Origin of the sequence: Desulfofarcimen acetoxidans DSM 771, assembly GCF_000024205.1 — a bacterium.
In the GTDB taxonomy this organism is placed as follows: domain Bacteria; phylum Bacillota; class Desulfotomaculia; order Desulfotomaculales; family Desulfofarciminaceae; genus Desulfofarcimen; species Desulfofarcimen acetoxidans.
In genome coordinates this window covers 519,043-576,713 of record NC_013216.1, presented here as the reverse complement: position 1 = coordinate 576,713, position 57,671 = coordinate 519,043, and the positions used below count along the sequence as shown (strand labels likewise).

Here is a 57,671-nt window from a genome sequence, read left to right as displayed (position 1 = left end):
TTTTTTGCCATCAACAGTTTTTGTCCATTCAGCACCTTGTGGATCTATATTCAATCTATTTAAAGTTATGATTAGCTCAGAATTATCTACAGCAGGGTCATCATCTTTTGCGCTAACGCTGCCGTCATCCCGCTGAAGGGTTTTCAGATAATTCAGACCTTTATTTATTGCTGCCTGAACATCTGCCTCACCGGCTTCCGGCAGATAGCTGAGCGACCGGATAGCCTGTGCTGTGGAAAGGAAATCAGGGTAGTATTGATCAAAGATTTCTCCCCAGGAACCGGAAGTATCCTGCTTAGATAAAATATACGTTTTAGCATCGCCGGTGTTAAGCCCGTCAAGCTTTCCGGCTTCACCAAGGGCTAAATAAGCCCACATATCGCTGTATACGCTGTTTTCAAAAGAACCTTTACCCGGATCCTCTGCTTTTTGCCGGTCTGCCAAAAGTCTAATCAGCCTGTCCAGGCGTCCGGCGTCACCCCATTTGTTCACTGCCTTTATGCACTGAGTTATAGTTTTCGTCCGGGAATTTTTCACCCATTTTGAAGCAGTCCCTGTATACTGGTCAAAAGTATATCCCAGTGACTTGAGTGCCAGCAGTGTTTCAGCAGAGGAAAAGGTGCTGTCACCTTCTATACGGACTATGGCCGCCGTGTCAGCATCTTGCACGTCGTTAAGATAGGTAAGACCACCCTGTATAGTCTTATAAACATCGCTGCCTTCGTTCTTCGCCTCAGAAAAATAACTGAGTGCCGTAATAACCTGGGCAGTGGTATCAGACTCTTCAAAACCGCTTGTGTACTGTGAGCCCCAGGCTACACCGGCGTCTTGACCCCAGGAGTTCTTATGAATTTCTTTCAAATTATCAATAAAATTAAATGCCTTTGTCTGGTCAATATTACTGATTGCTCCAGCTTTTCCGAGAGCATTCAGAACCATAATATGGTCAAACATATTTGTCCCGAAACTGCCGTCACCATTTTGTTTGGCTGTAATCGCACCGGCCAGAACATCAATGTCGGTTGAAGCTTTGTCAACAGCATAAAGAGCCGTAAGTTCTTTGGACAGATACACAGCGTCCTGTACAGATGAATCCTTTTTAATGGACCGCGCCGTACTATTGGCAGAAAGCATTATGCTGTCTTTGAGGGATACACCATTATAGACCCAACCGCCCACTGACAGGTCCTCCCCCGATTTTGCCAGTGCCTCAACACAGCGGTAATCGAAACTCCAACCGTTTACATCATAGGTCATGCCGCCGTTTTGATATTTTGTCTTAAAAAAGTTTACAGCATTATCAATGGCACTCTGCACCTGATTGTAAACATCGCTGCCGACAGTAATGTCTTCTTTAACTGTCGACAAAGCCTGCAGCGGCACCTTTGTCCCATATTCATTGGCATAAGGGCCGAAACTGCCGTCATTATTCTGGGTTAAGCAAACATAATTTATTAAATTAACATTATTTCCCATTAAGTCGGCTAAGTTTTCGATTTCACTTCTTAAACTAGTGCCGTTTATGCTCCATTTCTCACTTGACAAATCCTGCCCGGCCATAGCCAGCACATAAGCGGTATAGCCATCAATTTTCTCTCCCGCCTTATACTTATCGTTAATAAAATCAACTGCTTTTGCCGCCATTTCAGCAGAAGTATATACAGCCTCTTGCCCGTTTGCTGACTGGCTGGTTAATCCGGAAAACTGAATAATGTTCAGGATAAAAAATATCATTACTGATAACGTTATGAATTGTAATTTTGTGTTTTTTCTCCTCATTATCTAATATCCACCTTTCCCATAACAAGTTCGCAACATCTTTAATTATCTCTAAAATTAGCAATATTTAATAAAACAAATAATTTTAAACTTAATTGCAACCAATACAAAAATAAAAATCCCGATCCACAAGTGAATCGGGATTTTATGGCGATGCCGGCAAAAATGGCATAAACATTAAAAACCACCTCCTATCACACGTAGATATGTGGCAATAAAGAACAAGGCAGTTTTCCTGGCTTAGGATCATCGTAAACCTCACGTCTTCCCGGGAATATCCTGTCCCAGTGACATAGTGTGAGGCTCCTACCCATTACAGTGGCGGGACCGCGCCGGACTCGCACCGGCTTCTCTTTTAAGCTTTATCATTCAGATAAAGCTCCCTGCTCCGGTTATGAATTTATATTCCTAATTATTTTTTGATTATTCATAATATCACGTTATGGCTGTGTTGTATATACCATAAAAAGATCATTTGTCAGAAGAGCATATTTGATTTAATAATATAGATTCTCGACATAGATTATCCGGAAGTATGGACACAATATTTGATTTATGATATAACTTTACCATGAATTAAATCACTCAATCAGTCTAATGCCAGTTGCCTTTTAGGAAAGGCACAGGGAACCAGGTGAGAATCCTGGACGGTCCGGCCACTGTAAATGGGCAGCCAACTCCCGATAAGCCACTGGGAATATTCCCGGGAAGGCGGAGTATGGCGCTATTTCCCATAAGTCAGGAGACCTGGCTGGCATTATCCAAAACGCTTTCCGGGGAAAAGTGTGCGGTCTTAGATTTCTGTATTCATCAGACGCTAAAACCTTAGCACCCCTCGGGAGAGCTAAGGTTTTTGTTTTTAATTTGGAAAACAGGTGCCCCTTCCCGAGGGACAGGGGTTAAAAGGGAAGCCGGTGCGAGTCCGGCGCGGTCCCGCCACTGTAACGGTGAGCTGCCTTACAAAAGGAAAAGGGAACAATCCATTTGGAACCGGCAAAATTGCTTGCCACTTATTCTGAAAAGGAATGTTCCAATCTTATGTCACTGGGTATTGACCTGGGAAGGCGTAAGGCAGCAATGACCCGGAGCCAGGAAACCTGCCTGTTTTCCCCAACGTTAGGCCTTGCGTGGATAAGGGGGTGTTGGACTTGTATCTAATAATATCAATACTTCCTCCTTAGAATCTGAATAAACTGACTGACTTACTAACTAACATTCAGAAGGAGGATCTATTTATGAAACGGGCCATTAGTTTGAGCAGCGTAATACTTGTATTATTTTTACTGATGGGGTGCAGCAATACAGGCAAACAAAATCCTACCGCACAAAACACTAACCCGGAAACCGAGAAAAAAGCCATTTTGATCGTTAGCTTCGGAACCACTTATGAAGATACCCGCAAGCTTACAATTGAAGCGGTGGAGAACAGAGCTAAAGAAGAATTTAAAGGCTGGGATGTTAGACGAGCTTTCAGTTCCCATACGATTATTAAAGTCTTGAAAGAACGCGATGGAATTGAGGTAGATACACCGGAGCAAGCCTTACAAAAATTAAAAAATGACGGCTATACTACTGTTGTGGTGCAAATGTTGAATATAATTCCAGGCGTGGAATACGATTACATTAAAAAAGTGGTAGACCAATACAAAAACGACAATTCTTTTAAAAAGATCTCGTGCGGTCTTCCCCTCTTGTACTATATGGGACAAGAAAACGAGCCAAATGATTTTATCACTGCACTGGAAGCACTAAAAACACAATTACCGTCTTCAATGAAAAACGATGAAGCGCTTCTCGTGCTGGCACACGGAACGCCTCATCCGGCCAATGCCTATTATACAGTACTGCAGCACACAATAAACGAGCTGGGCTTTAAAAACACCTATGTATATACGGTGGAAGGAACGCCGACGCTGGAGGAAGTAATTCCGCAATTAAAAGCTAATAATATCAAAAAAATTACTTTGATTCCGTTTATGCTTGTAGCCGGCGACCATGCCAATAACGACATGGCAGGTGAAGAGAAAGATTCGCATACGAGCCAGCTGAAAGCCGAAGGTTTTGCAGTGGATAGCTATCTTCACGGTCTTGGCGAAAATAAGGAGATTCAAAACATTTACATGAATCGTATAAAACAAGCGATGAATGAACTTAATTCAAAGCCTGCCGGTGAAGAAAAATAGAATTATTTATACATCCCTTGATTATGCAAGTATCCGAAATCTCAATTAATTGAGATGTGAATTTATATATTAATATAATTATCAAGTAAGTGAAAGGTCAAAATGCAGCATGAATTAATTCTGTCTCACAGAAAAAAAGAAAAACGAAGATTTCTGGTGCTGATTATACTGGTTATTTTCCTGGTCACCGGCTGCCTTATCTTTACCGGCCTGGGCGTTATCAAAATACCCCCTTGGGAGATAACCAGAATCATTTTTTCTCTTTTGTCGGCTGACAGCAAGACAGTTGCCGGCTTGGACGATATTCACCGGGCAGTAATACTGGATATCAGGTTGCCCAGAATATTATCGGCTGTTCTGGTGGGAGCCGGGCTGGCTACTGCCGGGGCAGTCCTACAAGGTCTCCTGGTAAACCCTCTGGCTGATCCCTATACCCTCGGTGTATCCACCGGCGCGGCTTTCGGGGCTGCGCTGGCCATATTTTTCGGCATTTTCCTTCCCGGAAGTTTAGCTATGCTGACCGTGCCCCTTTTTGCTTTTGCAGGGGCTATTGTTGCTCTGGGAGCCGTGTACAGCCTCGCCCTGGTTAACGGCACACTGGCAGTAACCAACCTGATCCTCTCGGGGGTTATTGTCAGCGCCATACTGTCCGCAGCTGTCAGCTTCTTAAAAAGCATGGCCGGCGAAGGAGTCGGGTCGATTGTATTCTGGCTGATGGGGAGCTTTGCTTCCAGGGGCTGGCATCATGTATTATTGTGCCTGCCCCCTGTCGCAGCCGGATTACTAATCTGTTATTATTACGCAGATGATCTGAACATCTTGAGTCTGGGAGTCAGCTCCGCCAGGCAACTGGGTATTGATGACGGAAAGGTCATTACTATTCTCCTGATTACTTCTTCCATGATTACCGCGGCCTGTGTTTCGATTTCCGGAATAATCGGCTTTGTAGGGTTAATCGTCCCTCACCTGATGCGCATGATTGTGGGGCCGGATCACAGAATACTGATCCCCGCATCAGCGCTGGGAGGGGCGCTTCTTCTTAGCGGAGCGGATACCATCGCCAGAAACCTGCTGACTGCGGAGATTCCGGTGGGTGTTCTGACCACCCTGCTGGGTGGCCCGTTTTTCTGTTATATTTTTAAAATTAAAACAAAAAAACAAATGTATTAGGAGGAACTTTGAAACAAGGGGTTCTGATAAAAACTGACAGCCTGACCCTGTGTTATGGAAAGTACACCGCACTTCAGGAAGTCAGCCTTGATATTCGTGAGGGAGGTTTTTACGGCATTCTCGGGCCTAACGGCAGCGGCAAAACAACCTTGATCAATATTATGTGTGGTGTGCTGAAGCCTTCCTCCGGCCATATCACCTGGAACGGCAAGGAATTGAGTTCCTGCAGCCGCCGGCACATAGCCCGCAGTTTCGCCGTCGTGCCACAAAACTGCTCAATTAACTTTCCCTTTTCTGTGCTGGAAGTTGTAATGATGGGGCGAAAACCTCATCTGGGACGCATGGGCAGGCTTTCTCACAAAGACCTGGAGATTGTATACAATTGTATGGAACATTGCAGTGTTTTAGAACACGCACAAAAAGCCATTACCAGCTTAAGCGGCGGAGAGAGACAACGGGTGCTCCTGGCCCGTGCTCTGGCTCAAACCCCACAAGTATTGTTCCTGGACGAAGCTACATCTAATCTGGATATTTCCCACAAATTGGAGTTGCTTAAACTAATTAAGAAACTAAATACGGAAAAGGCAGTTACGGTAATCGCCGTACTGCATGATTTAAACTTTGCCGGCATGTTTTGCGAATATTTAGTATACATGGATAAAGGCCGAGTGATTTGCGAGGGTCCGGCAAACCTTGTTTTTAACGAAGAAATGATAAATAAGGTTTTCCATGTTCAGGTAGAAATAAAGAAACATGCGGTTACCGGCAAGTATAATCTGACACTGCTTCCCGATCTGGAATAAAAGGAGAAGTATCATGAATAAGCAATCCAAAATTATTTCTGTTTTTCTAGTAATCTTCATAATTACCATACTGGCCGGATGCGCCCAAACCAAGCCCGCGTCAACACCCGACAATATTATGGTGGTAGACGATTTGGGTAAGGAAGTAAAGCTAAAAGAACCGGCGAAGAGAATTATATCACTTTACACCGGGCATACGGAAAACCTTTATTCTCTGGGGCTAAATGATGAAATTATTGGGGTTTCCGACAGCGAGTCCTTCCCGCCCTCTGCTCTGAAAAAACAGTCCTTCAGCTACCGGGAAGACGCTGAAAAGCTCATTGCAGCCAAGCCGGACCTGGTGCTTATCAGAACTTTTATTGCCAACAATTATCCGGATTTTGTAAATAAATTGGAAACCGCGGGTATTCCCGTTGCGGTCCTGTACCCGGAGAATGTTGATCAATTTCTTCAGTACCTGAAAAAACTAGGCAAACTAACAGGAAAGGAAAAAGAAGCCGGCGAACTGGTAGATCAATTTAACAGCCAATTAAAGAAAATTGGGGACGTGGTGGCCAAAATACCCCAGCAAGAGCGAAAGAAAGTGTTCTTTGAGACAACTAAGGACATAACAACCTGCACTCCGGACTCAATCGCCGCTTTTATTTTGGAAAAGGCCGGGGCCATTAATGTGGCGATTGATGCTAAAGCGGTGAGACCGGGCAGCACCATTGCCTCATATGGTCAGGAAAGGCTTCTGGCCAAAGCTAGGGACATTGATGTATACCTTGTGCAAAAAGGTGAAATGAACAAGACCAGAGAAGAAGAAATATATCTGCGACCCGGTTACCAGGCCATCAAGGCAATACAAAACCACCAGGTTTTCTTGGTGCCAGAGGCACTGGTATCACGTCCCACCATGCGGTTATTGGATGGTATCGCAGAAATTGGGCGAGTTTTATATCCGGATTACTTTAAGACTGTTTAAAACAAAAAATATTTCTACATGGAGGACATTATGCAAGGTACATTTTACGGTGTTGGAGTTGGACCGGGAGAACCAGAATTGATTACACTTAAGGCAGTGAAAATACTTCGGGAGGCAGATGTGGTCATTGCCCCCCGCACCGAGAAAAAGAAAGGCAGCACTGCCCTCTTTATCGCTCGCTCCTTTATCCGGCAAGACGCTCATATATTGGAGCTGGTCTTTCCTATGGTTTTCGATCCGGATGTTTTGGCCGCCGCTTGGGAACACAATAAGAACATCATTATATCTTTTCTCAATGAAGGAAAAAATGTAGCCTTTCTCACTCTTGGCGATCCCATGTTATACAGCACTTATTTTTATATTTTCAAACTATTAAATGGCAAGGGCTTAAAAATAGAAACTATACCAGGTGTACCTTCCTTTTGCGCGGCTGCCAGTCGTCTGGGTATTCCTCTGGCCGAGGACAATGACGTCCTCAGTATTGTCCCTGCCACGCTGGCAGATGAAAAAATAGAGAAGGTGCTTTCCTGTTCTGATAGTATCGTAATGATGAGAGTATATAAAAATTATGATCAAATCGTCGGTCATCTTAACCGCCATGGACTTTCTGAGAAGGCAGTAATGATTAGCAGATGCGGGTTTGCGGATGAAGAAATCACATGCAATTTAAATGGCAGCAAAGATAAAAAACCCAATTATCTGTCCACCATTCTGGCCAGAAAGCATTCAGCAATGGATTGCAATTATGATTAAACTTGAAAATGTCAGCAAAAATTATAAACAAACGGTTTCAGTAAATAAGCTTAATCTGCATATTAAAACCGGCGAATTCTTCGGCTTGCTCGGTCCTAACGGAGCCGGCAAAACAACTACTGTCAGGATGCTTACAGCTTTAACCATGCCCACAGAGGGCAGCATTGTTGTAAACGGATGCCGTGCTCACCGCAACGATACCCGTTTTAAGGCAGAAGTGGGTCTGGTACCTCAACACATCAACCTTGAACCGGAACTGACCGTGGTGGAAAATTTGCGCCTGCACGCCATGCTTTACAGCATTCCACAGGAACAGGCCAGGATAAGAATTGAGGAACTGCTGGCTTTTACCGGCCTCGAAGAAAAGGCCGGAACACTGGTTAACACTCTGTCTGGCGGAACAAAGCGAAAAGTATTGATTGCACGGGCATTAATGCACAAACCCAGGATTCTCCTTCTTGACGAGCCAACAGTAGGTCTCGACGTATTTATAAGGCGGAAAGTCTGGGATTTGATTAAAAGCTTAAACAGCAGAGGAATTACTATCTTACTGACTACCCACTATCTGGAGGAGGCAGAGACTCTCTGCAATAGGATTGGACTGCTGAAAAAAGGCGAATTAATCATGGACGGCTCACCGGAAGAGCTAAAAAAAGTGGTGGGACCGGTAGTTGTGGAAGAATTCCGAGACGAACGGACAATCCTTCACTTTTTTGCTTCCCGCCAGGAAGCGCTGGAGCATGCAGGAGCGTTACGCGACGAGTTCACCATACGCCAGACAAAGCTGGAAGATGTTTTCGTAAAACTTACTGAAGAAAGAGTGAGCACCTGATGTCCGGATTGAGAGCCGTGCTTTGGAGAGAGTATCTTTTTTTTAAACGCCGCTGGTGGACTATTACCACCGGTTCAATGGTAGCACCTTTGCTGTACATGGTAGCCTTCGGCTGGGGCCTGGGCAAAACAGTTAACCTGGGAGGGGTGGCCTACATCGACTTTATCGTACCTGGAATAGTGGCGCTAAGTACAATGAACGTCAGTTTCAACGCCGTGGCCACTCCTCTTTCCATTGCCCGCCTCTACGATAAGACACTGGAGGAATATCTTGTCGCGCCTATCACTGTCTATTCCTTTGCGGCAGGTAAAATTCTGGCGGGAGCGCTCAGGGGATTGTATGCCGCAGCTATTTTACTGGTCATATCCTGGTTTTTCCGGGCAGACCTTATCTTCAATCTCTGGTTTGTTCTTCTTTTGTGCTTGAACTGCCTGGTCTTCTCAAGCCTGGGATTTCTGGTGGCTCTGAAAATCAAATCTCATCCGGACATGACCAGGTTTAATAATTTTGTCATAACCCCGATGACTTTTGTCTGCGGCACTTTTTTTTCGGTAGACAGGGTACCCTTTCCTTTTTCACAGATTATAAAATTATTACCACTGACCCCGGCCAGCCACGGACTTCGATCGGTCGCACTGGGAACTGATCTGCCGTGGACTGAACCGGCAATTCAAATATTCTATTTAGCTCTTTTTGTTATATGGGGAATTAAGACCTGCCTCAAAGTGGAATAGTTTAATCTATTACAACACCAGAAGCAAATGGGAATAGGAATTGGCACCCATTTGCTTTATTTTTTACAAACCCTGCCTTTACAATTTCGGATAAAGAAATGAGTAAGGGCTTTCTATGTCTGATGTAAACATACAAAAGCACGCCTATAAGCAGGGCGTGCTTTTGTATGTTTACATTTTTCTTACTGGCAACACTTACCTGAATCTTTATGGCTATGACCTCCGGTGCAGCAACCTTCATGACTGTGGTCATGCTCATGCTCATGGCCATGACTATGGCTGTGCTCGTGAGAATGTGTGGTGCCGTCACTGTGAGTATGAGTGTGGGAATGGGGCTGGCAACAACTGTTTGACTTAGTTTCATTACAACACATGCTAAATACCTCCTTTATATTATTGTTAAAATAGACTAGTCTATTTTACATGCTGCAGTATATTATTGCCCACTAAGGTTTGTAATTAACATACAAATTTCAAAACAATGATTTCTATATTTTTGGAAGTATAGAAATAACGGGCAAAAATAAAATTCTTATTCTTTACGATCCGTTTCTTACTTATGCTGGTGTGAATCACCTTGTCCCGGTTGACAAGAACTAAAAAAGCTAAGAACTTTTGACCAATTAGCAAAATTGACCGAGCAATAAAGGAAATTGCCTTCCCTGCTAATATCTATTAGACCAGCATTTTTCAGTTCTTTAATATGGTGTGATATGGTTGACGGCGCAAGCTGTACTTTCTTTCCCAGCTCTCCGATACAACAGTTTCCTTTGTTATGCTGCCCACAACAACTTTCACTGCCTAAACCAAGATGCAAACCCTCTCTGTGCAGCAACTCATGAAAGATTATAAGACGATTTTTGTTAGACAGCGCTTTGAAAATAATAGCCAAGTTTTCCATAGATATTTCCACAGCAACCTTCTTCGATTATTCTAGAACTATAATACTATCTTTTAATTAATTTGTCAACACTATTGAGTTATTTTCCAAACAGGCAGTCTATTTCCAACAACCAGAGAGAACGTTAAAATGAATAATCATATTACTACAATTTCTGTTATAGAATACAGTAGATTCCATGCAAAAATAAATATCTCGCGCTTAAACGACAATTAAGTGAAATTTTTTTTAAACTTATGAAGGAATTCGTAAAATTATAGAGAATCATTTTTTATAGCAGCAGCAAGAAGTTGTCTAGATTGCTTTGATTGTTTTAAGATTGAATATTTAAATAAATTTTTAACTATACCACGAAGGTATTGCCTACAAGTAGTAGGCTTACTTCGTGGTTTTTATATTTATGTAAAACAAGTTATTTTATCACAAAAAACAACAGTAATATTTTTTCACAAACTTTAATTTGAGTATTGGTCAGATTTTTAGAAGGTGGGTGAAATTGATTAAGTTGCTAAATACAAAATAAGGGTTGTAATAAAAAGAGGAGGGAAATTTTTAAAAGCTATGGATCAATTAAAAATGCTGAATAAGCACAGAACTTGGTTTAATGAAAAGGCAGCCGTGTGGGACAGCAATGTTCTAAAGGAAGAAAGGTGTCAAAAACTACATGAAATTATCAAAAATCTGGGTATTAAAGTTAACAGTGTGGTATTGGATGTAGGTACAGGTACCGGTGTATTGATTCCCTGGCTTAAGGAAGCTGTTGGTCTGACCGGAAAAATAATAGCGGTGGATTTCGCGGAGGAAATGCTTCAATTTGCAATAGCAAAAAATTTCGGATCAAGTGTAAATATTTTGAGTGCAGATGTGCACAACTTGCCTTTTGAAAATGATTATTTTGATGAAGTCGTGTGTAATTCGGCTTTTCCCCACTTTCACAATAAGCCTTTAGCTATGCAGGAAATGACCAGAGTGCTCAAGCCGGGAGGTAGGTTATCCATATGTCACCCTGCTCCCAGGGAAGAACTGAACAGCTTTCACCGAAATCTGGGCGGAGTGGTGGCAAATGATATGCTGCCGGCAGAGGAAGAGATGGTGTCGATAGCCAACCGTTCCGGATTAACAAACATTGAAATTAAAGACGGCCCACAAACATACCTGCTGACTGGAAGAAAAGCTAAATGAGAACAGCAAAATAACCAGATGAGGTTTTTTCCATCCTCGGAGTCAATGGCTCAGGCAAATCCACTTTGTTAAAGTGTCTAAACAAATTATTAAAGCCGCTGCAGAGAATATACACAATATGCCTTTTGTAATTCCATTATGAGATTTAACATAATCAATAAACTGCTTTTTTATCAGCAGCAATTAAGCATTATTTGCACTCAAGAAAGTTTATACAATTTAATTACGCTATCTGAAGGTAGCGAAGTAATTAAGCTTTTTATCGAATTTAATTCTTAATGATCAATTCATATCGTTTAAACTAACCACGAAGGTTAATATCTGTGCTTACAGGTATTAACCCTCGTGGTTTTGTATTTTTAGGGGTACAGATTATTGATTATGCTTCATTTTTTATACTAAAATTAGTACCCCAATTAAATACCGTAAGGAAAAATGCTTTATGCATTACGGTTAAGGAGGTGAATGTTATTCAAACAGATAATAAGCTTATACTGGCAACCCCCAAAAACATCTTCTCAAATTTAATTCTGAGCTTTGACTTTCTCTAACACTAATCTGACTATATTTCAAAAACAATATTTGGAGAATAAGGGTAGAAAATAAGATGGCTTGGAAAGGGGGGTTCTTCTTGACTTATTGTAGGAAGATTTCTCGCATAATATTATTATTTTTATTATGCACAGTACTTTTTCATAGTAATTCTCAAGCACTTGCCGGTGAGCCTGAAAAAAAAATAGTAAGAGATGTAACCGGGAAAACAATACTGGTACCTGAAATACCCAAGCGCATTATTTCACTGCAAGATGACGCTTCGGAATTGATTTATGCTCTGGGTGCGGCGGATCAACTCATTGGGGTTAATGAAAACTGTACCTCCCAATTTTTTTTGCAGGATAGGGAAAAGATACCTGCAATAACTGTCTCCAATATCAGTAAGATCACGGCATTAAAGGCTGATTTAGTAATAGCTGATCCGGCAGCTGAAAAAGATTCTTTACAATTATTAAAAAAGAAAGGCATACCTGTTTTTTTATTTGATTGCAATAAAACTGAGGAATTAAGTAAAAACATAAAATTACTGGGTATTGCGCTGGGCAAAGAAACAGCAGCCGAGGAGTATACCGATATAAACGATAAATATATTTCTCTGATTAAAACCCGCACTAAGAATTTATCGGCTAATGAAAGACCCAGAGTATACCTGGAAGCTGATAATGATTATATTACTCTCAATCTTAATGATGATAAATCTAAGCTGGTTCAGTTAGCCGGAGGCTTAAATATCGCTTCTGAAAAAAGATTTAAAACAATGTCATTTGTAGATAATAAATGGATCATAGCAAAAAATCCCTCAATAATTATTAAATATGTTGATAATGTGTCTAATAGCGGTTTCTCTGAAACCATGCTAAAAAATAAAAAAGAGGGCATGCTTGCCAGAACCAACTGGAAAAATATAGAGGCTGTAAAAAATGATAAAATTTATTTGCTTACCTGTGATATTTGTCGTGGACCAAGATATGCTATCGGTCTTGCCTATATGGCCAAATGGCTGCATCCCGAGCTTTTCTCAGATTTGGATCCGGATGCGTTTTATCAGGAAATAAATCAAAATTTTTATGGCCAGCAACTGAATTTGGCATCTGTATATCCTTATAATGAAATAGAAGTACAGGAGCAATCTCAAATACCGGCAAATGTAAAATAAATATAATAAAAACAAAAAATATCCTATTTTAAAATTGGGGAGCGATGTATTTTGAGATATAAGGTTTTGATTCTATTTGCCTTTTACATGCTTTTTAGCTTGTCGATAGGAAACCAATCCGCATTCGCCAGTACGGTTAATAAAGTATTAAATGTACCAACTATTAAATCGGCCACTACAACAAGCTTGGGCACCCTGATGATTAAGGAAGAATATCCCATGACATTAAAAAAAGGTGATATTTTATGTGTTAATTTACCCAGTTATATAGCAATGAAACAAGTCCACATAGATTTTTTCTATGATTACGATGTCACAACTGTTAATTCTGCTGTTTACAGTTTAAGTGCAAACGATTTTAAGAATATGACTTGTTTTAGTGACAATGATAACATACTCAGTATGCAGGTAGAAAATGAACAGAACTTTACTTTGAAAATAAACAAAATCCCTGAAAATTCTACCGCTAAAACTTTTCGCTTCTATATTTACTTTGACAGCGTGACATGCAAGATAAAAGCAACTGATGGTGATGAGACAAAAGTTATTCTGGACGGAAGCGGCGGTTTTAGTTCCGATACTCAAACAATTGCTAAAGTATATGCTTACGGAAACGGCACTACCGCAAGCGCTATTTCTTCAGAGACTCTCACCGATCTGGGAGGAGAAACCGGCACCATTGTAATTAAAGAGAACGGACCTGGTGCTCTGGAGATAAACACTGACACATCTGATCCGGATAACTGCAAAGAACAAAAAACAGTAAAGCTGGTTTTATCTGCCGGAGTAAGTTGGACAAGCGCTAATATTATAGCGACAGGTGGTTTTACAAATTCAGATATCGGTTACCTGATAGATGTGGATAGCAGCGGTCGCAGTGTTTTGTACTTGCAAATTAATAACAAAACAACAGATGCGACCGGATCGGGACGTATAACGTTAACAGGAGAGGTGGACGTAGACAGCAGTATAGCCCAGCCGGGGGAAATATATGCATATTACGAAGGAAGTAATCCCGGAGTTAGCACTGCTACTCTGACTGTTGCAACTTTTAAAATGCCGGGCTGTAAAGTCGGCAACTCTACTCCTACGGAGGTAATTGCGGGCCACAAAGATCAGGCTATCGGTGACATTATTATCATGCAAGGCTTAACCGGTGATCTGACTTCGGGACGCACAGTAACTTTTACTCTACCGGAAGGTGTAAAGTGGCGCAGTTACCCGACAAACAACGCTAAGATGCTGGATCAGGCCACACCGGTAGGCAGTGATGGACGTACAATCAAATATACTGTTCCTTTTCCCCAACCGGGCAGCAGCAGTTGTATCTTAAGAAACGGCAGTGTTGATCTGGCCTTTGATGCTCCTTCTCAAATAGAAATAACCGTAGGTGGTTCAGTATTTTCAACTGAAGGCAAAACAATAGTGGCTAATGTAATAACACCGATTAAATTAACTGCTTCAGAAACTGATATATTTGTCGGCAAGCAGAAACAAGCGGTGGGAGATCTGATTATCAATGAAACCGTGGCAGGAACCTTGCGCGCACTGGACAGAAATCAGAGTAGAGCGGTGTTGGAAATTATGCTGCCGCCCGGTGTAACATTTAATAAAGACAATCCCCCTGTGGTTAAAGTAACGGATGGCGATTTAGTATTATTTACAGATCAGGTTGGCTTAGATTCTGAAAACCAGAGAACTTTATTAATTCCTGTAAGCAAATCCAGCAGTGTGTCCAGCACAATAGAAATTAGTAATGTTATTTTGGATGTAAACAGAATGGTTCCGGAAGGCAGCGTAAAAGTGGAAGTGGGCGGTACTGCTTTAACAGAAACCGACGATTTGTTTAACGGCTCACAAAATTTTTTAAAGGCAGTTATAGCGAATTGTCCTACCGCTGCGCCCCAGGAGATTAAAACCAAAGCTATATTTACTATTGACAGTAACAGTTATGAATTTAATGATAAAAAATATGACATGGATGTTGCCCCATATATAAAAAATGATCGCACATACGGTCCGGTACGTTATATCGCCTATGCTCTGGGACTAAATGAACAAGATGTGCAGTGGGATGCTTCATCTCAAACAGTTACATTAATGCATGGCGGACGGGTAGTGCAGATGAAAGCCGGCCAGCCTACTATGCTTGTGCAGGGCACGGAAATTTCCATTGACGCGGAACCTGAGATAATAGAGCCGGGCCGTTTAATGTTGCCTTACCGCTGGGCAGCATCAGCTCTAAATGGCAATATTACTTGGGATGCAGATAAAAAACAGGTAACTGTGCAGAACTACTAGTAGCTGGATATAGCAACAGTAGTTTAAGCATACAAGAAATTAGAATATTAGCTAATCTTTTAGTAGGGTAACTTAAAAGCTTTCTTTACCCTACTAAAAGACAACTTTTCTAAGATTTATAATCGGCAAATAAAATCACCCGCTCATCAAAATAATTTTACCGTCATACCATATCTCCAAAAAGTAACTGTCCTTCGTATAAACGCCTGTATAACTCACTTTGCCTATATACCTGCTCATGACAACCGGAGGCTGTGATGCTGCCTCCCTCCAAAACAAATATCCGGTCCGCCAGTTCCAATAAAACAAACCTGTGAGCTATGATGATTCCGGTACGGCCTTCGAGCAAACGTATCAGTGCTTGTTTGATATTGGCTTCTGTTCGACTATCCAGGCTGGAGGTTGCTTCATCCAACACCAGAATAAGAGGGTCAGCCAGAAATACCCGCACCAGAGCTATTATCTGCACCTGCCCGCCGGAAAGACGCTCACCCCGTCGTCCCACGTCTGTTTGATAGCCCGCCGGCAGTTGTTCTATTATATCGTGGACCCCCAGTGCCTTTGCCGCTTCAATAACCATTTCATCCGTTGCTGACGGGTTACCATAACGTATATTTTCCATTACTGTGGTCGAAAACAAAAACGGATCCTGCTGGACAACTGCCAAAACTTTACGCAACTGATCAGCGGCAATTTGCCGTATATCCACACCATCAATAAGAATCTGCCCTTCTTGAACCTCATAAAGACGGGCTAAAAGGCTTAAAATTGTTGTTTTGCCTGCTCCGGTATGTCCAACCAGGGCCACTGTGGTACCTGATTCAATATGCATATTTATGTTTTGCAGCACAGGACGATCTTTGACATAGGCAAAACTAACCTGACAGAACTCAACTTCTCCCCGAAATCCGGCTGACGGAAGACTGGTAACGGCAGGTTCTGCTATAACAGCTTTTATCTTTAAATATTCATATATCCTGTCCAGTGAAGCTGCTGCGGATTGAAACAAATTGAAACTCTGACTGATTTCGCGCAGGGGACGATAAAATCTCTCCACATACTGTAAAAAAGCTACCAACAATCCAACACTGACGGCTTTACCAACAACCAGTTGTCCACCATGCCATAAAATCAGAGCAGTGCCAATACTACCGACAAAGCTAATCATGGGAAAAAATAGGGAAAAAATGCTCATAGCCCGCATGTTAGCCCTCATATTATTTTGGTTTAGTGCTTCAAATTTCTCAATATTAATTTCTTTCCGAGACATCGACTGAACAACCCTGATAGCTGTAATGTTTTCCTGAAGTTCTGAGTTAATATCCGCTATTTTTACCCGTACATCTTGAAATGCCTTCCGCATTTTTCCGCCCCAAAATGAAATAAAAAAATAAATGAGGGGAATTGTTGTAAAAGTCAATAAAGCAAGGGATGTGTTGAGAAGCAGCATCATCCCCACAATAGCTATGATAACCAATACATCCCCAACGAAATCTACCAACCCTGTAGAGATCAGATCTGACAGAGTATTCACATCGTGAATCAGCCTGGACATAATTTCACCTGGTGAACGATATTCAAAAAAGTCAAGAGACAAGCTTTCCACATGTGCCAGCAAATCCTGGCGTATGCCAAAAACAACTTTTTCACCAACAGCGCCGGCCAGATAGGACTGCCAGAATGTTCCCACCCATAAAGCGACGTTAACAGCAATGTAGAGCAGAGTTATTACGGTAAGGCCGGTTAAATCCCGGCTGGCAATATACCTGTCAATGCCTTTCATAAGCAAATAAGGTCCGGCAATCGTACAGGCAGTAACAAGCAAGGTTGCGGCAATAGCACCATACAAACTTAATTGGTGAGGTTCTAAATATTTCCAGAAAAAATGCAGCGCTCCGGCATCCATCTGAGAAAAACGATAATTCTTCTCACCCTTGGAGGAATATCTCCGAAATAAACCTTCTCCTCTCACTTTGCCTGACTCCCTCCTCCAAAATCAAAGTTATCAGGAAGCTTTTTGTTCTGCAAAAACAAATCATAGAACCTACTGTAATTACCATCCAAGCGTAGAAGTTCTTGATGGCTGCCTGATTCAACTATCCTTCCTCCGGAAAGCACCAGAATTTTATCCGCGTTTTGTATCGTCCAAAGACGGTGAGCAATGATAATAACCGTTCTGTTCTTAATTACTTCATGGATTGCTTTATGTAAAGCTGCTTCTGTTTGTGCGTCCAGCTCGGAGGTTGCTTCATCTAAGATGAGAAGCCGGGGATTGGTAAGCAAAACCCTGGCAAATGCTATACGCTGTCTTTCACCGCCGGAAAGTGTCATTCCACGAGTGCCTACCGCAGTATCGTAACCCATGGGCAATGAAATAATAAAGTCATGAATCTGGGCCAACCTGGCGGCACGTTCAACTTCATCATTAGTGGCAGAAGGCTTGCCATAGGCAATATTTTCCCGTATGGTAGTATTAAAGATAAAAGTATCTTGAAGCACGATACCTAATTGCCGGCGTAAACTTTCCAGCGTAACTCTTTTTAAATCGTGACCGTCAATTTTAATGCTGCCCCCAACCGGATCGTAAAACCTGTCTATAAGATGAATAAGGGTGGTTTTCCCTGCACCGGTCGGCCCTACCAGGGCAACCATCTGACCCGGCTCAACCGTAAGGTTTATCTCCTCAAGTATTTGGTTCTTGCCATCGTAGGAAAAACTAACATTTTCATAACAAACATGGCCCTTTACCGGAGGCAGCGGGTAAGCATCAGGCGCATCCTTTATGTCTGGTTCCCAGTTCAAAACCTCAAAAATTCGCTGGCCCGCAGCCAGCGAGCGGGCCACCACATTAACCATTCTTCCCGTCTGCCGGATAGGCCTAACCAGCATCCCCATATAAGTTATAAAACCTATTAATACACCGGTTGTAATACTTCCTTCTATGACTGCCCGTCCACCGCTCCACATGGCAACAGCAATGCCCAAGGTAGTTAGAAATTGCACGTAAGGCTGCCACAAGGAAGATATTTTTAAGACACTCATAGTGGTTAACAAATATTCTCTGTTTTGCTGCTCAAATTTTTCTAATTCATATGCTTCGCTGCCGGTTAACTTAACCAGGCCTATCCCTGTTAAACTTTCTTCCAGTATATTTGTCATTTTCCCTAACTGCCGGTGAAGCCGGGAAAAAGCAGGCTGCACTTTTCCGGCGTGAGTATTGATACCGTGCACTACAGCCGGTGTTATCAATAAAAAGGCCAGTCCCAGCTGCCAGTTCCAATAGAATAAGACTATAATAATGCCTAAAATGGTCAGGCTATTGGTTACAATATTAATAGCTGCAAAACCAAAAAAGTTATTCAGAATATTTGTATCCACAGTAAGCCGGGACATAATATCACCGGTACGGGCACTGTCGTAAAAGGAAAAAGATAATTGATTCAAATGACGGTACAGTTTGTTGCGTAAGTCCAATAAAGAACTCTGGCCCATGTATTCAGCCAGGTAACGGGCAGCAAAAGTACAACCGGTCTGCAATAAAGAAAAAACAATTATCGCCATTGCCGCCATCCACAATAAATGAACTCTACCAGTTAGAATCAGATTGTCCACAGCATAACGTATTATCCAAGGCGAGGCCAGGCCTGAAACTGCTGACAGGATAATCAGAAATCCTGTCAGTAAAAGCAGTACGGGCGAAGGTCGGGCTAACTTCCATAGTTTGTATAACACTATTAAACCCTCCAATTTTCTGATAGCATGCAACAACAGTAATTTAGTTGCACCTGCCGCCACAGATGTTTCAATTTGTGATTTTTTAATATTTTAATTATTGATGCGTCATGCATCACAATACTGATCACACATTTCCTGCTGCCAAAAATCATTAATCATATTGGCAAAAAAAGAGTAACTATTTTATCAATTATACAGATGGAATTTCATTGCTTTGATCCTGTATTGATAAAATTGCTTCCTTAGAGTTTAAAAAGGTTTTTTAGAAAAAGCAAATAAAAGCCGAAGATTAGTACTCCCCGGCTTACCTTGGTTATTATCTTTTACATTTTCAACATTGAACAGTATATATGTTCCCTTATTAATTTCAAGCTAAAGTGAAATAATCCTCTTACGATTCCGGTTTTTTATATTAAACTTTACTACTTTTCTACAACAAGCATAAACATTGGGGTAGAACGATTTATGACCCTTTCCTTTTCGTTATAAACCCTGTCTCCTATGTCAGTTTCACAGTAAATCTTTTTATATCCAAGTTCCAAAAGCTTGTTGAAATCCCATTGCGGTCTTATTCTCTGGCACATGGGCATACTTTTTCTAAAATCGATCATTTCAGCAGTGTACTGGGGAGGCTCTTCGCCAAACAATCTTACGTATTCCTTTTGGTCTTCCATATATTTTTCCATGTATGCTTCATTGAATAATCTTATATTCCAATTAGCATCAAACATAATGATTTTACCGTCGGTTTTTAAAACTCTTTTCCATTCACTGTATGCTTTTTCAGCGTCAATTAGAGTCCAGGCAACGTTCCTGCTAATTATAAGGTCAAAGCTTTCGTCATCAAATTCTAGATTTTGTCCATCAGATACTCTAAAGCTGGCAGTTACACCTTCGCTTTTTGCATTTGCCCTTGCTTCATTAATCATTGCCTCGGTACAATCAATAGCAGTCACATTGTTCCCCACCTGCGACATTATTATGGTAAAAAAACCCGGGCCAGTACCTACATCAAGAATATCCATTTTTGTGTTTTTTCCGGCATTATTAAGAATAATATCAGTCCATGCTTTCTTTTTAAAGCTGTTTAACTCTTCTTTTATTATGTTGCTGTAGTTGTTAGAACTGTCCGTCCAATTTTTTATCAGTTTTTGTTCACGATCCATCCATACTCACCTCTGACATTTTTGTCAAAGGCGGATACGCCGCAAGGGAGACAACGTATCTGCCTTTGATAGATTATTGTTTTACGTCAAGCTTCTGCCATTCTATCGGTGCATAGCTATTAACTCCGATTTCAAATCCTTTTATTTTATCAGAATTAACAGCGAATGAAGTTATAGGATAGTAAATAGGAATTGTGAGAGCTTCTTCGCTGATGAATTTGAATACCTTATCGTAATTCTTTTGTCTTTCTCTTTCGTCAATGCTGTTCAATGTTTTTATAATGTTGTTATAGAGTCCCTCATCATACCAGGCCTTTGCGGCATTGCTTGTAGAAAGAATTGAGAAAAGCTCCAGCATTGAACCGTGCGGCACCCAGGAATCCGAAGATGTTCTCATAAGAGCGATGTCAAATGCCTTAGTATTCATCGTTGCGTCCTCGTATCCGTTTTTATCCATAATATTAAGATTTACTTTTATGCCAACTGATGAAAATTCAGATTGCACAAACTCGGCCAGCGGCTTCCATTCAGGAAATTCTTCTGTTGATAATACAAAATTAAACTCAAGATTCTTTCCGTTCTTATCACGAATACCGTCACCGTTTGTATCTACATATCCGGCAGTATCAAATAATTGTTTCGCTTTTTCTTTATCATTTGCAAATCCGTAATTATTTTCATCTGTAGTGTAAGGAACGCCTTTTTGATATAAGCCATTCGCCTCAAAACCAATATTGTCAAAAAGATCTGTTACAATGCTTTTTTTATTGATGGCATAGTTCATGGCTAAACGAACATTTCTATCCTGAAATGCTTCCACCTTTTGATTGAAGGAAATAAAGTGCGAGCACATTGTTCCTTTTGTGTATGTTGTAAACTTACCCGAGTTTTTAAGCTCTAAAAAACTCTCCATGGGGATCTTCGAGACAAGATCACCTCCGAGAATATCAACCTCACCGCTTTGAAGAGCTAAAACTCTTGCTTGTCCATCTGTTATTACCTTAAATGTTATTCTGTCCAGCTTAGGTTTTTCACCCCAGTAGTATGGATTAGGAACAAGAGTAAATTCCTGATCTTTTTTATAGGATTCCAGCATCCATGGACCTGTGCCGACAGGCTTTGTAAATTTACCCATAACATCTCCGGCAACCGCAGTAACTGATGAAGGGCTTAAAAATCGTACTGGCCTTGGGTATGTCAGCTCCGTCAAAATTGGATAGGCACCGTCCTTAAAAACAATTTTTACTGTGTCATTATCAACGTCTTCCATACTTTCTACATTGACCGATTTCAAGATCGCATGACGTTTGTTGTTGACCCATCTTTTCAGGTTGAATATAACAGCGTCTGCGTTGAAATCGGTTCCATCAGAAAATTTCACTCCTTTACGGAGCTTAAACGTGTATGTTTTTCCATCCGGTGAAATGATCCAGCTTGTTGCAAGCTGAGGAAGGATCTTTCCATCTCCTCCATCTTCAACAAAACCGTCATAAATCATCTTGTACAAAAAGTGAGGTCCATTATAGGTTGCGGCATCCAATTCCCCCATGGCCCCATCACGATAAATCGCAACAACAACTTCCTTTACTCCCGGTTTGCTTGATACTGAATCATTTTTGCCGCAAGCAGAAATGATCAAGCAGGTGCAAATTAATAGCGTAATGGTTGCTATAATGTTTTTTCTCATTTCTATCCCCCCGTTAAATTCTATTTTTGCAACAAAAATGGCAGGCAATATAATGCTCGTCATTATGCGGCACTAGCGCTGGTTGCTTGGTTTTGCATACTTCTTGTGTATAAAGACAGCGATTCTGAAAAACACATCCCTTCTCAGGTATTTTTAATTCTTCACCCTCTCTAAGCAGCACCATATTTTTCGACCTTTTTTTAGGATCAGGAACAAGAGTTGCAGCAAGAAGTGCTTTTGTATAAGGGTGCTGTACTTTGTCATTAATACCGGATATAATTTCCATAATATTTCCCAGATACATAACTACTACTCTGTCACATATCTTATTAACCGCTGATATATCATGAGAAATAAATAAGTATGTGAGATCAAATTGCCGCTTCAGGTCGATCAAAAGAGTTAAAATTTGTCTCTTTAGTGCATAATCAATGCTGGAAACTGCTTCATCGCACACAACAAATTCCGGATTCAGGATCAAGGCTCTGGCAATGCCTACCCTTTGTCTTTGGCCTCCGGACATTTCCTGGCTGTATCTAGTCAGATACGTATGGTTAAGCCCTACTTTCTCCAGCATGGCAACGATTTTTTTTTCTTTCTCCTCTGCCGATTCGCTACTGTAATTGTTAAGTGGTTCACTAATTATTTGCTTTACCGTAAAATAAGGGTTAAAAGCATTAGCGGTTCCTTGAAAGATCATCTGCATGCTGTTTCTGATTTTTCGCATTTGATTAAAGGAGTAATCTGTTATATCATGCCGGTTAAAAATGATCCTTCCTCTGGTAGGCTGTTCCAGTTTTAAAAGCATTTTCCCCAAAGTGCTTTTGCCACAGCCCGACTCACCGACAAGACCCAGAATTTCGCCTTTTTTTATGTTTAAACTTATATTGTGTACGGCATAAACCTTTGGCTTTTGTTTTTCGTTATAGCATTTATAAACGCCTTTTATTTCTAATAAATTCACGCTTTCACCCTTTTTCAGATTAAAAAATTGAATTAAGCAGAGACTTAGTATACTCATGCTTTGGCGATTCGAACACATCATAAACTGTGCCGCTTTCTACTATTTTTCCGTCTTTTATCACATAAACGTCATCCGCCATCTGAGCAACCACCCCTAAATCATGGGTTATCAAGACAATGGCCATACCTTCGTTTTTGAGGCGTACCAATTCTTCGAGTATGGCGGCCTGCGTTGTTAAATCCAGTGATGAGGTCGGTTCGTCTGCTATTAATACACGGGAATTTGCAAGCAATCCCATCGCTACCATAACTCTTTGGCACATACCTCCGCTTAGTTCAAAAGGATAACTTTCCAGAATTTGTTCAGTATTTTTTAAACCGACACGTGAAAGCACATCTCGGAACATGCTTAGAGCCTCTTTATTTCTAATCGCTTTATTTTGTGTGTGGATTACCTCAAAAAGATGTTTTTTTACCTTCAGAACAGGATTCATTGAACTAGTCGGTTCTTGAAATATCATGGAAATTTCTTTGCCTCTTATTTTTAAAAGCTGTTTTTCTTTCAAATTTCTGATGTTAACCCCATTAAGCCATATTTCTCCGTCAATAATCTTTCCCGGATCGTCGATCAAATTGAAGATCGATAATGACATAACCGATTTTCCGCTGCCGGAGCCGCCTACAATTGCTGTTATTCTGGCCTTGTATACATCAAGACTGATTCCATCTACAGCTTTTACCACTCGTTCTACTAAATAAAAATAGGTTTTAAGATTTTTTATTGATAGAATAGGCTGTTCGGCCATCTTGGCAGTCATCCTCCTTTACCGCTGCAATATCGCCCGAAGATGGAATGAGAACATCATTCAGGCCTTCACCAAACATATTGAAAGCAAAAACAGCAAGCATAATAGCAAGCCCGGGCCAAAGCAGCATTAACGGGTCCGATATTAAATATTGTCTGCTATCGCTCAGCATAACTCCCCAATCCGCAGTTGGCGGCTGTGAGCCAAGCCCGATAAAGGAAAAACCGGCAACATGCATAATAACGGCAGCAATCCTGAGTGTGGCAAGCACGATGACAGGGGAAATCGCATTCAGGGTTATGTGCTTTAGAATTATTGATGTCCGGCTGCTTCCTGAAGCAACGGCAGCTATAACAAACTCTTTTTCTTTAAGCTTTATAACAATGCTTCGAACAATTCTTGCAAAGGGAGCCCACCAAAGTAAAACAAAGACAATCATGATGTTTACGACACTGGCTCCCCACACTCCTACTATAGCCAAGGCACAAAGACCCGAAGGAAAGGTTGATGCTATATCTGCAAGACGCATTATGATATTATCAAGCCATCCTCCCGCATAACCGGCAAGAATACCGAGAGGCACTCCAATAGCCAACATAAAGACTGTGGCGAATATTGCTGTGGTAAGGCTTGTCCTTATTCCATAAATCAATCTTGATAATATACATCTGCCAAGCTGGTCTGTACCCAACGGGAATTCAGCGCAAGGCTTAAGCAATTTTATTGTGAGGTCAACTGCATAAGGATCATGGGGAGACACTACCGGAGCAAAAATGCCCATAAGTATGAGAATAAATATAATAACCAATCCCATTGCCGCTAATTTTTTCTTTTTAAATTTAACCAACACACTTTTTTTCAAGACTATGACCATCCCTCTCAGGTATAAATAAACAGATTTCAGAGCAATTGCTGTAAGGAAGGTGAAACACGAATCGATTTCTTCAATTTTCAATTAGATTCCATTTATTATTTAAGTTGTATCTTAGGGTCTATATAAAGATATAAAATATCAAGCAAAAGATTTACGGCAATAAAAGTTACTGCAACGATCATTATATATCCTTGAATAACAGGTAAATCTTTTAGTTTAATACTGTCAATCGCGAATTCCCCTATTCCGTTCCAAGAAAAGATGGTCTCACAAGCAAATTGACCTGCCAAAAGCTTTCCAAAGTCTACACCTATAAGAGTTATGCATGGGAGTACAGCGTTTTTTAATCCATGCTTTAGCAATACGGCATTTCGGCTTAAACCTCTTGCTCTTGCAGCTCTCATATAGTCATAATTAGTTATTTCTATGAGATTGTTTCTCAAAACCCGCATATATATGGCACCATAATTTACACTAAGCGTAAAAGCCGGAAGAAATATGTTTTGCAATTTATTCCCGGAAATAACAGGAAAGATATTCAACTGAACCGCAAAAACATATAGAAGCATTAGACCGAGCCAGAAATCCGGCAATGTTGCACCAAAAGTAGATGCGATTCTGAATAGGTGGTCAATCAGTGAATCCTTGTATCTGGCTGAAATAAGGGCTGCCGGAATTGCAAATAGTATTGAAATAACCGTCGCTGCAATAGCTAGCTTAAGAGTAGCGGGAAATCTCGATAGTATTTCATCTGAAACAGGCTTTTTTGTTTGGAATGATATACCAAAATCAAATTTAACCGCTTTTTTCAACCAATTAATATACTGAATATGAAGCGGTGCATTTAACCCCAACTCTTCCCGTGCTGCAGCAACATTCTTTTCTGTAACCTCTAAGCCCTGGCTGCGGATAGTTACCTCTGCAACATCACCCGATGACATATTACTTAAAGCAAAAGCCAAAATAGTGACTATTATTAACATAGGGATTATTTGCAGCAATCGCTTTAAAATTAGTTTAATTTTCTTCATATTCCTCTCACCTTCCCGAATGCTAAAACTTTTGACGGATATAAGTTTTAAAGCACAAAAAATGAAGGTTAAGCAGAAATGCACATAACATTTGCATCTCAACTTAACCTTCATGGTTATTTTTTTATTTTTATAATTTAAATAAAATTGTTTTTGCAAGTATAATAGCTTCAACTATTAAGTCAATAATCTACAGGCTTTTACATCGCTTATATGTATTTCGTATACATGTTAGTTAATTTTAAAATAATATAATACTTGATGTCAACAAGTTTTAAGAAAATTAAAATTTGCTGCGCTACAATGCGGTTATCAAGAGTAACATAAAATTGCAATTATGTCATTACCAAACGAAGGGTATAAGTCTATATCGTATCTTCTTCTTATAATCTTCGTAACCCTCTAATTCATTGATTAACATTCTCTCTTCACCGATTATTCTGACCGCCATAAGAAAAATCCCAATTAATCCTATTATTAAGCCATAGATCGAACCCAGCATCAGTGGTGTCCCTACAAGCATTAATAAATTGCCAAGATACATGGGATGTCTTACGAATCCATAAACGCCTGTGGAAATTACGTGTTGTTTTCGTTCAGTCTGAATCCTGACCATTGTTGAAGCGAAAGTATTCGTAGCCACTGATTGAAATAAAAAGTATAAAGATGGTAACAATGCCACTCCACCAATTGCTTTTAACCATACAGGAAAGTAGGGCGACCATGCATATCTTTTGGCATCTAATGGCATAATGATAACCCATGCTATAAGGGATACATAAGCAAAGGATTGATAATATTTATCCCATCCTTTTTGGTTGTCGGAACCAGGCATTTTAGACCGCTCGGCCAATAATTCAGGGTCATTAACAGACAGATAAATACCAATAGATAAAGTCATAGTAAGCCAAAATACAATAAAAACCCAACCTTCTATCCAAAACCAATCACCTGCAAGGAAAAGAATGACTGCTATAAATAGTAAACTAACAATTATTGACGTGAAAATTTGGCCAACTTTAAATTTGCCTTTTTTATTTGGCATAATGGAAATCCTCCTGCAATTTAATCTCAACGTCATTTTTGTTCAGGATTAACCCATAACCTCTCCGCTATCTAATTTGAAATTTGAGTTAAAAATTACCTTTGTCGCTTGGATATTCCCAATAAGGTATCTTTAGAGAAATCATAGATATTCTTCTTTATAAAAATTTTTCTTAAGTAAATCCAAATATTCATTAAATTCTTTGTGTAATGGTTCAAAATCAAACCCTGCTTTACTTGAAGATTGACAGACATACCCTTCGGCTAACAAAACAAGCATTTTCATAACAAGCTTTGGATCAATGCCGTCTTTAAATTTTGAAGCATCCATGTCATCAAAAACAATTTTACTTCTAAAAACCTCACCTTTTGCCAGAAAGTCTTTTATTTCCGTTATTACCTCATCATCGGTTTCAAAATACACACTGTTTAAAAAAGAAAGAATTGAAGGGTGTTTTTTTAAAACCGAGATTTTAATATCCGTTGCAAGCTTAATTCTGCCAAAAAAATCAGTTACATTGGCATCAAATTTTTCATTAATTTCCTTCATTAAAATATTTCCGCACAATTCAATTAAATAAAGGTACAAAGTTTTTTTGGTGCCAAAGTAATGAAATATCATTGCTTTTGAGATTCCAGCAGCTGCTGCAATATCGCTTACAGATGTTTTTTTATAACCGTTGGTACCAAAAGATAAAAGTGTGGCATCAATAATTATAGTTTGTTTTTCTACAGATAAATTTTTAAATTTCTCCAAAATACTCACCCCACAGATTTTATTGACCGAACCGGTTAATACAAACATAACACAATAAACCGATTCGGTCAATAGATTATTTAAAAGTATTATTAAAGGTTGTGGTTGAGCATTGAGATAAAATAAGATTTTATAATAACATTATTTCCTTAAACCTGTATATATATGGATTGCATCTCTTAAAAATTCTGCAACACCAGGCTGCTTTTTATCATAGTAGGCTTTAAACCGTTCATCGTCCACGTACATTTGGGCAAGACCGGCATGTGCTTCCTTATTATATTCGCTCCAGAAATAAGTTAACCACTGTTTATGCAAATCTGCCGCTTTTTGAGCAATATCACAGGCAGGGTCACCAGTTTCAAAAGCTTCCGCCAGAGCAGCGGTCACTTCATTCTCCAGTCGAGTTACCTCTGCATGCTCTTCTTCTGTCATGTTCTTAAGCTTTTCATTAGATTTATTAACAATTTCGTTGCCATACTTCTCACGAATTTCTTTACCGTACTTTTTTTCGTTATCATCAATTAACTTTTGCTTAAAACCTTCGAACTTTTCTCTATCTGTCATATTCCTTCCACCTTCCGTTAAGCCAATGGTTTTTTCCACATTAGCGATTAGTAAATCCAACTGTTTTCTTTTTTCAAGGAGCTTCTCACGATGTTCTTTAAGTGCTTCAGCTTCGTTAAAGGAAGGAGAAGTGACTATGTCTTTAATATTATCTAAGCTGAGCCCAAGTTCTTTGTAGAATAAAATCTGCTGTAATCTATTCACTTCCGCTTGACCATAAATTCTATATCCTGACGAGTTAATTCTTGTCGGCTTAAGAATACCAATCTCATCGTAATACCTAAGTGTTCTAGTACTTATCCCAGCTAACCGGCCCAGCTTCTGCACTGTATATTCCATGTTACCGCCCTCCTGACAACATAACTATATATCTTTACGTTACGGCAAAGTCAATCGCTTTTTTATGGTAAATATATACAGCAAGTCCTTTTTACAATGAACCGCCATTACTACCAACATCATCATGGGGGGGTCAATGTGCATCTGCCCTGTTGCTTAGTGCCAAACACAAACTCCTACCGGAACAATTATCCCAGATAGGAGTTATCAGCTTTACTATATTAATAAACATATCCTCTCTACTTGATGACTTCAGTAAATTCTGATCGAAACCGGGAATTGCATAGTGCATAGTCCGGCATAAATGCATGCCAAGATGCACCTTTCATAGTTTATTATTCAGCACTTTTCAGTTCACATGCCAATACCCAGCCACAATGGTTGTGTTGCCGTTCTTATGCACGATCCCGTCAACCACCGTGCTTTCAAGATACTCTCTAATCTTTTTCTAGAAGTAATATTTTCTGATTTTGCATAACATTTTTCATTTTGATACTATTCCATAATAACAAGCAGGAAATGTATCCTGCTTGTTATCTAACATTCGTTATAATTTTTACTCCCCAAAATGTACTTGTTTCTAAATAGTTAAAAATCCTCTATTTCTAAGTCCTTTCACAATACCCACTGTGGATTCGCTTTTATCCATGGTATAAAAATGCAATCCACGGGCGCCTTCTTTAAGAAGTTCTTCGCATTGCCCTGTCGCGTATTCAATTCCGAAGTCAACAAGCGCCTTCGTATCGCCCTCAGGCAACTCAGATATCCCCTTTCTTAATTTTTCCGGTATCTTAGCACCGCAGCTTCCGGCTAACATTTCCATCATTTTAACACTGTAAACCGGCATGATTCCGGGCAATACAGGAATATTAATACCGCTTTTCTGACAACGCTCCCTAAAATCAAAAAAACAAACATTGTCATAGAAAAATTGGGCAATAATAAAATCGACACCTTGATCAACCTTGTGTTTAAGGTATTCAATGTCCTTCTTAAGGCTTGGCGCTTCGATGTGGCCCTCCGGATATCCGGCAACCCCCAGACAAAAGCTGTAATTTTGGTGAATAAATGCTGCGAGCTCCGAGGCATATTTAAAGCTTTCAGCCGACACCTGTGTAACATCTGCGTCTTTGGGCGGATCCCCGCGCAGTGCTAAAATATTCTCGATGCCGAGATCCTGATAGCTGTTCAGCACGGCGTTTATCTCATCCTTTTTCAAAGCGAAAGCCGCAAGATAAGCAACCACTTCCAGTTCCTTTTCTTTCTTCAACTTTTTAACCAACTCATAAGAACCTTCTTTGGTCGATCCACCAGCGCCGAATGTAACTGAAACAAAATCAGGCTTTAATTCAACAAGATCTTCAATCGTTTGATTAAACGTTTCAGCAGCTTTTTCATTACGGGCAGGGAAAAACTCAAAAGAGAGCGTGGGTTTACCTGTTTTAAAGATTTCTGATAGTTTCATACTGATTCTCCTTTTTATTTACTATTAAATTTAACATGAAAATAGTTTACTGTTTTCGCTTTGCTAATGCGTCATACCGTTCCTTGCGTAGGAGTATCTCCTCTGTCTGCTCCCCAAATCAAATCTTTTATTTTACCGTTGAAGCTATACTCATTTCCCCTTTATTTGTACTGCTTTAGTATTTCTGCCATGTTCGTACGCTCCCAAGGTAAATTTAGTTCAGGCCGCCCGAAATGGCCGTAAGCAGCGGTCTGAGTATAAATCGGGTTGCGAAGGTCAAGATACGAGATTATTCTTGCCGGACGCAGATCAAAGCACTCCCTGACGACATCTGCAAGTCTTTGGTCGGAAAATATACCGGTCCCTTGGGTATCAATATGGATTGAAATTGGATTGGAAACACCTATGGCGTAGGCTACCTCAATCTGACAGCGTTGGGCCAGCCCTGCGGCAACAATATTTTTGGCAATATGGCGCACCATATAGGCTGCCGAACGGTCGACCTTTGTCGGATCTTTTCCTGAAAATGCTCCTCCGCCGTGACTGGCGTAACCACCATAGGTATCTACGATTATCTTTCGTCCCGTAAGGCCCGAATCCCCTACAGGTCCGCCGATCACAAAACATCCGGTCGGGTTGACATAAATATGGGTATCCTTGTCCAGATATTTTTTCGGTATCACAGGCTTAATAACTGTTTCAATGATTGCTTCCCGTAAAGTGTCTGAAGAAACATCCGGATTGTGCTGGGCTGATACCACGATCGCCGCACACCGTAAGATTTTGCCGCTATCATCATATTCTACTGCTACCTGTGTTTTGCCATCCGGCCGGAGCCAATTAAGCTCACCGCTTTTGCGTACCCCGGCTAAACGCTGCGCTAACTTGTGGGCCAAGGAAATTGGTGCAGGCATGAGTTCCGGTGTTTCATCACAGGCGAAACCGAACATCATCCCTTGGTCGCCTGCGCCAATATAATCCGCCTCATCCGGCTTTAATTTCTTGGCTTCATATGAACTGTTAACACCCATAGCAATATCCGGACTTTGCTCGTCGATCGAGGTAAGCACTGCACAAGCCTTGTAGTCAAAACCATATTCGGGATTGTCATAACCTATATTTTGCACAGTTTGGCGTACAATGGATGGAATATCAACATAGCATGAAGACGTTATCTCGCCGGTAACAAGCACCATCCCTGTTGTGGCTACACATTCGCAAGCTACCCGGGCATTTTTATCTTGTTCTAAAATATTGTCTAAAACGGCATCCGATATCTGATCGCATAATTTGTCCGGATGGCCTTCCGTCACCGATTCCGATGTAAATACTCTATTTCTCATTTTCCCTTTCCTTTCGTTGGGTTCGATATACAAAAAAAATACAAAAGTGGTTTTTTCGCTATTCTGCCAGGACATCCTCCGCAAAACATTCTTCTTGCAATTTGCTAGCATGAACTGACAATATAAGGTTATGGTCTTTTGTTTATATGTAATATAGTAGCACTGTTTTGGTCATATGTAAATAACCTGTCTACATTTATTATATTCAAAAAATAAAAACCCAGAGCAAAGACCTACGCCTCTGCCTGTCATCGATCCGTTTCCCGGCAGACTGCTCCTGTCTTCTCCTGGTATAACTCCCCATCTCTTTTCGTTTCAATAAATTCTGCCCCAGGAGGTGCACACAATCAGATATATGGTCTGCTTGCTATTTCCTCACAGATCCGCAGGCTGTTTTGCCTCAATGGTTATCTTATTTATCACGGAGAACCGGGGCTTACCGAAAATATTGTAAACAACCTATATGGCTGTCCGGTTGACCTTATTGCCCATGGAGTAACCTCACACTCTTCACCGCAACCCTTGCCTTAAAAAAAAATGGTTTGGGATAAAAAGTTTATTTAATCCGGGTAGATATCATCGAAAGAGAGCTTATGGCGTTATAGCTCTCTTTTTTGTTTAGATAAATTATCTTAACTTTTTTATACACAATTATTGACATATGACCACAATCGAGTTATTATAATTATGAGCATAGGACAATAACTCTTTCAAAAACAAACTACATTGTAAAGGAGATAATTTTTATGGCAGCTTTAGTAAACAAGGAAAAATGCATTGGCTGCGGCCAATGCGAGGATGTGTGCCCTGTAGGGGCAATCAAACTTGAAGATGGTAAGGCAGTCATCAGCGACGAATGTGTTGAATGCGGTACATGTGTTGAAGAATGTCCAAATGAAGCAATAAGTTTATAGATTTTGAAAGGAGATTTTATTATGCCTGGAAGAGATGGAACTGGTCCGTTGGGACAAGGACCTGTGGCGGGAAGAGGAGCAATACTTAAATGACAAAGACGTTAATTTGAGAGGAGGTGAAAATTATGCCGAGAGGAGACGAAACGGGCCCGATGGGAATGGGACGGATGACCGGACGAGGCGCAGGTTTTTGCGCAGGCTTTACAGCTCCCGGTTATGCAAATCCGGTCAGTTTTAGATGTGGATTCGGAGGAGGACGCGGTTCCCGCAGGATGTTCCATGCAACTGGGCTGCCGGGATGGAAGCGCTTAGGCTATCCCGCATACACTGGAACATATGAACCTGCTTTAGATGAAAAGGAGCTTTTAAGCCAGCAGGTTAAGTTTTTAGAAAGCCAGCTTGAACAGGTTAAAAAGCGTTTTTCAAGTTTTAAAGAAGACACTGAATAGTCCCATATTTATAAGAAGAAGGCAGGTAAAATTACTGCCTTCTTCTTATAAATTATTTTTCAGGCAAAGAAAGATATATATGGCGTTGCGAAACATTATGAATTATCAGACAAATGATATATTGCGGAAAAAGACAAGAACGATTGAAAAATTTTACAATAGGATACTGACATCGCTTAAGAATATGGCTGAAACCATGTATAATGCAAACGAAACCGGGTTGGCGGCCACCCAAGTTGCCATATTACGACGACTTGTTGTAATTGACGTTGGAACAGGGTCTATTAATCCAGTTATCAGTTAAAAAGGTCTTCAAGAGATAGCCTTGTCAATGCTGCAGAATTATTCGCAGCATATCCGGAGCGCATGTTGAATACATAACCGGCGATGAAAAAGAAGAAGGATTCTTCTTTAGCGAGGATATTGTCAATGATCTTTTAAGTATTGAAAAATTAAATAAATTTTGATTTTGAAAGAGGTGAATTGATTTGCTTAACCGGGCCTATCATTTGCTTAAGGAATGCAATTTAAGGATTACGCTGCAAAGAAAAGCTATCCTTGAGATTCTATACAATTGCAGGGGACATCATCTTGAAGCTGAAAATATTTATGGACTTCTTACAGTACAAGATAATAATAAAAGGATAGGACTGGCGACGGTGTATCGTACCATGGAATTATTCGAAAAGATTGGTATAGTGTCAAGATTATCAATGGAAAACTCATCGGCACGGTACGAGTTGGTAATGTTTGACAGGTTAATGCATCACCATTTAATTTGTTTAAAATGCGGACAACTGACGGAATTAGATGATAGAATGGCTGAAGAATTCAAAAACCGGATTTCGGAAGAAAAAGGATTTGAGGTTGCTGATAAATCAATGAAAATTTACGGATACTGTAGCAGTTGTAAAGGGTAATTGTTTAAATGATTATATTTTCAAGTATAATAAAAAAAAGTATGCTAAACGGAGTTGATGTGATTGATTAGACCCACCAAATGGAGAAAAATTGGGAGGTATTTTTTGATATATTTTTGTTTTTTCGAAATCAAACATTTTTCTCGACTCCGGTATAACTTTTTCTTAATTATAAACCGAGAATTGCCGGTATACAATTCAATTTTAACCAGGAAAGAACTGCAATATCCCATTTTTTATTGTAGTTTTACACTGTAATATCTCATTGCTTTAGGTATTCCTTTTATTTGAAACACTCCGTTATATATTAAATGTCTAATTCTGTATTCTAAAAATAGGTCCCCAATATATTGGCGCAAATGTGCTAACACTTCTCCGATTAATCCTGCCGATTTTATAAAGTCCTTGTTCTTTTTGCGCGTTATGAAGCCTTTGAGCCGTATTGATGATGTATTGGTCATAAAAACTATCGGCAACACTCTGTATTTCTCCATCTTGCCATATCCGTAAAACCTCTTGTTTGTTAGCAAGGCTTTCCCATTCTTGTACAAATCGCATTCTATTTTCAGGTAACAAGGGTTTATTCAACCTAGTTTTCTCATAGATTGCTTTTAACTTTTCGGGATCAATTGCAGCTGTATATAAAGGAAAATACTCATCACTAGAGTTGTTAAAATAAGCTTTATAAGCTTCTAAAGTATTTATTAGAAAAATATCGTTTGTTTTTTTGTGCAATAAATATAGAGCATATCGAACCCCTGTCTGTTCATGAGCATTTTCTCCGTTCCATATTATGATTGGAACCTGTTCCGGAATGGCATTAATTTGATGAAGAATATCTCTAAAGCTTTCTTCGTAATCATCTTCATCCAAGTAATCGTCTTCAAGATTAATGTGATTCCTTAACCATTCATATCTATATGTACGTCCAGCTTCATCTTGTAATTTCCATATGGGACCAATAGAGAATATATCATCAAAAAAAACAATTACCTTTTCTTTACGTTCCAAATCTAAATCCCTGAGTGCTACCTTCAAAGCACCCCCGGATGAGTTTCCGAAAACTATGTGTATTATCTGATATGTTTCATCAGTTTTATTCTTAATTTGAGAGAAATTTAGCAGTTCTTTGTACATTTCATATAATTCATCTGAAAATTGCTTACTAGAATAGCCTGATTCTTCTAACCTCTTTATCTTTAGCAAAATAATTAATAATAAACTCTTGGCCTCACTCTCTTTTAGTTCCTTAACTATTTTTCGCAAATCTTTAATCATTTAGAACACCAACCTCAATAGCAAAATACCATTTAATACATCTATAGATAAATATAGCATAAGTAAAAGAAAAATAAAACCACGAAAGTTAACCTCTTTATAGGTCAATACCTTCGTGGTAAAAATATGCTATAAATACAATTTGCTTTGAGTTTCTCGCCCATATCCCGCATCACAATTTCTTGCCGCGTTTTTAAAGCTATATTCTCTATAATTTGCAAAAATCCTCCCCTGTTTTTAACAATATTTTTCTGTCCCTATTGTTGATAAAGAAACTTTCCCATGGAAAAGGGAATTTTTTAACCCACTAACCTTTTCCTTAGCATAAATATATCCTGCTCATGCTTCGCGAATTTTTCAAGAAAAAACTCGTTTTGTTGGTGCAGCTTTTCATTAAGTTCGTCAAATTTCTCGTCTATACCGTTAGCAAGATTAGCTAAGTCATCTTTAGTGGCTACTTTTGTTTCCAAGTCGTCAAACCTATTTTCCAAGTTGTCAAACCTATTTTCTAAGTTATCAAACCTATTTTCTAAGTTATCAAACCTAGTTTCTAAATTATCAAACCTAGTTTCTAAATTATCAAACCTAGTTTCCAGCCTATTAAACCTAGTTTCTAAATTATCAAACCTAGTTTCCAGCCTATCAAACCTAGTTTCTAAATTATTAAACCTAGTTTCCAGTTTATCAAACCTAGTTTCTAAATTATCAATCTTGCCTTCTAAAGCTCCGACACTATCCCTTAATTCTTCCATAAGTGCGGTTGTGTTAGCGCTAATCCTGATTAACTGTGCAACCATTTCTTTAATGTGCTTTAATTCTTCGTTAGTGTTTTCCATGCACGACGACCTCCTTTTAAGAGTTATTTTTATTATAGCATTTATTCCTTCAACCCGGGTATCTCTTTTATAACGTCAAACACTATATCGTTTGCCCATGCATATAGCTGCCCGCGTCCCCCAACATCACTTCCATGGTGTTTTCTGGCTCAATGTGCATTAGCACTGTTGCTTAGTGCCAAACACAAACTCCTACCTGAACAATTATCCCAGATAGGAGTTATCAGCTTCGCGATATTTCCGCAAATGTTTAGTCAGCATAACATATCAGCTACATGATTCCGTTACGATATAATTGTAATTAATTTAGATTAACTAAACACAGTAAATAACGATAGTTATGCCGTATAAAAAAGAAATTAAAGAACGAAGGATAATGAGAGGAATCTAAAAAAGGAATAAAAAACCGCTAACGGGATTAACCGTCAGCAATTTCCTATTGTCTTTCAAGTATTCTAAATAATTTAATTATTTTTATAAATTGGTGCATTTTCTAACCATCCCTTAACTTTTCCATACTTAATTAGCTCATCGTACAATTTCATTTCTTGCAGAATAAACTCCATAAACATATCTCTCAAAGCATCGTTAATGCATATTTTAATGGCCTTAAGGTGAACATCAAGGCCTGTCTGACTACCATCCATCAGCAGTTTATATAAGAACTCATCTCTAAAAGTTTCCATATTTGATGATAAATTTTGACTCTCAGGCGGTCTGGGAGGAAGAGGCAATCTATAATATTTAGCTTTTTCTATAAGTTGATTTAACTGAGGCTTTATTACTTTATCTATTCCTCTTTTTACAAGAAGTTTAAAATCCAAATCATTAGAAAAATTCAAGATAACATCTACTAATTCCAAAGTATCATATCTAGCAACGATTTGTGTCCAAATAATGTAGCTTTCACCGGAATGAATACCCGAGTCAATATCTTCCTGTTTTATTATTTTGTCTAACAATCCCAACTTCATTCTCTCACCCCTTGCATGATTTAAATATCTTAAGCCTATATCATAAACTGTCACATGCTTAATATAAATATTCATCTTATTACACCATTTAGCCCTCACACATAGGCAAAGTTGGAGAAATTCATATAATGCCTGATAATTCCCGGACATTACTAAGTCAGCGGTGATCCCGAGCTGCAACATTAACTTTGCTCAGTTTGGCGTTGAGTAATTATGAATAAACCTGAGCCTTTCGTACAAAATAATGTAGGAGGTGAATAAGATGCCATTGCAATTAACTCAAAAGGAAAGAACGCTTCTTGAGGATCAAAAGACTCACGAAGAGATTTGCATCCAAAAGTACACCAATTACGCTCAGCAAGCTAAAGACCCCCAACTTAAACAGCTTTTCAATCAGTATGCATCTCAGGAACAGCAACACTACGATACGATCAACCAACTACTTCAAGGGCAACAACCTATCCTTGGTGGCAATCAAGGTCAAGATTTGCAACAGCAAACCCAACAGATTCAAAGCCAACCACAAGCAGGAATGACTTACCAGGATGACGCCGTACTCTGCACAGACATGTTAATGACAGAAAAATTCGTATCTGGTACCTACGATACGGCCATTTTTGAATCTGCAAATTCTCCGGTTCGCCAGGCACTGCAACACATCCAAAAAGAAGAACAGCAGCACGGTGAAGGAATATTTAACTACATGCAACAACATGGAATGTATAATCCACAATAAGAATTAGTAAAAAGCTAGGGACCCAGCCTATCCCTGGGTCCCTAGCTGAAAGCATACACGTTAGTTTTACAGCAGAGAAAAAGCCTTAGTGCAGCTTGGCTTTAATGGACAAACCTCCCCAATTTTATCTAGGTAGCCGCTATGTTTTTGGGGAAACAACAGCCGAAATGAATGCTTTCTAAACATCATTTAAGCAGCTATTTACACGAGTGTAATTTCTTTAGTATTCTCTCTGTGCTAGCATTTTACAACTCGCAAGCTTGCATGGCCTGCAGAACCCTCTGCACTCCCCATAGTTCGATACACATCATTTGATCTTGAACTAGTATAAGCAAAAACATCACTTAAAGATTTTCCCGGTAGAACTTTAGGTACCCATTCCACAACAGTACCTCTAGTTACATTATATACTCCAAAATTCACACCGGTTGGCACTCCTGAGTTATAAGTCAAACGCCAGTTAGGTTCACTAGAGCTAACTGTAAAATCACCACCCAATTGCACACCTTGATTACCATCAATGTTCTTATTTAAATATTTGGTTCCGTTAAAAATCTCAGTCGCCATTAGTGAAATCTCATCTTCATCGATTTGCACATAAGTACCTGGATCATGAACAGTAAAATTGGGGTCAAGGGTGTATCCATCCGCAGTAAATCCGTCATACATCTTAATTAACAAGTTGCCATGAAGATCGTAAACATCTCCATCTATTAATTGGTAGCCCCTGGATGTTGTATCTAAAATCTCAGTCGTCATTAGTGAAATCTCATCTTCATTAATTTGCACATAAGTACTTGGATCATGAACAGTAAAATTGGGGTCAAGGGCGTATCCATCCGCAGTAAATCCATCATACATCTTAAGTAACAAGTTGCCATGAAGATCATAAACATCTCCATTTATTAATTGGTAGCCCCTGGATGTTGTATCTACCGACTCTTCTGCCGACGCACTTAAGCACCCTATGCTTAAGACTATCATCATTGCCAACAAGATTGAAACAATTTTTTTGGATTTTAGCATTTGAATTTACACTCCTTTTATTTTTCAAAAGTAACTTTCCAGATTATTACCTGCAAAAACCATATTTTAATTCGAAAGGCACATTGGATTTACCCCCTCAAACACAGAAAGTGTAAACACTACTTTGGTATCATTTTTTCATACAAGCCAAATGTGAAAGTAACTTAAACCGCTATGTGCAATATTTCGGATAAAGACAATAACATCCATTGAAAACGCTTAGAATATTGTAATCTCTAAATACACATAATATAATGATATTAATAGTAGTTCAGGCTAGGTTACTGTGAATATACGGTTGCAAGTCGTTCCCGGTTTACCTGTTGAGCCACTATTATATTTTTGCCCTTTAGGCGGGTAACATGGTGTTTTTTGATATTGAATCATATTATCAACTCCTTAATTTAATGTAAACTTGACAACATTAAATTAAAAAGTTACTTTAATAAGTAATATTTGGGTATACCCTTAAGGTAAAACCTATCACAATTTATCATATCTTGCAATAGATATAAATTTTCGATTTAAGCCGGACTTTGGCGCAAATATTTTCCAACCCCAGCTATATCAAGGCTTACACGGCACTAATAATAAAAATGTAGTAGCGAATATTTTTATGAATACACCAATAAAACCTTGATATATACTGGATTTCTGATAGAATTATAGTAGTCGCGAACAAATTGGAGGCTACGATGTTTCTCAAGAAATCCGTTAAGACAGTCAAAGGGAAAAAATACTCCCATTATAGTATAGTCGAATCATTTAGAGACAACGGTAAAGTTAAACACCGCTTAATTTTTGCAATTGGCCCTCTTGATGATGAAGCAGCCGATCGGTTACGCTTAACGCTTAATGCCCACTCTAACCAAGATCTTGTTGTGGCCAAATCTGATGATATTGTTGTCACAAAGCATGGAGCATATTTAGATGTAGCTGTTCTGGTTCATATCTGGCAACAATGGCAGTTTCACGAGTTCTTTCAGGATGACCGCTGGGTTACAGGTATGGTAATTAACCGTTGTATTGACCCGGTTGCGAAATGCAATGTGCAGGAGTGGATGACCAAAACAGTACTGCCTGCCTATATAGATACAGATCCATTGTCAATGAATGCATTTGATATCTTTCGAGAACTAGACCGACTATGCCAGCGAGAAACCGAGCTACAGTCATATATGTTTCGTAAAATTCAAGAAAAGCGACCAAATAGCCTGGATGTGTTTTTTTATGATATTACCTCTACATATGTAACAGGAAGTCGCTGCGTACTTACTAAGTTTGGCTACTCGCGGGATCACCGTCCCGATTGCGAACAAATTGTTATTGCTTTGATGATTACCCCGGATGGTTACCCTTTTTATTGGAAGTTGCTGGAGGGTAATACTCAGGATGTTTCCACAGTTTGCGACTTAATCCAAAACGTCAAGACTTGTTTTCCCATACAACACTGCACCATGGTTTTTGACCGAGGTATGGTATCTGCTGATAACCTTAAAACATTAGAGAAAACAAATTGGGATTATGTTTCGGCAATGGACAGGGACGAGATTAACGTATTATCATTTTTCGAAACAGCATTGCCAACCCCTCCTATGCCGGAGGACTGGGAACAAGTCTTGGCGATGCAGGAATTTCAACCAATAGATGATGACATATTGTATTACCGAGAATTTGAAGATGATAATCGGCGATACATTATAACTTTTGACGTGGCACGTTTTCTTGATGAGCACCAAATACAAAGAAATAAGGTAGAACAAATTAATAGGTGGCTAATCAAAAAAAATGGGGATTTGAAACAAGCCAAAAAATCAAGAAATCGTGACACTCTTGAGCGAGAAATCAGCAAAATCTCGAAACGGTTTCATGTTCATAAATATTTGTCCGTTCAGATTACGCCCTGTTCTCGTACCGTTACAACTAAAACTGGTAAATCTCGTACTGTTGAATCATTTCAGCTTTCAGATACTATTGACAACACTGCTTTGCAGAAAGAACAACGTTTGTATGGAATCACATGTTTTATCTCCAATATTACCCAAGAGCGTATATCTGCTCAGGAAATAGTACAGTGGTATCGACGGAAAAATAAAATTGAAGAAGCCTTTAGGGAGATAAAATCACATCTTGAATTACGTCCAATTTATTTAACCAGGGAGAAAAGAGTAAGGGCCCATGTTGCTGTTTGCATGCTAGCCTATTTTCTGAGAAATGATATTGAGCTCCAACTTAAGGAGCACGGAATTTCCAATTCAACTGAGACGGTTTTAGCCTTATTAGCTGAGTGCAAGGCTAATCGCTGGGTCTTTGATAAATCGGAGGCAAAGACACACTTAAATATCACAAAGGTCTCCGAAAAGCAACAACAAATATTAAAAGCGCTTGGATGTGAATCAATTGTGGACGTAAAGCATGTTAAAAACATTTTACAAAAGGCCGAAAATTGGCTGTAGTAGCGAACGCATTTTTTTAAGAGTACCTTAGCCCTTGCTACGACTGCATTTGGAAAAATCTTACGCCAAACTAAGGTTTAAGTATTACAATTAGATTTTAGCATAACTTATCCAAACTTTTGCTGTAAACAAGCGGATTAACTATTGTTAGCATTATGAAATAATGGATTACATAAAAATATAATTTTAGGCAATTGCTCGAAAAAATTTGAAAAGAGAAAATCACTCCTTCCAAATTTTTACCGGGGTCTGGCTCGGTAAAATAATTCCAATCCATTTCTTACGACTCAATGATCAGTCATACAACAATTGTATTCACTCGAAACATCACGCTTAAGATTAGGTTTCCCTTCGTAAGAATAAGACCCCTGGAATACAACCAGGCCGATTGGCCGGGTGTGTAAGCATATTAATGTGTATCGTTGACCGGTATTAATAGGTCAAACGCTTGACCTTAATATTAACCCTGTACAAAAACCCTTAGAATTATTTCCTAAGGGTTTTTGTATGTTTACCTACATAAAATTTTATTGACAGAAAAGTATGGGATATCGTGATATTATCAGATTAAGTATTATGAGTTAGGGTTGGACGGTCGCTCTTCTTATGCGACATCATGCCATAAAATACCGGTACAAACAGTAGTGTTAAAAATGTACCAAAAATAAGTCCGCCAATAGCCACTACTGCAAGAGGAGATAGCCTCTCCAGACCTATGGCCCACTCCATGGCAATCGGAACCATTCCCACGGCTGTTGCAAAGGCAGTCATCAGAATTGCTCTGGTTCTCAGAGTAACACTCTTCAGCAGTGCTTCTCGCAGAGGTGTGCCCTGTCCCAAAGCTTCTTCCGTAAAATCAATCAATAAAATAGAATTTTTAACAATAATCCCGCTCAACAAAACAAAACCCATAATAGCCGGCAGACACATATGCTTGTTGGTCAAAATTAAGGACCAGGCCCCCCCGATGAGAGAAAGGGGTATGGCCAGCATAATTGCCAGCGGGGCCTTCCATGATTTGAAGGTTGCTACCAGTACAGCATACAGCAGGAACAGGGCTATTAGTATAGCAGCAAAAATGCGGATAAGCGAATCCTGCAGCTCCTTAATATCCCCGGCCTGAGAAAGGCTAACGCCAGGAGGTAAGCTAATTGTGGATAAACCCTTGTCCACACCGCTCATGATATGAGTCACGGCGGCCTGCGCCCGGTAACCGTACACATCAAGGGTATAGTCCATTCCCTGCCGGGTAATCATGGTAGGCCGGTAAACCTGAGAAATGCTGCCTAAATTGTTCAGAGGTACAAAACCTTTGGGTGTTTTCACCAGAAATGTACTAAAGTCCTGCACATCTTTCCTAAAATCCCTGGCCAGTATTACCCGCACGGGCAAACCACTTTCTCCCGGTATAGAAAAGACTGAAGCCACGCTTCCCTGAATGTTCTGAGATAACTGCAAAACTACATCGCCAGGTGTAGTGTCATAAAGGGAAGTTTTAGCTTTATCAATATTAAAATAAAATTCTTTGCTGTCATTAGTCCAGGATCGCGAAACACCGGTCAACCCACCGGTATTTTTCATCTGATCCAGAACCATATTACCGGTAATATCCAGATTTTTCAGATCGCTCCCGGCCAGCATCACATCCACAGGCGCTTTAATAGTTGACAAAGGAGTAGCACCGTAATCATAAACATTTACATATTTAATATCCGGCATCTGCAAAAGCTGTTTACGGATTTTTTGTTCAATCTCCCAAATGTTATCTTTTCGGTGAAACCGGTCAATAAAATGTGCAGTTACCGTAATATTTTGCGTATTCCCATTCCCAACCGTAAACACTCCGGGTTCTGATCCTATACTTGAGGAAAGCATTTTGACATTGCCCGTATCATAGATTTTCTTTTCTATGCCGAATAATAAATTCTCTACACTTTTTATATCCATATTACTGTCTGTCGCAACATCTACTTTCACGATACCGGTATCCATGGGCGGCATTAAATCACGCCCGGACAGAGGAATCAAAACCCGCACACTGACAGTCAGCAGTACAATCAGATTAACGGTAAGTATTAGCCGTAACCGGCGTTTGTCAAGCAGAAGATTCAGTTTTTTTACATAAAAACTTTTCAGTGGGTTCAGAAAAAAGTCACATATATTTTGCACCTTAAACTCAAGCCTGTTTTTCCCCTTGCTTTTACTCAACAGTTTTGGTGCAATCAAAGGAATAAAAGTAATCGAGACCAAATAGGAAATAAAAATGGCTATGATTAGTGTACCTGCCAGTGGACGAAAGATTTTTTGCGGGTATTCCCCCACAAATAATAGGGGAGCCAATACAACCATAGTGGAAACAGTACCGGCAAAAACAGCCAGCATAACCTCCTGGGTTCCTTTAACCGCTGCAGTCAGCGGATCCTCCTTTAATTCATGCAGGTGTCTTTCGATATTCTCCAATATTACCACCGCGTCATCCACCAACATACCAAGAGCGAGGATAATACCGGTTAGGGTAACCATATTAATTTCTTGGCCGAACAGCCACATTAAAGAGATGGTGCCCAGGTAAACAAAGGGTATGGACAGAGCAGCCACCAGCATAATCCGCCAGTTTGCCAGGAATAAAAACATAACTACTGAAATCATGATAATAGCATCTCTTAAGGAAGCGAACATGTCTTCATTGCTTTTTTCCACCAAATCTCTTGATGAATCAGTAACCTGAAAATTTATTTGCGGGTACTGAGCCTTTAACTTCTCCAATTCGGCTTCTGCCGCATCAATTGCTGCTAAGACAGAACCGTTCTCCGGCCTTTGAATGGCCAGTGCAATAGACGGTTCACCATTGCCATGATAGCCCGCTGTACGCTCCTTAGTACCATAGCGCACATTGGAGATATCAGCCATGGTGACCAGTTTATTGATTTGGATATTGTTTAAACCTTCAATTTGCGAAGCCTCAATTTGCAGCTTAAAAATATTCTGCTTGTGATTGCTGATAACTAAACCAAGGGGAATATCTCTGTTGTTTTTTTGCAAAGCGACTATCACATCGGCAATGTTCAAATCATAACTACTTAATTTGTCTTTATTGATTTCTACAACAACTTCTTTTTCATAACCGCCGAAGATATCCACATTGGCAATAGCACGTACTTTAACCAGTTGGTCAGCTATGCTGTTGGCAGCCAGATACCTAACGTCTGCCAGGGCCAGGTTAGAACCCTTTTGGGGAGATAAAGCCCAAATCATGACCGGTGGGGTATAGGCACCGATTTTATAAATCTGTGGTTGCTTAATATCCTGAGGCAGGGAGTTTGTAGCTCTGCTCAAGGCATTGGCCGTATCTGTTGCCGCTCCTTCCAACCCCTTGGAGTATTCAAACTCGGCGGTGACCACGGAAACCTCATCCCTCGAAGTTGAACTTACCTTACGCACCTGACTAACACTATAGAGCACCTTTTCAATAGGCCTGCTAACATGATCGGCAATATAAGATGAAGAGGCTCCCGGTTCCAAAGTGACAATAGAAATTTGCGGCCTCTCGGCATCGGGAAACATGTTCTGGGGCAGCATAAAGTAGCCTACTACTCCCATGACGAATAAAATGATAAGTATGGTATAAATAAAATGAGGCCTATTCATTATTTTACTTATTATCATTTTTCAACACGACCTTTATCCTGGTATTCGCGGGAAGGTTCAGCAGCTTGCTTTCATAGCCGATGACTAAAGTGTCCCCTGACTGTATATTCCCCTCTACACAAGCATTTTGATTATTTTCTACCAGTACTTTGACCGGAATTATCACAGCTAACCCGTTTACTTCTTTGACTGCAAAAGTGTTATTGTCAGCATTTTTAAATTTGGCCTCCACCGGTATAATTATACCGTTTTGTTGGGCACCGGTTGGTATTTGTACCTGTAAAAAAGTGTGCACAGGTACTTGAAAAGTATTGTTCGGCAGTCTTAACTCAATAACGGACAGGTTATTTTCTCCTGCCGGAAGAACCTTGTCTATCTGTGCTCTGACGACTTGTTCCCCGTAGGTAAGCAGAGTATCATCCTGAAGGTTTATTTGAGCAGCCACCTGCACCGGCACTTTAACCATCACTTTGTATCCACCCAACCCGCTTATTTGTAGTATGGGAGAGGTTGAGCCGGCAAGCTCTCCGGTATTCAATAATTTTTTGGCTACTACCCCATCAAAGGGAGCCAATATAGTGGTATAACTTAATAAATTTTTTTGCTGGCTGATCTGGCTGTTCAGGGAATTGATCTTTTGCTGGTAGACATTTAGTTTTGTGTTGATATCCTGATAGCTTGACTGTGCCTGCTGGTATAAATTTTGGGCATTGTCCAGAGCTTGTCCAGACAATGCGCCACTCTGAAACAGAGTTTTGTTGCGCTCATAGTTTTTTAGAGCATTTTCCATTTGTATTTTTTGGGCGCTCACTATAGTTTGCAGTCCTTCCATTTCATTGATTAGGGCTGCTTTATTGAATTCAAGCACATTTATACCGTCAGCAATTTCCCGATCATCCAGTTTTACCAGGACGTCTCCTTTTTTAAATGTTGTACCTTCCTCAAGTATAGACAGAATATTACCGGTTAGCTTTGTTTTAACTTGCGCCTCATTGTCGGACTGAAACTCTCCCTGAAATGATAGGTAATTGGTCATACTGCCTTTATAGGCTTTTACACCGTTAAAAACATAGGGAGCAGTTTCCGGTTTTGATAATGCGGCAACTTGTTTTTCTTTATGCAGAACTGTCGTTATTGCCCCTGATAAGATTAAGAGTATGGTTAATACTATGAACAGCTTTTTTTTCATAAAATGTAACCCCCCGTCCCTTGTTTAAACTTTTCCCCACACAGCTATAAGGTAATTATAAATCTTCTGCCATGACTCAGTAATATCCCAGGTGTAATCCTCCAAGGACCAGTTATAGCAACTGCTCTGAATTAACCCGACGTAGTTCAAAATAATCATTTCCCGATCTAAATCTCCCCTAAAGACGTCCTCGGCAACACCCTGCTCAAAAATATTTTTTATAATCTGTAAATACTCCAGCTTTAAGAAATTTCTCATATTCTCTTTTAGCTCTTTATCAGCCAGTAACATTTGTTCGGAAAATATAACCCTTGGTATGCCAGGGTTTTGTCCCAGAAAAGACAGGTGAAAGCGTAATAATTCCTTTAACTTTTCCCTGGCTGTCAGAGGGGAAGAATCCACCCGGTGGGCTTTCCCTATTATAGAATCCTGAACCATCTCAACTACAGCACGAATTATTTCCTGCTTATTTGGATAATGTTTGAAAATTGCACCCTCTGATAAACCAACCTCCTTGGCTATCTCAGCTGTAGTAATCCGACTGATACCCTTTTGAGCAGCTAATTTTAGAGTAGCGTTAATAATCTGTTTTTTGCGCTCTTGGGAGGTTAATCTCAAAAAAACCACCACCGATCCATAGTTAGTAAGTACTTACTCACTAATTTACTCATAAAAACATATCCTGTCAATACCTGTTTCTATTGTTTTTAATTCAGATCAGGTATTGTTAAAAACATTTCAGTCCGGCAAATCGGTTTTTTTAAAAGGAAGTAGATTCTTAGTGCCAAATACAAACTCCTACCTGAACAATTATCCCAGATAGGAGCTATCAGCTTCACAATATTAATGGATTTGGATTGTAAATATGGAATTGCCAACTCTCCTGATGAGAGGGGACGATGCATCATTAGAATTTATTTATCATCCCTAAGGTTTTCCAATTCAAATAATTCCAGTTTATCTCTCTGACCAAAAATGATAATCTCATCTCCCTTTTTAAGTCGAGTATTTGCCTGAGGTAGTATAGATTGGTTGTCACGGTAAATTAACAGGACATATACGGCAAACCTTTTGGGAATATTCATTTCAACAAAGGTTCGTTCGGTAAACCTGACACCCACTTCCATCTGCTCTACTACAAACCCTTGTGGTAACTCTAAGAGATCAATAATCGCATCGTTAGAAATAAGATGGGCTAACCTTCGACCCATATCTCTTTCAGGAAAAACGACTCGGTCTGCACCCATTTTTTTAAGCACAATCCCTCTTCTTTCGCTGGCAGCTTTGACGGAAACTGAAATCCCAGCCTCTTTCAGTACATGGGTGGCAATAAGTGTTCCTTCAAAATCATTACCCATTGCAACCACCGCTTCTTCAAAATTGTTCTTTCCGATAATCCGGCTTAATTCTTCGTCATCTTCCACATCTAAAATAGTGCCAGAAACTATCATATCACGCACATCATCTAAAGCTGCCTCATCTCTATCTATGGCTAATATATCATGACCCCTTTCAAAAAGGCCTTCGATCACTCCACGACCAAATCTGCCAATCCCTATAACGATAATAGATTTTTTTTTGACTTTAAACAACCCCCTAACCGGATTAAACCTTCTTCTTTTGCATAGCGCCAGACACCGGTACTCTTGAAAATTTATATTGACCTTCTGGTTTTTCTGTGATAATAGTTATCCAACTATAATCCTTTCTTTTATAATATGATACTTATCTCTTAACCGATGATTATGCAGCAGCATTAACAATGACAAGATACCCACACGACCTACAAACATTAAGAAAATAATTATCAATTTTCCCGTAACGCTTAAATTCGTTGCAATACCAGTGGACAGTCCGGTAGTACCGAAAGCTGAACATACTTCAAACAATATTTCCCTTGAAGCAAAGTTCTCTGTCTCCATCAAAAATATTACTGATAGGATCACAAGCATGGCCGCAAAAAAAGAGACCATGAATGACCTTAGAATGTCCTCCGGATATAATTCACGATTCATTATTTTAACGCTATTTCTGCCTCGCATATAGGAAAATACACTAATTAGGTTTATTGCAAAAGTTGTAGTACGGATTCCACCCCCGCAGCTACTGGGAGAGGCACCTATGAACATTAGCAAAGATAAAAACAGTAAAGTTGGTGTAGAGAAAACATTTATATCAATGGTACTGAAGCCCCCGCTGCGCGTATTCAGAGAATGAAAAAAAGCTACTGAAACTTTTTCTTGCCAGGACATATTAGCAAGGGGGCCGTGTAGTTCGGACAATAATACAAAAATAAAGCCTAAAAACAATAATATCAGAAAAGTCATAGTTGTAACTTTTGTGTAAAGGGAAAAAGTAAATCGAGTTTTTTTTCGTAAGGATAAATAGTAAGAGTGGGCTTCCAACAAAACAGGAAAACCAATAGCGCCTGACAGCAGTAAGATACTAATAACACTTTGTATTAAATAGTCCTGCTGAAAATTTTGTAAGCCATGCCCAAACAAGTCAAAGCCTGCGTTAGTAAAACCGGAGATACTGTAAAATATGCCCATACCTAGAGCATCTGAGAAGGGCATATGATAGTTTATAAAAAAGCGGGAGGTTAGGATAATTGCGCCTAAAATTTCGAATATAACAGCAACTTTGAGTATGAAAAGCATAAGAGAAACCATGCCATGTATTGATGTTTGATTCTGCTCAATCCGAATCATCGCATAAGTCCGTAAATGTATTTTTGTTCCACTTAGTATATAAACCAAAGTACCAAGTACCATAATCCCGATACCGCCAAATTGCAATAAAAATGACAGTATTATCCTACCCGTTAAGCTAAAAGTGTCGGGGGTACTAACAACGGTCAGTCCTGTTACACTAACGGCACTGGTAGCAGTAAAAAAAGCGTCAATTAAATTTAATTGTTTACCTGTATTTAGGGAAAAAGGTGAAATTAAAAGCATGGCTCCTATAATAGTAAATAAAAAATACCCTAAAACCATTAGTTGAACTGGTGTCAAGGAAAATCTTTTATTAAAGTTTAACCGAGTTGATTTCAAGTAAGCCAAATGACTTTCCCCCGCAAAATTCTAAAATATATACTATTATAGTACACTTTTAGATCAAACTCCATTTTTTATGGGCATATCTCTTTTAATTTTGGTATCTGCTGCTTCAAAAAAAAACAGGCGGCAAAAGGCCGTCTGCTAAATTATTTTAATTCTTCTATTGAGTTAATAGTCACATAGTCTGGAACTACAAGACCAATTTTTGCTCCTTCCAAGTTTGGACCAAGGTTGTCAATTGTATCCTTTACTTTATCATAGAGATCTCCATGAGTACCTGGTAACCATGCTGATACCATAGCATCAAAACTACCCTGTGATACGCCTTGCCACATTATTGCATTATCTACCGGAGTAGCTTCAGCTTTGAATCCTAAGTCCTGCATTACATTTTTAACAACATGTGTACTGGCAATTTCAGAATCCCACTCAACATAACCTAACTTAACTGTTTTTCCTGCAGCAGCAGACTTATCTACATCTTTAGTCCATTCAACAACTTTATCCCGGTGCGCAGCAATCCACTTCTTAGCAGCATCGTCCGGACTCATACCCTCATGAACATCTAACATAACAGTCTGCATATCATCTGGGGTCCAGTGAAAATTGTCCAATATTTTATAAGCTTCCGGCTTATCTTCTGCTAATCCTTTACGTGCAATAGTCGAAATATGTTCCTCTTCACCAAAAACTTTTTTAGGATCTTCAAGATATTTTAAATCATAAGCTGCCCATTTCCAGTGTGGTGTCCAACCAGTTACTATAACCCATTCCTTATTCTTAATTTTATTGGCTAGAGTAGCAGACATACCTGCACTACTGCTATCACGAAGAGTAAAATCAAGACCATAATCCTTAATAGCTTGTTCAGTTTTCTTCATCAAACCGGCACCAGGCTCGATACCAATAATCTCACCATTAAATTTTTCTTTAACACTGACATTTCTTTGACCATCTTTGGAGTCACTACTGCCGCAACCAAAGAGTAATGTACTTAACGCAATCAGCATACCAACAATACCTAATAACTTAAAAATCTTTCGCACCTAAAAATTCCTCCCTTATGTTTTATTTTTTTTGCTTAAACTTTGAGTTATCCGGTCTAAAATTATGGCGATTATAACTATAGCCAAACCACCCTCAAAGCCTACACCAACTTGTAATCTTTGAATACCTCTTAAAACCACACTTCCGAGACCTCCGGCTCCAATCATGGCGGCAATTACTACCATGGATAGAGCTAATAAAATACACTGGTTAACCCCGGCCATAATGGTAGGAAGTGCTAAAGGAATCTGAACCTTAACTAGTTTTTGGCCCGGTGTGGAGCCAAAAGCTTCGGCTGCTTCAATCAACTCAACCGGAACTTGTCTAATCCCTAGCCCGGTTAAGCGAATTACAGGGGGCATAGCAAATATAATAGTAGCAATTAACCCTGGAACATTTCCTATCTGAAAGAAAATAACTGCGGGAACAAGATATACAAAAGGCGGCATAGTTTGCATTAAATCTAGAACCGGCATAACAGCTTTATGAAAAACACCGCTTCTGGCTGTAAGTATGCCGATAGGAAAACTTATAATCAATGCAAAAAATGTTGCTGACAAAACCAGCGCCAGAGTTTCCATTGAAGGTACCCATAGCTGCAAATTATAAATTAGTAATAATCCTAGGCCAGAACCTATTGATAAGACAATTCTTTTACTAATCACCCAAATAAAAGCCATAACTAAAACTATGAAAATAGGCGCAGGTGTTATAATAAATAATTCATATAGACTCCCTACCAAAAAATTTATCACGCCCGTAATAATATCAAAAAGGGGACCAAAGTAATTACCTATAATTTCAACAACTGACTCAATCCAATCCCCAATAGGGATTTTAGGCAACATTATCATCACCACCTCTTCTAACCAACCCGGCCAGAACAGCACCCCGTACAATTATGCCAAGCAAGCGTCTATCTTCATTTATTACGGCAATAGGATATTTTGATTCTGCCACCAACGACATTAAATCATTAATGGGTGTATCAGGAGCAACAGTTGGCACATCTTCAATAATAATATTACTAAAATCCCTCTTCTCCTGAGTAGCTTTTAGCGCATCATCAGCAACTACTAAACCGACCAGTTTCCTGTCTTTACCAACTACAAAAATGCTGGATATACCATTTTCGCGCATTAGCCGTAATGCGGATCTTGGACCGTCTTTAAGACGTACGATTACATCCGGGCGCTTCATTACTCCTTCAGCCGTTAAAACTTTGGTCATATCTACATCTTCAACAAACTTTTCCACATATTCATTTGCCGGATTTGTTAATATCTCTTCAGGAGTACCAATTTGGACAATAGTTCCATCATTCATAAGCGCTATCCTGTCCCCTATTTTTAATGCCTCGTCAAGGTCATGCGTTACAAAAATTATGGTTTTGTTCATTTGCTCTTGAAGAGAAAGCAATTCATCTTGCATTTCCTTACGAATTAGAGGGTCTAACGCACTAAAAGCCTCGTCCATAAGCAAAATATCAGGGTCGCTGGCTAAAGCACGAGCTAACCCTACTCGCTGCTGCATGCCGCCACTAAGTTGCCCGGGATAACTGTCTTCCCATCCACTTAGGCCAACTAGTTTCAGTGTTTCCCTAGCTTTTTTAGCCCTTTCCTCTTTCCCCATACCTTGTATTTCCAGGCCGTAAGCAACGTTTTCTAAAATAGTTCGGTGAGGGAAGAGAGCAAAACGTTGAAACACCATACCAATTTTTTTACGCCTAATCTCTCTGAGTTTTTCATCATCAACTGCTGTGACATTTTCTCCATCAATATAGACTTTCCCCCTGGTAGGTTCAATTAGTCTATTTAACAGGCGAAGTAAAGTCGATTTTCCACTGCCGGACAACCCCATAAGGACAAAGATTTCTCCAGTTCCTACCTCGAAATTCACATTATAGACACCTATAGTTTGTTTGGTCTTTTTTAATATTTCTTTTTTTGAAACATTTTGTTTTAAAAGCTTAAGTGCCTGTTCCGGATGGTCACCGAATATTTTTATTATGTCTTGTACTATTATTTTGGACATGTTTTTGCCCTTTCTATATTTATTTCTTGTAATTAATTTAGTTGCCTTTTCATCATTATATTTTCATTTTGAGAAAGATTTTAATATTTATCTATCTCTCTATAAGGATATTTCGCCTTACAGAAAAATGATAGACCACTAAATAATAGAGCATAATTTATCTATGACTTGTCATTAAGTAACCGATTTTTTTACTTCCTTAAGCTGATAATTTACGTTATAATAGAATTTAATGGAGGTATTGCCTTAATATATAAAGACAAGCGCAAGAGGGATTGTTTGTGAATCTTTTAATTATGGGACCTCCCCGGGTGCAGGCAAAGGCACTCAAGCAGAGGTATTGGTTAAGGAACTGGCGATTACGCATATTTCACAGGGACATGTTCCGTGCCGCTATTAAAGAAGGCACTGACATGGGTAAAAAGGCTAAAGAATTCATACGACCCTTCTTGGAAATCAGCCTCGAATATTGGCTCAATTATAAGCTTGAGTGCTCCATTTTTATTTTTGGCCATTTTGTAAGCTTCTTGGAGTGCTTCTATCTTACATACGTGAACATACAATTCCCAAAATCTCCAGGTTTTATCCCGTGTTTTTAATCCATACATATATCACCAACAACAGGGTATTTTCGCCATGTATAATGTTATTAAATAATTCTTTGACTTATATAAAAGGGTATGTTCCTTAAAAGACATACCCTTCCTATCTATATTGGAGGATTCATGAAAACAAGGTTGTTTGTTTTGTTCTTAATTCTTAGCTTCTTAAATCTATTTAATCCACCTGCAGTGTTCGGTGCTAATTAGGTAGCTAGATGGGAAAAACAAGTAATTAATATTGATAAAATTGATATAAACAGCTACAAAGCAAATAAATTACGAATAGCTGTAATAGATACAGGTGTAGATGTTAATCATCCATGGTTTAAAAATGTTAAAATATTAAATATTTATATATCTAAAGGTATTGAGTATGATTATAAGCACGGAACTATGGTAACAGATATATAATTGATTTTCAAAAAGCAATAGAGGTTGAAAGAAACATTTCAGCTCGGCAGCAAATTATAACAATGAATATTAATGTTATTAAATTTTTTATTATAATATTTTAGAAATGTTTAAAAAATTATGAAGATAGGAAGTTGATAATCACTAATGTAGACGGGTTGTGGATCAATTGAAAATGCTAAGAGCAATATTTCTTTTAGTCATTCTATCGTTAATTATTATGTTAATAGGGTGTTCAAATGATGTTTATATCCCACCTGATCCAATTGTTGATGTCAAAACTTATGGAGATATCACAAAAACAAAACAGAAAAAGCTTAAAATTATTGTGAAGAATGTAACAGACAGTGATTTAATAAATGTTGAACTTTGGGTAGGAAGAAATAATATCTCGACAAAAAATAAGGACTTGAGTAAAAAAGTAAAAAACATTAAACCAGGTGGTATTATTAAGTATTATGCCAACATTACAGCCCAACTTCCGCATTATAAAATTTAAGACTGCCAGATAATGGTGCATAAGCAATGTTAATTACAACCATAAAAATAAGTGATCCATAAAATGGGAGGATATTCCCCTTTTGTGTCGAATCCTTACTACTAGTAAAAAACTATTAGTGAGGGATCGTTATGGACTTACAACCTATTTTAGAACAACTGGCCAAATTACCGCCTGAAGCGTTGATGAAGATAATGCCCGAATTAAAAGTAGAAGTTCCGAAGGCAAATCCCTCAGGTGCAGTACTCATCGGTGTTTTTTTAGCTAGAAGCCTTGGCATCGGTAAAATAATTGACGATTTTATTGATGAAGAATATGTTACTTATGAACATTTACGTGAAGAAAGATCCAATGGTTCTAATTGTCGGGTAAGCACTGGTCTAGCATGTGAAATAATGATAGGCGATATGCTTGGCAGAAATAAAGACCTTACCCGTTTATATAAATTTGAAGAAGCTTGTGAAAATTGGCAAGTTGAAACAATACTCGGTATACCGGCCAAAAAATTTAATGATGACAAAATGGGCAGAGCCCTTGATACTTTAAACTCAAATGCAAAATATATGGCTAATGTATTGCAAGATGTTGTTTTATCGGCATCCAAGAGATTTGATATTCCACTTAACACTTTTTACAACGATACATCTTCCGTTCCGGTCTATGGTGATATGGAAAATAACGATAAGGTTCAATATGGATACGGGGGCATGCCGGGTTTAAAACAATTAATCCTCAATCTTACTATATCCGCTGGTGCATCTTTGCCGGTAACATCCACAATTGATCCCGGTAATGTTCAAGGTGGCACTACTTTTGAGCGTTCATTTGAGAAGGTCAAGGAAATTACCGACGGCCAAGAATTTGAGATGATTATTGATCGTGGTATTCTGACCCAAGATAACATGCATTTGATGCTCGCCAATAGCAACAAAAAGGCGTTATTTATTGGCCCACTTAAGGACGAACTATCGAAAAATTGGGTTTTAGAGCAATTAAATAACACTGAAAAAGATGATTTTGTTTCTATTGAGTATCGCTCAAAAAAAGAAATAGAAAGAAATCTACCTAAACACTACGAGGCATTTGAGACAGAATATACATTTAAAATAGAAATTGATCCTCTCTCAAAAGATAAAAAGGATAAAAAGCGTCGTAAAAAAGGTGAGCGAAAATTTGTAATCCATACTATTAGGGCAATTATTTATTGTGATTTAAATAAAAAACCTAAGGAAGAAGAACGTCGTCAAAAACGTATAACCAGCACTGAAGATGCCTTAGTAGAACTCAATAGCAAGCTCAACAAACGCAACTTAATTACCAAGGAAGCCTGTGAAAAGGCGGTAGATAATATTTTCAAAGGGCAACCTGAAATGCGTAGGCTGTTCAATGTAGAAATTGGGCTAAATCAGCACGATGCTCTTGTTATGTCCTGGTCAAAAGATGAAGCAATAATTCCTGAACTAGAGAAAACTGACGGTATTTTTGTGCTTTTAACCAACCACGATAAAGAGAAAGTTGATGCTAACGAACTTCTCACCCGCTACCGGAGTAGGAACGATATTGAAATCAGTTTTAGATTTTTGAAGGGTTCCCTTGATTTACAACAGGTTTTCCTTCGTAATCCGGAAAGGGTTGATGCCTATTGCTTTTTAAAAGTATTGGCTATGCTCGTGATTAATTTAGCCGCCTGGTTATTGGCTAGAAATTACAAAAAAATGTCTCCCCAAAAATTACAGAAAGAACTTGGTGACCTAACTATATCAGAGCAAAGGTTGCAACCTATTGGTGTACGTCATTGGAATGGGACGAATATTCCTAATAGCATTGATGTATTGGTTAATCTGTTTAATTTACCCCATCCACTTGAGTTAATAGAGATCATTAATTCGTCAATAAATTTTTCGTATTATATTGAGAAATGGTTTAATGATAATTTAAAAAAATAACGTTTGGTAGCAATTTCTAATTCAAAAATCTCTAAATGCGAAATCTGGGTTACAGAAGAGGATAAAAACATACAATATTATAGTACTTGGATAGAAGGATACTATAAGAAGATTTCCCCGGAAACTCATTTTATAGCTAGTTATAATAACCCGGATCCTTTTCAAAAAAATGAATAGTAATGCTCGAAAAAATTTAAAAAGAGAAAATCATTCTTTCCAAATTTTTACCGGGGTCTGGCTCCGATAAAATAATTTCAATTACTAAATCTTACTCATGAGGGTCAGACCTTTGTTAAATACTTACCAAAATTATTACAACTATTGGAGAGGTTAAATGCTTGATGCGAGCTTTTTTAAACTAATATCAGTATTTTTTTATATTCTTATCTTAAAAGTTGGGATTAAAAAACAAATATCTTTTTATAGACACATTGTAATTATTTTCTTTTATACCTATATAATTGGTATGATTTCTATAACATTATTTCCAATACCAATACAAAAAGAAGTAATAGCAGAGTATGCAGAATTAGAGCTCCTAAAAAACAACTTCATTCCTTTTCAAGATATAAATAGCATGATAAAAAGCAATAGCACTTCAGTAATATATAGGCAGATTATAGGGAATATGGTTTTGTTTATGCCTATGGGATTCTTAATTCCTCTAGTATTTAATAAGATGTCAACTTTTTATAAGGTTATTTTCGTTAGTTTTTTTCATCTGTTGCAGTAGAATTGCTTCAAGCATTTATATCTTTTGTAATCGGATGTACATACAGGGTTACTGATATAGATGACATTATTTTAAATACTACAGGGGCTATAATAGGATTTCTGTTTTTTCTTATAATTTTTTCCTTTATAAAAAATTATAAGAAGACTGTGATTGTCAAAAAAAAAACGAGCCGCCCGCCAGAAAAAATAAGCCATTCTGGTGATAGGTGAAAAAGCATAAGTGTGGCCCATTATATCAATCTAATAAACCGAGGCTAACTTAATGCTTGAGCTTATTAAAGTATGTTTCAGGCTAAAAAGAGTTATGATAACACAACAACCAAAATCTTGCAAATATCTCATATATAGAGCTTGTAATCTACCCCCAAAAGAACCACTATTATATAAGTGCTTGAAAAAATTTGAAAAGAGAAAATCGTTCTTTCCGATATTTTACCGGGGTCTGGCTCCGGTAAAATATCGGAGTAATTTCAGCTTTGAATCCTAAGTCCTGCATTACATTTTTAACAATATGTGTACTGGCAATTTCAGAATCCCACTCAACATAACCTAACTTAACTGTTTTTCATGCAGCAGCAGACTTATCTACATCTTTAGTCCATTCAACAACTTTATCCCGGTGCGCAGCAATCCACTTTTTAGCAGCATCGTCCGAACTCATACCCTCATGAACATCTAACATAACAGTCTGCATATCATCCAGAGTCCAGTGGAAATTGTCCAATATTTTATAAGCTTCCGGCTTATCTTCTGCTAATCCTTTACGTGCAATAGTCGAAATATGTTCCTCTTCACCAAAAACTTTTTTAGGATCTTCAAGATATTTTAAATCATAAGCTGCCCATTTCCAGTGTGGTGTCCAACCAGTTATGAGTATTCCGGGCGATATTACACCACCTGTCCGGTTGTAGGAAACCGTCATACCGGCTGAAAGGAAACCGTTATTCCGGTAGCGGAAACCGCAAATGAAACTTCCTTTATAATGTATTTATGCATCATAAATATGATGTAAATACATTTGAAGGGGGTCATTTTAAGTGACCAAGTACCGAGAAATCCTTAGGCTTCATAGCTTGGGATTTAGTCAGCAGAACATTGCTTACAGTAGCAGTGTTTCAAAGAAAACGGTCAACCGGGTCATCAATAGAGCAAAGGAATTAAATATTTCCTGGCCATTAGATGACAATCAAACTGACGCTGTTATTAGAAGGAATCCTGTTCCACAAGACAAGGCAGGAAAACGTCAAAAAACGTATGCCTGACCTGAACTATATCCGCAAAGAGCTGCTCAAAAACGGAGTCAGCAAAAAGCTCCTATGGACGGAATACATGGAAGATTGCCGCCTTAACGGTGAGGAGCCGCTCATGTATTCCCAGTTCTGCTATTACATTCAGCAGGATGAGCAGAAACTCCGTGCAACCATGCATATTGGGCGTAAACCGGGTGAACAGGTGGAGGTAGATTGGGCAGGCGACCCTGCACACATCATAGATCCTGATACTGGTGAAATTATTGATGTCCATTTGTTTGTCGGGGTTATTACCTATAGCCAATATGCTTATGTGGAAGCCTTCATTAATGAAAAACAGCAGGCCTTTATAACCGCCCATGTTCACATGTATGAGTATTTTGGCGGCGTAGCCAAAATCCTTGTATCCGACAACTACAAAACTGCCGTGATACATAAAGGTGGCTGGTACAATCAGCAGTTAAATGCCGTTTACCACGAGATGGCCGAACACTACGGTACTGCCATCATTCCTGCCAGGGTTAGAAAACCCAAAGATAAGCCAAACGTAGAGGGTTCTGTAGGCAATA

The 57,671-nt window shown here is 39.1% G+C and carries 47 protein-coding genes, 5 pseudogenes and 3 riboswitches (2 of these 55 only partly in view); of the genes and pseudogenes, 22 read left to right on the top strand and 30 right to left on the bottom strand.

Annotated elements, in window-relative coordinates; genetic code table 11:
* A protein-coding gene (locus DTOX_RS02750; RefSeq protein ID WP_015756198.1) for an S-layer homology domain-containing protein crosses the window boundary here: on the bottom strand, nt 1-1,779 show its 5' portion. 1,728 nt of this gene lie to the left of the window's left edge; only the first 1,779 of its 3,507 coding nucleotides appear in the window; the start codon lies at nt 1,777-1,779; its stop codon lies off the left edge, out of view.
* Nucleotides 1,780-1,987: 208 nt separating this feature from the next.
* Nucleotides 1,988-2,180: riboswitch (cobalamin riboswitch) on the bottom strand.
* Nucleotides 2,181-2,364: 184 nt separating this feature from the next.
* A riboswitch (cobalamin riboswitch) is annotated at nt 2,365-2,548 on the top strand.
* A gap of 87 nt (nt 2,549-2,635) precedes the next feature.
* A riboswitch (cobalamin riboswitch) is annotated at nt 2,636-2,898 on the top strand.
* Between the two features lie 116 nt (nt 2,899-3,014).
* Between DTOX_RS02750 and DTOX_RS02740 the strand changes: the two genes are divergently transcribed.
* The 7 genes from DTOX_RS02740 to DTOX_RS02710 all read left to right on the top strand — a co-directional run bounded on the left by DTOX_RS02740 (nt 3,015) and on the right by DTOX_RS02710 (nt 9,221).
* Nucleotides 3,015-3,962, top strand: coding sequence for a sirohydrochlorin cobaltochelatase (locus tag DTOX_RS02740; RefSeq protein ID WP_015756197.1), 948 nt, complete (start codon nt 3,015-3,017; stop codon nt 3,960-3,962).
* 102 nt (nt 3,963-4,064) lie between these two features.
* The gene (locus DTOX_RS02735; RefSeq protein WP_015756196.1) at nt 4,065-5,132 is read left to right on the top strand and encodes a FecCD family ABC transporter permease; all 1,068 of its coding nucleotides are present in this window, start codon (nt 4,065-4,067) and stop codon (nt 5,130-5,132) included.
* An 8-nt stretch (nt 5,133-5,140) separates the two neighbouring features.
* Entirely contained in the window at nt 5,141-5,935 is a 795-nt protein-coding gene (locus DTOX_RS02730; RefSeq protein WP_015756195.1) for an ABC transporter ATP-binding protein, read from the top strand.
* A gap of 13 nt (nt 5,936-5,948) precedes the next feature.
* Nucleotides 5,949-6,902, top strand: coding sequence for an ABC transporter substrate-binding protein (locus DTOX_RS02725; RefSeq protein WP_015756194.1), 954 nt, complete (start codon nt 5,949-5,951; stop codon nt 6,900-6,902).
* 30 nt (nt 6,903-6,932) lie between these two features.
* The gene (gene cobI, locus DTOX_RS02720) at nt 6,933-7,655 is read left to right on the top strand and encodes a precorrin-2 C(20)-methyltransferase (RefSeq protein WP_015756193.1); all 723 of its coding nucleotides are present in this window, start codon (nt 6,933-6,935) and stop codon (nt 7,653-7,655) included.
* Nucleotides 7,648-8,487 (top strand): ABC transporter ATP-binding protein, encoded by an 840-nt coding sequence (locus tag DTOX_RS02715; protein ID WP_015756192.1) that lies wholly within the window; start codon nt 7,648-7,650, stop codon nt 8,485-8,487. Before cobI ends, DTOX_RS02715 begins: the two co-directional genes overlap by 8 nt.
* Nucleotides 8,487-9,221 carry an ABC transporter permease gene (locus tag DTOX_RS02710; RefSeq protein ID WP_015756191.1) on the top strand — a complete coding sequence of 245 codons (735 nt, stop codon included), beginning with the start codon at nt 8,487-8,489 and terminating at the stop codon, nt 9,219-9,221. The genes DTOX_RS02715 and DTOX_RS02710 overlap by 1 nt, the downstream gene beginning before the upstream one ends.
* Nucleotide 9,222: 1 nt before the next feature.
* Here the strand turns inward: DTOX_RS02710 and DTOX_RS22790 are convergent, their stop codons facing one another.
* Nucleotides 9,223-9,585 (bottom strand): hypothetical protein, encoded by a 363-nt coding sequence (locus DTOX_RS22790; protein ID WP_042315317.1) that lies wholly within the window; start codon nt 9,583-9,585, stop codon nt 9,223-9,225.
* A 189-nt stretch (nt 9,586-9,774) separates the two neighbouring features.
* A complete protein-coding gene (locus tag DTOX_RS02700; RefSeq protein ID WP_015756189.1) occupies nt 9,775-10,134 on the bottom strand; it encodes an ArsR/SmtB family transcription factor in 360 nt (119 codons plus the stop codon).
* Nucleotides 10,135-10,683: 549 nt separating this feature from the next.
* On the opposite strand from DTOX_RS02700, the gene DTOX_RS02695 reads away from it, so the two are divergent.
* The 4 genes and pseudogenes from DTOX_RS02695 to DTOX_RS02680 all read left to right on the top strand — a co-directional run bounded on the left by DTOX_RS02695 (nt 10,684) and on the right by DTOX_RS02680 (nt 15,316).
* Complete coding sequence (locus tag DTOX_RS02695) at nt 10,684-11,304, top strand: class I SAM-dependent methyltransferase (RefSeq protein WP_242652536.1); 621 nt, start codon at nt 10,684-10,686, stop codon at nt 11,302-11,304.
* Nucleotides 11,305-11,333: 29 nt separating this feature from the next.
* Nucleotides 11,334-11,435: pseudogene (locus DTOX_RS21935) on the top strand (ATP-binding cassette domain-containing protein); the annotation flags it as partial.
* Between the two features lie 500 nt (nt 11,436-11,935).
* Entirely contained in the window at nt 11,936-13,015 is a 1,080-nt protein-coding gene (locus DTOX_RS02685) for an ABC transporter substrate-binding protein (protein ID WP_015756186.1), read from the top strand.
* A 51-nt stretch (nt 13,016-13,066) separates the two neighbouring features.
* Nucleotides 13,067-15,316 (top strand): copper amine oxidase N-terminal domain-containing protein, encoded by a 2,250-nt coding sequence (locus tag DTOX_RS02680; protein ID WP_015756185.1) that lies wholly within the window; start codon nt 13,067-13,069, stop codon nt 15,314-15,316.
* 163 nt (nt 15,317-15,479) lie between these two features.
* Here DTOX_RS02680 and DTOX_RS02675 read toward each other — a convergent pair whose 3' ends face one another.
* From DTOX_RS02675 to metK, 13 genes are all read right to left on the bottom strand, one after another.
* Nucleotides 15,480-17,288 carry an ABC transporter ATP-binding protein gene (locus DTOX_RS02675; RefSeq protein WP_015756184.1) on the bottom strand — a complete coding sequence of 603 codons (1,809 nt, stop codon included), beginning with the start codon at nt 17,286-17,288 and terminating at the stop codon, nt 15,480-15,482.
* Nucleotides 17,285-19,048 (bottom strand): ABC transporter ATP-binding protein, encoded by a 1,764-nt coding sequence (locus DTOX_RS02670; protein ID WP_015756183.1) that lies wholly within the window; start codon nt 19,046-19,048, stop codon nt 17,285-17,287. Before DTOX_RS02670 ends, DTOX_RS02675 begins: the two co-directional genes overlap by 4 nt.
* Nucleotides 19,049-19,473: 425 nt before the next feature.
* Nucleotides 19,474-20,217 (bottom strand): class I SAM-dependent methyltransferase, encoded by a 744-nt coding sequence (locus tag DTOX_RS02665; RefSeq protein WP_015756182.1) that lies wholly within the window; start codon nt 20,215-20,217, stop codon nt 19,474-19,476.
* Between the two features lie 73 nt (nt 20,218-20,290).
* Nucleotides 20,291-21,904 (bottom strand): ABC transporter substrate-binding protein, encoded by a 1,614-nt coding sequence (locus DTOX_RS02660; protein WP_015756181.1) that lies wholly within the window; start codon nt 21,902-21,904, stop codon nt 20,291-20,293.
* A gap of 13 nt (nt 21,905-21,917) precedes the next feature.
* The gene (locus DTOX_RS02655; protein ID WP_042315312.1) at nt 21,918-22,868 is read right to left on the bottom strand and encodes an oligopeptide/dipeptide ABC transporter ATP-binding protein; all 951 of its coding nucleotides are present in this window, start codon (nt 22,866-22,868) and stop codon (nt 21,918-21,920) included.
* Nucleotides 22,869-22,887: 19 nt separating this feature from the next.
* Complete coding sequence (locus DTOX_RS02650) at nt 22,888-23,685, bottom strand: ABC transporter ATP-binding protein (RefSeq protein WP_242652534.1); 798 nt, start codon at nt 23,683-23,685, stop codon at nt 22,888-22,890.
* Entirely contained in the window at nt 23,636-24,535 is a 900-nt protein-coding gene (locus tag DTOX_RS02645) for an ABC transporter permease (protein WP_242652533.1), read from the bottom strand. Before DTOX_RS02645 ends, DTOX_RS02650 begins: the two co-directional genes overlap by 50 nt.
* A gap of 107 nt (nt 24,536-24,642) precedes the next feature.
* Nucleotides 24,643-25,578 carry a nickel ABC transporter permease gene (gene nikB / locus DTOX_RS02640; protein WP_015756177.1) on the bottom strand — a complete coding sequence of 312 codons (936 nt, stop codon included), beginning with the start codon at nt 25,576-25,578 and terminating at the stop codon, nt 24,643-24,645.
* 343 nt (nt 25,579-25,921) lie between these two features.
* Nucleotides 25,922-26,623 (bottom strand): methyltransferase family protein, encoded by a 702-nt coding sequence (locus DTOX_RS02635; protein WP_015756176.1) that lies wholly within the window; start codon nt 26,621-26,623, stop codon nt 25,922-25,924.
* A gap of 141 nt (nt 26,624-26,764) precedes the next feature.
* A complete protein-coding gene (locus tag DTOX_RS02630) occupies nt 26,765-27,379 on the bottom strand; it encodes a TetR/AcrR family transcriptional regulator (RefSeq protein WP_015756175.1) in 615 nt (204 codons plus the stop codon).
* A gap of 141 nt (nt 27,380-27,520) precedes the next feature.
* Entirely contained in the window at nt 27,521-28,285 is a 765-nt protein-coding gene (locus DTOX_RS02625; RefSeq protein ID WP_015756174.1) for a MerR family transcriptional regulator, read from the bottom strand.
* Between the two features lie 580 nt (nt 28,286-28,865).
* Nucleotides 28,866-29,750, bottom strand: coding sequence for a methylenetetrahydrofolate reductase [NAD(P)H] (gene metF / locus DTOX_RS02620; protein WP_015756173.1), 885 nt, complete (start codon nt 29,748-29,750; stop codon nt 28,866-28,868).
* 161 nt (nt 29,751-29,911) lie between these two features.
* Nucleotides 29,912-31,093: a methionine adenosyltransferase gene (gene metK / locus DTOX_RS02615; RefSeq protein ID WP_015756172.1), complete on the bottom strand. Its 1,182-nt coding sequence runs from the start codon at nt 31,091-31,093 to the stop codon at nt 29,912-29,914.
* A gap of 746 nt (nt 31,094-31,839) precedes the next feature.
* Here metK and DTOX_RS02610 point away from each other — a divergent pair.
* The 4 genes and pseudogenes from DTOX_RS02610 (at nt 31,840) to DTOX_RS02600 (ending at nt 33,376) form a co-directional block, all read left to right on the top strand.
* On the top strand, nt 31,840-32,007 hold the full coding sequence (locus DTOX_RS02610; protein ID WP_015756171.1) for a 4Fe-4S binding protein: 168 nt from the start codon (nt 31,840-31,842) through the stop codon (nt 32,005-32,007).
* Nucleotides 32,008-32,132: 125 nt separating this feature from the next.
* Nucleotides 32,133-32,456: a DUF5320 domain-containing protein gene (locus DTOX_RS02605; protein ID WP_015756170.1), complete on the top strand. Its 324-nt coding sequence runs from the start codon at nt 32,133-32,135 to the stop codon at nt 32,454-32,456.
* 79 nt (nt 32,457-32,535) lie between these two features.
* Nucleotides 32,536-32,754 (top strand): annotated as a pseudogene (locus DTOX_RS21930) (peptide deformylase); the annotation flags it as partial.
* Nucleotides 32,755-32,944: 190 nt separating this feature from the next.
* Complete coding sequence (locus tag DTOX_RS02600; RefSeq protein WP_015756168.1) at nt 32,945-33,376, top strand: Fur family transcriptional regulator; 432 nt, start codon at nt 32,945-32,947, stop codon at nt 33,374-33,376.
* 236 nt (nt 33,377-33,612) lie between these two features.
* Here the strand turns inward: DTOX_RS02600 and DTOX_RS25215 are convergent, their stop codons facing one another.
* From DTOX_RS25215 to DTOX_RS02585, 4 genes are all read right to left on the bottom strand, one after another.
* The gene (locus tag DTOX_RS25215; protein ID WP_422698388.1) at nt 33,613-33,747 is read right to left on the bottom strand and encodes a DUF3658 domain-containing protein; all 135 of its coding nucleotides are present in this window, start codon (nt 33,745-33,747) and stop codon (nt 33,613-33,615) included.
* Nucleotides 33,692-34,654 (bottom strand): DUF1835 domain-containing protein, encoded by a 963-nt coding sequence (locus DTOX_RS02595; RefSeq protein WP_015756167.1) that lies wholly within the window; start codon nt 34,652-34,654, stop codon nt 33,692-33,694. Before DTOX_RS02595 ends, DTOX_RS25215 begins: the two co-directional genes overlap by 56 nt.
* Nucleotides 34,655-34,953: 299 nt before the next feature.
* Nucleotides 34,954-35,517, bottom strand: coding sequence for a tropomyosin (locus DTOX_RS21235; RefSeq protein WP_479690837.1), 564 nt, complete (start codon nt 35,515-35,517; stop codon nt 34,954-34,956).
* A gap of 437 nt (nt 35,518-35,954) precedes the next feature.
* Nucleotides 35,955-36,464 carry a DUF3231 family protein gene (locus DTOX_RS02585; protein WP_087943733.1) on the bottom strand — a complete coding sequence of 170 codons (510 nt, stop codon included), beginning with the start codon at nt 36,462-36,464 and terminating at the stop codon, nt 35,955-35,957.
* A 262-nt stretch (nt 36,465-36,726) separates the two neighbouring features.
* Between DTOX_RS02585 and DTOX_RS02580 the strand changes: the two genes are divergently transcribed.
* The gene (locus tag DTOX_RS02580; protein WP_015756164.1) at nt 36,727-37,200 is read left to right on the top strand and encodes a spore coat protein; all 474 of its coding nucleotides are present in this window, start codon (nt 36,727-36,729) and stop codon (nt 37,198-37,200) included.
* 237 nt (nt 37,201-37,437) lie between these two features.
* Here the strand turns inward: DTOX_RS02580 and DTOX_RS02575 are convergent, their stop codons facing one another.
* On the bottom strand, nt 37,438-38,226 hold the full coding sequence (locus tag DTOX_RS02575; protein WP_015756163.1) for a hypothetical protein: 789 nt from the start codon (nt 38,224-38,226) through the stop codon (nt 37,438-37,440).
* Between the two features lie 695 nt (nt 38,227-38,921).
* Here DTOX_RS02575 and DTOX_RS02570 point away from each other — a divergent pair.
* Complete coding sequence (locus tag DTOX_RS02570) at nt 38,922-40,682, top strand: IS1634 family transposase (protein ID WP_015756162.1); 1,761 nt, start codon at nt 38,922-38,924, stop codon at nt 40,680-40,682.
* Nucleotides 40,683-41,249: 567 nt separating this feature from the next.
* Here the strand turns inward: DTOX_RS02570 and DTOX_RS02565 are convergent.
* The 8 genes from DTOX_RS02565 to DTOX_RS02530 all read right to left on the bottom strand — a co-directional run bounded on the left by DTOX_RS02565 (nt 41,250) and on the right by DTOX_RS02530 (nt 51,659).
* A complete protein-coding gene (locus DTOX_RS02565; protein WP_278184586.1) occupies nt 41,250-44,330 on the bottom strand; it encodes an efflux RND transporter permease subunit in 3,081 nt (1,026 codons plus the stop codon).
* A gap of 4 nt (nt 44,331-44,334) precedes the next feature.
* A complete protein-coding gene (locus DTOX_RS02560; protein ID WP_015756160.1) occupies nt 44,335-45,519 on the bottom strand; it encodes an efflux RND transporter periplasmic adaptor subunit in 1,185 nt (394 codons plus the stop codon).
* Between the two features lie 24 nt (nt 45,520-45,543).
* Nucleotides 45,544-46,137, bottom strand: coding sequence for a TetR/AcrR family transcriptional regulator (locus DTOX_RS02555; protein WP_015756159.1), 594 nt, complete (start codon nt 46,135-46,137; stop codon nt 45,544-45,546).
* 296 nt (nt 46,138-46,433) lie between these two features.
* On the bottom strand, nt 46,434-47,111 hold the full coding sequence (locus DTOX_RS02550) for a potassium channel family protein (RefSeq protein ID WP_015756158.1): 678 nt from the start codon (nt 47,109-47,111) through the stop codon (nt 46,434-46,436).
* Nucleotides 47,112-47,207: 96 nt separating this feature from the next.
* Nucleotides 47,208-48,581 carry a TrkH family potassium uptake protein gene (locus DTOX_RS02545; RefSeq protein ID WP_015756157.1) on the bottom strand — a complete coding sequence of 458 codons (1,374 nt, stop codon included), beginning with the start codon at nt 48,579-48,581 and terminating at the stop codon, nt 47,208-47,210.
* Between the two features lie 143 nt (nt 48,582-48,724).
* Nucleotides 48,725-49,624: a glycine betaine ABC transporter substrate-binding protein gene (locus DTOX_RS02540; protein WP_015756156.1), complete on the bottom strand. Its 900-nt coding sequence runs from the start codon at nt 49,622-49,624 to the stop codon at nt 48,725-48,727.
* A 15-nt stretch (nt 49,625-49,639) separates the two neighbouring features.
* A complete protein-coding gene (locus DTOX_RS02535) occupies nt 49,640-50,473 on the bottom strand; it encodes an ABC transporter permease (RefSeq protein WP_015756155.1) in 834 nt (277 codons plus the stop codon).
* Nucleotides 50,463-51,659, bottom strand: coding sequence for a quaternary amine ABC transporter ATP-binding protein (locus DTOX_RS02530; protein WP_015756154.1), 1,197 nt, complete (start codon nt 51,657-51,659; stop codon nt 50,463-50,465). Before DTOX_RS02530 ends, DTOX_RS02535 begins: the two co-directional genes overlap by 11 nt.
* 281 nt (nt 51,660-51,940) lie before the next feature.
* On the opposite strand from DTOX_RS02530, the pseudogene DTOX_RS22785 reads away from it, so the two are divergent.
* From DTOX_RS22785 to DTOX_RS21230, 4 genes and pseudogenes are all read left to right on the top strand, one after another.
* Nucleotides 51,941-52,099: pseudogene (locus DTOX_RS22785) on the top strand (nucleoside monophosphate kinase); the annotation flags it as partial.
* A gap of 742 nt (nt 52,100-52,841) precedes the next feature.
* On the top strand, nt 52,842-53,171 hold the full coding sequence (locus tag DTOX_RS02520) for a hypothetical protein (protein ID WP_042315300.1): 330 nt from the start codon (nt 52,842-52,844) through the stop codon (nt 53,169-53,171).
* Nucleotides 53,172-53,302: 131 nt separating this feature from the next.
* Entirely contained in the window at nt 53,303-55,117 is a 1,815-nt protein-coding gene (locus DTOX_RS02515; protein ID WP_015756151.1) for an IS1634 family transposase, read from the top strand.
* A gap of 334 nt (nt 55,118-55,451) precedes the next feature.
* Nucleotides 55,452-56,062, top strand: a pseudogene (locus DTOX_RS21230) (VanZ family protein).
* 355 nt (nt 56,063-56,417) lie between these two features.
* Here DTOX_RS21230 and DTOX_RS02505 read toward each other — a convergent pair.
* Nucleotides 56,418-56,774 (bottom strand): glycine betaine ABC transporter substrate-binding protein, encoded by a 357-nt coding sequence (locus DTOX_RS02505; RefSeq protein WP_052292902.1) that lies wholly within the window; start codon nt 56,772-56,774, stop codon nt 56,418-56,420.
* A 115-nt stretch (nt 56,775-56,889) separates the two neighbouring features.
* Here DTOX_RS02505 and istA point away from each other — a divergent pair.
* Nucleotides 56,890-57,671 (top strand): annotated as a pseudogene (istA, locus tag DTOX_RS02500) (IS21 family transposase) (it continues 745 nt past the right edge of the window).

Bases quoted from the DNA above. Each gene is read 5' to 3' on its own strand.
- DTOX_RS02575 (WP_015756163.1), bottom strand. From the start codon at position 38,226: ATGCTAAAATCCAAAAAAATTGTTTCAATCTTGTTGGCAATGATGATA.
- DTOX_RS02735 (WP_015756196.1), top strand. From the start codon at position 4,065: ATGCAGCATGAATTAATTCTGTCTCACAGAAAAAAAGAAAAACGAAGA.
- nikB (WP_015756177.1), bottom strand. From the start codon at position 25,578: ATGAAGAAAATTAAACTAATTTTAAAGCGATTGCTGCAAATAATCCCT.
- DTOX_RS02580 (WP_015756164.1), top strand. From the start codon at position 36,727: ATGCCATTGCAATTAACTCAAAAGGAAAGAACGCTTCTTGAGGATCAA.
- DTOX_RS02535 (WP_015756155.1), bottom strand. From the start codon at position 50,473: ATGTTGCCTAAAATCCCTATTGGGGATTGGATTGAGTCAGTTGTTGAA.
- DTOX_RS02565 (WP_278184586.1), bottom strand. From the start codon at position 44,330: ATGAATAGGCCTCATTTTATTTATACCATACTTATCATTTTATTCGTC.
- DTOX_RS02715 (WP_015756192.1), top strand. From the start codon at position 7,648: ATGATTAAACTTGAAAATGTCAGCAAAAATTATAAACAAACGGTTTCA.
- DTOX_RS22790 (WP_042315317.1), bottom strand. From the start codon at position 9,585: ATGAAACTAAGTCAAACAGTTGTTGCCAGCCCCATTCCCACACTCATA.
- DTOX_RS02505 (WP_052292902.1), bottom strand. From the start codon at position 56,774: ATGACGGTTTCCTACAACCGGACAGGTGGTGTAATATCGCCCGGAATA.
- DTOX_RS02695 (WP_242652536.1), top strand. From the start codon at position 10,684: ATGGATCAATTAAAAATGCTGAATAAGCACAGAACTTGGTTTAATGAA.
- DTOX_RS02660 (WP_015756181.1), bottom strand. From the start codon at position 21,904: ATGAGAAAAAACATTATAGCAACCATTACGCTATTAATTTGCACCTGC.
- metF (WP_015756173.1), bottom strand. From the start codon at position 29,750: ATGAAACTATCAGAAATCTTTAAAACAGGTAAACCCACGCTCTCTTTT.
- DTOX_RS02610 (WP_015756171.1), top strand. From the start codon at position 31,840: ATGGCAGCTTTAGTAAACAAGGAAAAATGCATTGGCTGCGGCCAATGC.
- DTOX_RS02515 (WP_015756151.1), top strand. From the start codon at position 53,303: ATGGACTTACAACCTATTTTAGAACAACTGGCCAAATTACCGCCTGAA.
- DTOX_RS02560 (WP_015756160.1), bottom strand. From the start codon at position 45,519: ATGAAAAAAAAGCTGTTCATAGTATTAACCATACTCTTAATCTTATCA.
- DTOX_RS02710 (WP_015756191.1), top strand. From the start codon at position 8,487: ATGTCCGGATTGAGAGCCGTGCTTTGGAGAGAGTATCTTTTTTTTAAA.
- cobI (WP_015756193.1), top strand. From the start codon at position 6,933: ATGCAAGGTACATTTTACGGTGTTGGAGTTGGACCGGGAGAACCAGAA.
- DTOX_RS02725 (WP_015756194.1), top strand. From the start codon at position 5,949: ATGAATAAGCAATCCAAAATTATTTCTGTTTTTCTAGTAATCTTCATA.
- DTOX_RS02625 (WP_015756174.1), bottom strand. From the start codon at position 28,285: ATGGAATATACAGTGCAGAAGCTGGGCCGGTTAGCTGGGATAAGTACT.
- DTOX_RS02650 (WP_242652534.1), bottom strand. From the start codon at position 23,685: ATGACTGCCAAGATGGCCGAACAGCCTATTCTATCAATAAAAAATCTT.
- DTOX_RS02740 (WP_015756197.1), top strand. From the start codon at position 3,015: ATGAAACGGGCCATTAGTTTGAGCAGCGTAATACTTGTATTATTTTTA.
- DTOX_RS02605 (WP_015756170.1), top strand. From the start codon at position 32,133: ATGCCGAGAGGAGACGAAACGGGCCCGATGGGAATGGGACGGATGACC.
- DTOX_RS02530 (WP_015756154.1), bottom strand. From the start codon at position 51,659: ATGTCCAAAATAATAGTACAAGACATAATAAAAATATTCGGTGACCAT.
- DTOX_RS02635 (WP_015756176.1), bottom strand. From the start codon at position 26,623: ATGCCAAATAAAAAAGGCAAATTTAAAGTTGGCCAAATTTTCACGTCA.
- DTOX_RS02570 (WP_015756162.1), top strand. From the start codon at position 38,922: ATGTTTCTCAAGAAATCCGTTAAGACAGTCAAAGGGAAAAAATACTCC.
- metK (WP_015756172.1), bottom strand. From the start codon at position 31,093: ATGAGAAATAGAGTATTTACATCGGAATCGGTGACGGAAGGCCATCCG.
- DTOX_RS02595 (WP_015756167.1), bottom strand. From the start codon at position 34,654: ATGATTAAAGATTTGCGAAAAATAGTTAAGGAACTAAAAGAGAGTGAG.
- DTOX_RS02665 (WP_015756182.1), bottom strand. From the start codon at position 20,217: ATGGATCGTGAACAAAAACTGATAAAAAATTGGACGGACAGTTCTAAC.
- DTOX_RS02585 (WP_087943733.1), bottom strand. From the start codon at position 36,464: ATGAAGTTGGGATTGTTAGACAAAATAATAAAACAGGAAGATATTGAC.